The 40,495-nt window shown below is 62.7% G+C and carries 34 protein-coding genes and 1 tRNA gene (1 of these 35 running past the window's edge); 15 read left to right on the top strand and 20 right to left on the bottom strand.

From position 1 onward, the window contains the following. The first annotated feature begins 55 nt into the window (after positions 1-55). Positions 56-1,216 carry a hypothetical protein gene (locus FB597_RS20520; protein WP_255517171.1) on the top strand — a complete coding sequence of 387 codons (1,161 nt, stop codon included), beginning with the start codon at positions 56-58 and terminating at the stop codon, positions 1,214-1,216. Positions 1,217-1,232: 16 nt separating this feature from the next. Continuing rightward, complete coding sequence (locus FB597_RS13755; RefSeq protein ID WP_144769840.1) at positions 1,233-3,095, top strand: DUF262 domain-containing protein; 1,863 nt, start codon at positions 1,233-1,235, stop codon at positions 3,093-3,095. An 86-nt stretch (positions 3,096-3,181) separates the two neighbouring features. Here FB597_RS13755 and FB597_RS13750 read toward each other — a convergent pair whose 3' ends face one another. The 7 genes from FB597_RS13750 to FB597_RS13720 all read right to left on the bottom strand — a co-directional run bounded on the left by FB597_RS13750 (position 3,182) and on the right by FB597_RS13720 (position 13,080). Continuing rightward, on the bottom strand, positions 3,182-4,411 hold the full coding sequence (locus FB597_RS13750; protein ID WP_144769839.1) for an integrase arm-type DNA-binding domain-containing protein: 1,230 nt from the start codon (positions 4,409-4,411) through the stop codon (positions 3,182-3,184). Positions 4,412-4,576: 165 nt separating this feature from the next. Next, a tRNA-Met gene (locus FB597_RS13745) sits at positions 4,577-4,653 on the bottom strand. 76 nt (positions 4,654-4,729) lie between these two features. Beyond that, complete coding sequence (gene miaA, locus FB597_RS13740) at positions 4,730-5,683, bottom strand: tRNA (adenosine(37)-N6)-dimethylallyltransferase MiaA (RefSeq protein WP_144769838.1); 954 nt, start codon at positions 5,681-5,683, stop codon at positions 4,730-4,732. Positions 5,684-5,713: 30 nt separating this feature from the next. After that, entirely contained in the window at positions 5,714-7,594 is a 1,881-nt protein-coding gene (gene mutL, locus FB597_RS13735; RefSeq protein WP_144769837.1) for a DNA mismatch repair endonuclease MutL, read from the bottom strand. A 69-nt stretch (positions 7,595-7,663) separates the two neighbouring features. Then, entirely contained in the window at positions 7,664-9,643 is a 1,980-nt protein-coding gene (locus FB597_RS13730) for a methyl-accepting chemotaxis protein (protein WP_141913631.1), read from the bottom strand. A gap of 252 nt (positions 9,644-9,895) precedes the next feature. Then, positions 9,896-10,096 (bottom strand): hypothetical protein, encoded by a 201-nt coding sequence (locus tag FB597_RS13725; RefSeq protein WP_144769836.1) that lies wholly within the window; start codon positions 10,094-10,096, stop codon positions 9,896-9,898. After that, on the bottom strand, positions 10,093-13,080 hold the full coding sequence (locus FB597_RS13720; protein WP_141913629.1) for an EAL domain-containing protein: 2,988 nt from the start codon (positions 13,078-13,080) through the stop codon (positions 10,093-10,095). The genes FB597_RS13725 and FB597_RS13720 overlap by 4 nt, the downstream gene beginning before the upstream one ends. 479 nt (positions 13,081-13,559) lie before the next feature. On the opposite strand from FB597_RS13720, the gene FB597_RS13715 reads away from it, so the two are divergent. Further along, positions 13,560-14,222, top strand: a complete 663-nt coding sequence (locus FB597_RS13715) for a VTT domain-containing protein (protein ID WP_141913628.1) — start codon at positions 13,560-13,562, stop codon at positions 14,220-14,222. 85 nt (positions 14,223-14,307) lie between these two features. Here the strand turns inward: FB597_RS13715 and FB597_RS13710 are convergent, their stop codons facing one another. Both FB597_RS13710 and tsaE read right to left on the bottom strand, forming a co-directional pair. Beyond that, positions 14,308-15,660 (bottom strand): N-acetylmuramoyl-L-alanine amidase, encoded by a 1,353-nt coding sequence (locus FB597_RS13710; protein ID WP_141913627.1) that lies wholly within the window; start codon positions 15,658-15,660, stop codon positions 14,308-14,310. Next, on the bottom strand, positions 15,624-16,109 hold the full coding sequence (tsaE, locus tag FB597_RS13705; RefSeq protein ID WP_141913626.1) for a tRNA (adenosine(37)-N6)-threonylcarbamoyltransferase complex ATPase subunit type 1 TsaE: 486 nt from the start codon (positions 16,107-16,109) through the stop codon (positions 15,624-15,626). Before tsaE ends, FB597_RS13710 begins: the two co-directional genes overlap by 37 nt. A 33-nt stretch (positions 16,110-16,142) precedes the next feature. Between tsaE and queG the strand changes: the two genes are divergently transcribed. Continuing rightward, on the top strand, positions 16,143-17,249 hold the full coding sequence (gene queG / locus FB597_RS13700) for a tRNA epoxyqueuosine(34) reductase QueG (RefSeq protein ID WP_141913625.1): 1,107 nt from the start codon (positions 16,143-16,145) through the stop codon (positions 17,247-17,249). Positions 17,250-17,253: 4 nt separating this feature from the next. On the opposite strand, the gene FB597_RS13695 is transcribed toward queG, so the two are convergent. The 3 genes from FB597_RS13695 to FB597_RS13685 all read right to left on the bottom strand — a co-directional run bounded on the left by FB597_RS13695 (position 17,254) and on the right by FB597_RS13685 (position 20,836). Beyond that, positions 17,254-18,144 (bottom strand): AEC family transporter, encoded by an 891-nt coding sequence (locus FB597_RS13695; RefSeq protein ID WP_141913624.1) that lies wholly within the window; start codon positions 18,142-18,144, stop codon positions 17,254-17,256. 18 nt (positions 18,145-18,162) lie between these two features. Beyond that, positions 18,163-18,753, bottom strand: coding sequence for a response regulator transcription factor (locus FB597_RS13690; RefSeq protein ID WP_141914193.1), 591 nt, complete (start codon positions 18,751-18,753; stop codon positions 18,163-18,165). 64 nt (positions 18,754-18,817) lie between these two features. Then, positions 18,818-20,836, bottom strand: a complete 2,019-nt coding sequence (locus FB597_RS13685) for a PAS domain S-box protein (RefSeq protein WP_141914192.1) — start codon at positions 20,834-20,836, stop codon at positions 18,818-18,820. A gap of 196 nt (positions 20,837-21,032) precedes the next feature. On the opposite strand from FB597_RS13685, the gene FB597_RS13680 reads away from it, so the two are divergent. From FB597_RS13680 to FB597_RS13665, 4 genes are all read left to right on the top strand, one after another. After that, positions 21,033-22,037: a TRAP transporter substrate-binding protein gene (locus tag FB597_RS13680; RefSeq protein ID WP_144769835.1), complete on the top strand. Its 1,005-nt coding sequence runs from the start codon at positions 21,033-21,035 to the stop codon at positions 22,035-22,037. A gap of 130 nt (positions 22,038-22,167) precedes the next feature. Then, a complete protein-coding gene (locus tag FB597_RS13675; protein ID WP_141913622.1) occupies positions 22,168-22,728 on the top strand; it encodes a TRAP transporter small permease in 561 nt (186 codons plus the stop codon). Then, complete coding sequence (locus tag FB597_RS13670; protein WP_141913621.1) at positions 22,725-24,005, top strand: TRAP transporter large permease; 1,281 nt, start codon at positions 22,725-22,727, stop codon at positions 24,003-24,005. The genes FB597_RS13675 and FB597_RS13670 overlap by 4 nt, the downstream gene beginning before the upstream one ends. A gap of 74 nt (positions 24,006-24,079) precedes the next feature. After that, positions 24,080-24,277 carry a hypothetical protein gene (locus FB597_RS13665; protein ID WP_141913620.1) on the top strand — a complete coding sequence of 66 codons (198 nt, stop codon included), beginning with the start codon at positions 24,080-24,082 and terminating at the stop codon, positions 24,275-24,277. Between the two features lie 181 nt (positions 24,278-24,458). On the opposite strand, the gene FB597_RS13660 is transcribed toward FB597_RS13665, so the two are convergent. Beyond that, complete coding sequence (locus FB597_RS13660) at positions 24,459-25,109, bottom strand: VOC family protein (protein WP_144769834.1); 651 nt, start codon at positions 25,107-25,109, stop codon at positions 24,459-24,461. Between the two features lie 143 nt (positions 25,110-25,252). On the opposite strand from FB597_RS13660, the gene FB597_RS13655 reads away from it, so the two are divergent. From FB597_RS13655 to plsY, 4 genes are all read left to right on the top strand, one after another. Next, positions 25,253-25,762: a methylated-DNA--[protein]-cysteine S-methyltransferase gene (locus FB597_RS13655; protein ID WP_141913615.1), complete on the top strand. Its 510-nt coding sequence runs from the start codon at positions 25,253-25,255 to the stop codon at positions 25,760-25,762. A gap of 3 nt (positions 25,763-25,765) precedes the next feature. Further along, positions 25,766-26,689, top strand: a complete 924-nt coding sequence (xerD, locus tag FB597_RS13650) for a site-specific tyrosine recombinase XerD (RefSeq protein ID WP_144769833.1) — start codon at positions 25,766-25,768, stop codon at positions 26,687-26,689. A 92-nt stretch (positions 26,690-26,781) separates the two neighbouring features. After that, complete coding sequence (locus FB597_RS13645) at positions 26,782-27,276, top strand: aminoacyl-tRNA deacylase (RefSeq protein ID WP_144769832.1); 495 nt, start codon at positions 26,782-26,784, stop codon at positions 27,274-27,276. 57 nt (positions 27,277-27,333) lie between these two features. After that, positions 27,334-27,951 (top strand): glycerol-3-phosphate 1-O-acyltransferase PlsY, encoded by a 618-nt coding sequence (gene plsY / locus FB597_RS13640; RefSeq protein ID WP_141913611.1) that lies wholly within the window; start codon positions 27,334-27,336, stop codon positions 27,949-27,951. Positions 27,952-28,225: 274 nt separating this feature from the next. On the opposite strand, the gene tsaD is transcribed toward plsY, so the two are convergent. Next, a complete protein-coding gene (gene tsaD / locus FB597_RS13635) occupies positions 28,226-29,263 on the bottom strand; it encodes a tRNA (adenosine(37)-N6)-threonylcarbamoyltransferase complex transferase subunit TsaD (RefSeq protein ID WP_141913609.1) in 1,038 nt (345 codons plus the stop codon). Positions 29,264-29,397: 134 nt separating this feature from the next. Between tsaD and ybiB the strand changes: the two genes are divergently transcribed. After that, on the top strand, positions 29,398-30,402 hold the full coding sequence (ybiB, locus tag FB597_RS13630; protein WP_141913608.1) for a DNA-binding protein YbiB: 1,005 nt from the start codon (positions 29,398-29,400) through the stop codon (positions 30,400-30,402). A gap of 192 nt (positions 30,403-30,594) precedes the next feature. Here the strand turns inward: ybiB and FB597_RS13625 are convergent, their stop codons facing one another. Then, positions 30,595-31,050 carry an XRE family transcriptional regulator gene (locus tag FB597_RS13625; RefSeq protein WP_144769831.1) on the bottom strand — a complete coding sequence of 152 codons (456 nt, stop codon included), beginning with the start codon at positions 31,048-31,050 and terminating at the stop codon, positions 30,595-30,597. Between the two features lie 1,013 nt (positions 31,051-32,063). Here FB597_RS13625 and FB597_RS13620 point away from each other — a divergent pair. After that, positions 32,064-34,187 carry a bifunctional diguanylate cyclase/phosphodiesterase gene (locus FB597_RS13620; protein ID WP_144769830.1) on the top strand — a complete coding sequence of 708 codons (2,124 nt, stop codon included), beginning with the start codon at positions 32,064-32,066 and terminating at the stop codon, positions 34,185-34,187. 39 nt (positions 34,188-34,226) lie between these two features. On the opposite strand, the gene FB597_RS13615 is transcribed toward FB597_RS13620, so the two are convergent. The 5 genes from FB597_RS13615 to trxA form a co-directional block, all read right to left on the bottom strand. Next, positions 34,227-35,615 carry an MATE family efflux transporter gene (locus tag FB597_RS13615; RefSeq protein ID WP_144769829.1) on the bottom strand — a complete coding sequence of 463 codons (1,389 nt, stop codon included), beginning with the start codon at positions 35,613-35,615 and terminating at the stop codon, positions 34,227-34,229. A gap of 31 nt (positions 35,616-35,646) precedes the next feature. Continuing rightward, positions 35,647-37,371 (bottom strand): glycosyltransferase family 39 protein, encoded by a 1,725-nt coding sequence (locus FB597_RS13610; RefSeq protein WP_144769850.1) that lies wholly within the window; start codon positions 37,369-37,371, stop codon positions 35,647-35,649. A gap of 387 nt (positions 37,372-37,758) precedes the next feature. After that, on the bottom strand, positions 37,759-38,031 hold the full coding sequence (locus FB597_RS13605) for a type B 50S ribosomal protein L31 (RefSeq protein WP_141913604.1): 273 nt from the start codon (positions 38,029-38,031) through the stop codon (positions 37,759-37,761). 280 nt (positions 38,032-38,311) lie between these two features. Continuing rightward, on the bottom strand, positions 38,312-39,574 hold the full coding sequence (rho, locus tag FB597_RS13600) for a transcription termination factor Rho (protein ID WP_008325783.1): 1,263 nt from the start codon (positions 39,572-39,574) through the stop codon (positions 38,312-38,314). Positions 39,575-39,716: 142 nt separating this feature from the next. Continuing rightward, complete coding sequence (gene trxA, locus FB597_RS13595; protein ID WP_050469112.1) at positions 39,717-40,043, bottom strand: thioredoxin TrxA; 327 nt, start codon at positions 40,041-40,043, stop codon at positions 39,717-39,719. A gap of 430 nt (positions 40,044-40,473) precedes the next feature. Between trxA and FB597_RS13590 the strand changes: the two genes are divergently transcribed. Next, positions 40,474-40,495, top strand: the beginning of a protein-coding gene (locus tag FB597_RS13590; RefSeq protein WP_144769828.1) for a PD-(D/E)XK nuclease family protein. The gene runs 2,756 nt beyond the window's last position; 22 of the gene's 2,778 nt are visible here — the first part of the coding sequence; it begins with the start codon at positions 40,474-40,476; its stop codon lies off the right edge, out of view.

The following is a 40,495-nucleotide window of genomic DNA, read 5'->3' as shown; positions in this document are numbered from 1 at the left end:
TCTTCGGATGTGAATCGCTTTTTCGGCATGGTCTGACTCTCCTTTTCAATAGCATATGAAATTTCAAGTCGGACCAGTTTTTTCAGGTCAGGTCATCTACAAGTACCTGCTCAAGAACGACTACAGTGACGATGCCGACCGCATCACGGGCACGTACCACGAGGCTAAGAAGGAAGGCACCCTGGCACCGTTGCCCCCGGAACTGAAGGCTTATGCTGAACAGGTGTACCAACTGATCGACAGCGTCTTCAGCGACAGTCAGATGTTTGAGATTGGCGATGACCGTCGCCCCAAGAAGAACCCGCTCAACAGCAACTTTGAGAAGCGTGAGTTCAAGGAACTGTGGAGCCGGATCAATCGCAAAGCGGCTTACAGCGTTGACTTTGATTCAGTGGAATTGGTGAAGAAGGCCGTTGCCGAATTAGACAAGAGCCTTCGCGTGACGCCGTTGCAGTACACGATTCAGATCGGTGAGCAAGTTGATCAGGTAACGGCAGATGCACTGAAGAGTGGGGACGGCTTCAAGGTCGCTGAAACGACAGTCGAGTACAACAAGCAGTCGATTCATTCCGCAGTGAAGTACGACCTCATCGGCAAGATCGCTGACGGTACGCAACTGACGCGACGCACGACAGCAGACATCCTGAAAGGAATTAGCGTCGCGGTGTTTGCACAGTTCCGTACCAATCCCGAGAGTTTTATCGCGGAAGCGGTGCGACTGATCAACGAGCAGAAGGCAACGATGATCATCGAACATCTAGCCTACGACCCGGTCGAGGACAAGTTCGATATCGACATCTTCACCGCAGGGCAGACCAAGCAGGACTTCAGCAAGGCCGGTGACAAGCTCAAGCGGCATATCTACGACTACGTGGTCACTGATTCTGGTATCGAGCGCAAATTCGTCGAGACCCTCGACACCTGCACCGATGTGATCGTGTACGCCAAGTTGCCCCGTGGCTTTCTGATCCCGACGCCGGTGGGTGACTACAACCCTGACTGGGCAATTTCGTTCAAAGAGGGGGCCGTCAAGCATGTCTATTTCGTTGCGGAGACCAAAGGGTCCATGTCAACGATGCAATTGACGAAGATCGAGGAAACCAAGATCGAATGCGCCCGCAAGTTCTTCGACGAAATGAACCGGAAGTACGCCCCTGAAAACGTCAAGTACGACGTGGTGAAGAGCTTCGACAAGTTGATGGATTTGGTGAAGTAATGATGAAGGTAAAACAATGAGCACTTTCGATAGCACCAAGCGGCTATTGCCAGAGATCCTTGCCGAAATCGTCAAGGCGAAGATCCAGTTACCTGATTTTCAGCGTGGATGGGTGTGGGATGACCAGCACATCCGCAGTCTGCTGGTGAGCATTGCCAGGTCATTCCCGGTCGGGGCAGTCATGCTGCTGGAGACCGGTGGCGAGGCCAAGTTTCAGGTACGGCCAGTGGAGGGGGTTTCGCTCCCATCGGGCGAATCAGATGCGGAGCTGCTGATTCTCGACGGGCAACAACGCCTTACCACCCTCACGCAAGTCTTGGCCACGAAGGACGCGGTGAAGACCCGCACCGAAAAGGGCAAGCCTATTCGAAGGCACTACTACTGGAACATTGAAGTAGCACTGGAAGGTGGGGATCGCCTGGAGGACGCTATTGAGGCCATCGAAGAGGACAAGATCAAGCGCTCCAACTTTGGCCGCCAGATTGATCTTGATTTGACTACGACGCAGAAGGAGTGCGAGCAGCTGTACTTTCCATGCGATCAAATCCTGAACTCGGATGCATGGGAAGAAGCCTTGCAGGAGTACGCTGCCGAAAAGTTCGGCCTGTACATGCAGTTCCGTCGACAGGTACTGAATGCCTTCCGTAACTACCAGCTACCTGTGATCCAGCTCGGCAAGGCCACGACGAAGGAAGCCGTCTGCCTGGTCTTCGAGAAAGTAAACACCGGTGGCGTCCCACTCAACGTTTTTGAACTGGTCACTGCAACCTACGCAGCTGACGGCTTCAATCTGCGTGATGACTGGCATGGCAACGCCACCAGAAATGTTTCGGGACGGTATCAACGCCTATGCAAAGAGGCGCTACTGTCACAGGTGGAGTCTACGGACTTCCTGCAGGCGGTATCGATGTTGCACACACTGGAGTTGCGCCGCGCCGATGTGGCGTCTGGGAAAATAGGAAAGTCTATACAACCGGTGAGCGCAAAACGTGTCTCGATACTTGCAATGCCCTTGAGTGCGTATGCCAAATGGGCAGAAGAGGTCGAAGTGGGCTTCCTGCTCGCTGCCAAGTTTCTGCGCAAGGAGTGTGTGAAAAGCCCACGCGAATTGCCGTATCGAACACAACTGGCCCCGCTCGCCTCGGTACTCGCGCACCTGCGCGAACGCTGGCTTGAGCCGCGCATCTACCAAAAACTTTCTCACTGGTACTGGAGTGGTGTTCTCGGCGAACTCTATGGCAGCGCCATCGAGACCCGAATCGCAAACGATGTCGAGGATCTATTACAGTGGATCGAGAGTGACAGCGCAATACCTCGAACCATTGCAGATGCGGCGTTTAGCCCGGATCGCTTGGACACGATGACGTCGCGCCTGTCAGCCGCGTATAAAGGCCTGAATGTGCTGGTGCTTCGTGAAGGCGCGCAAGACTTTTTCTGGAAGGCAAAGATCCAGGAACTCGACGACGAGGAACTTGCGCTTGATATTCATCACATCTTCCCGCAGGACTGGTGCGAGAAGAACGGTATTAAGCGCGCGGTCTACAACACGGTCGTCAATAAAACCCCGATTTCCTACAAGGCAAACCGAATGATCGGCGGGCATGCGCCATCGATCTATTTGTCAAAATTGCAATCTCATACGCAGGTTCAGCTTGCGGATGCTGAGATGAACGCCATTGTCGGCTCGCATCTCATCGATACGACCGCGCTTCGGGCTGACGACTTCGACACCTTCTACAAAAACCGAAAGGCTAGTCTGGTCAAACTGGTAGAACGGGCCATGGGTAAAGCGGCGGCGGCTGTTGCGGACGGATCTGAACTTGGCGATGCCGAAGAGGATGAAGGCGATCAGCAGCAAGTCATTTCGCCAGTCGCGTGAACAGCGCTTGAGCGCTGGAGATCAGGTCAAGGCGGAGGTTCGGTGCGATATGCGTCATTACTGCGGCTAGTTGAGGCCACTTGGTATTAAGCTTCGCGCAGTTGAATTACCTCAGCGCCTACACGTAACGAATCCAGGTAATCTGCCCAGCGTTGCATCATTCGCTTGCGTTCTGGAAGATGAGAAGTCCGATTGTAGGCGCGCCCGTTGGGATCCCGGACCGCGTGCGCCAGTTGATGCTCAATAAGATCGACTCGCTCTCCAAGGACTTCATCGAGAATAGTGCGCGCCATGGCCCGGAAGCCGTGGCCGCTCATGACGTCTTTGCCGATATCCATGCGGCGCATAGCTGACAAAATCGCGTTGTCACTCATCGGGCGAGTCTTGGATCTTGGGCTGGGAAAAACATACTTCCCACTACCGGTCAGCGGTTGGAGGTCCTTTAGAATCTCAACCGCTTGGCTGGGGAGCGGCACGATATGTTGTGTATTCGTTTTCGTGACTGTGTAGCGCCATTCGGCGGCATCTAGATCAATATGTGCCCACTCCGCTGCTCGTAGCTCTCCCGGTCTTACAAACACCAGTGGTGCGAGACGCAGCGCCGCACAGACCGTTGGAGTGCCGTCATATCCGTAGAGGGAACGAAGAAGGCTGCCAACCTCTTTGGGTTCGGTGACAGCCGCGAAATGAGTGCGGCGACTTTTCACAGAAGCGAGAGCTCCGCGAAGATCTCCAGTTGGATCGCGCTCCGCCCGCCCCGTGGCTACTGCGTACCGAAAGACCTGTCCGCAGTTTGCAAGAGCTCGGTGCGCTGTTTCTAGTACGCCTCTACTTTCAATCTTTCGAATGACGCTCAACAGTTCAGATGTCGTAATGCTGGAAATTGGTTTCTTCCCGAGGTAAGGGAAAACGTCGTTCTCAAGTCGGCCGACTATTTTCTCGTAGTGGGTCTTTGCCCATTCTTCTTTGTGCTTGGCCAGCCATTCTCGTGCAATGGCTTCAAAGTTATTTGCAGCGCGCTCAACGCCTGCTAGCTTGGCGGCCTTTCTGTTATCGCTAGGATCAACCCCATCGGACACGAGCTCCTTATTGGCGTCACGTCGCTTACGAGCTTCTTGCAGGCTGACCTCGGGGTAGGTGCCTAAGGAGATCAGCTTTTCTTTCCCTAAAAACAGGTATTTGAGTCGCCACCCTTTGCTGCCGGTGGGAGTGACGAGCAAGTAGAGTCCGCCGCCGTCGGCTAGCTTGTACGGCTTGTCTTTCGGCTTGGCATTCTTAACTTGTAGATCCTTGAGGGGCTCAATGATTCTAGGCATTTTAGGGGTAGCGATGTTGGGGTAATGTGAGGTTACCCCTAAAACTACCCCTACCGCTATTGGCTGTCAACGCACCGTTTTGGACGTTGAAAAACAAAAAACCCGCTCAAGCACTAGGCCTGTAGCGGGTTTCAGGATTCTACTGGACTTCTTCGAATCAGTATCTGGTGGTGATAGGTGGACTTGAACCACCGACCCCAGCATTATGAGTGCTGTGCTCTAACCAACTGAGCTATATCACCAGAAGCAAGCCCGACACTATAGAAGCATTGCGGCCGCCTGTCAATAGGGTGGCCATTTTTTATGCTGGATGCCCGTTCAGCTGGCCTGGCGGGCTGCCAGCGCCTGTTCCACCTGATCCAATACCTTTGCGGTGGCATCCGGGGCATTGCAATCGACCACGATGCGCTCCGGCATGGAGCGCAGCCAGGTAAGCTGCCGTTTGGCCAGTTGGCGGGTGGCGGCGATGCCTTTTTCGCGCATGGTGGCGTAATCGATGAGGCCGTCCAGGTATTCCCAGGCCTGGCGGTAGCCGACGCAGCGTATCGACGGCAGGCCCAGGTGCAGGTCGCCGCGCGCCCGCAGGGCATTGACTTCGTCCAGCAGGCCGCCGCCGCTGAGCATCTGGTCGAAACGCAGGGCGATGCGCCGGTGCAGCACGGAACGGTCGGACGGCTCCAGCGCCAGCGGCAGCAGATCGAAGGGCAGCGGTTCCGGTTCTTTCTGCGCCAGCAGCGATGACATCGGCTGGCCGGTCAGCAGCGTGATCTCGAGGGCCCGCTGGATGCGCTGGCTGTCGTTGGGCTTGAGGCGTTCGGCAGTGACCGGATCCAGCGCGGCCAATCGGGCGTGCATGGCCGGCATGCCTGCACGGGCGGCTTCCTCATCCAGTTGGGCGCGCAGCGCGGGATCTGCCTGCGGCAATTCGTCCAGGCCGTCGCGCAGCACCTTGAAGTACAGCATGGTGCCGCCCACCAGCAGCGGCAGTTTGCCGCGCGCGGCGATCTCGCCGGCCAGGCGCAGCGCATCCTGGCGGAATTGCATGGCCGAATAGGCGTCGGCCGGGTCGATGATGTCGATCAGGTGATGCGGCGCCTCGGCCAGTTCCTGCGGGCTGGGCTTGGCGGTGCCGATATCCATGCCGCGATAGACCAGGGCCGAATCGACGGAAATGATTTCGCAGGGGAGGCGGCGGGCGATCTCCAGGGCCGCCGCGGTCTTGCCGGAGGCGGTCGGCCCCATGATGGCCACGGCCAGGGGAGGTGCTGCCATGCTAGGGCGTGTCATCGTGCATAACACGCTTTATTGTCCGCGCAGGAACAGCTTGTCCAGGTCGGACAGGGCCATCTGGCTCCAGGTCGGCCGGCCGTGGTTGCACTGGTCGGCGCGTTCGGTGGCTTCCATCTGGCGCAGCAGCGCGTTCATCTCGGGAACGGTCAGGCTGCGGTTGGCGCGCACGGCGGTGTGGCAGGCCAGCGTGCCGAGCAGTTCGTTGCGGCGCTCCAGCAGCACGCGCGAGCCGCCGTATTCGCGCACGTCGCGCAGCACGTCGCGCGCCAGCGTCTGGGCGTCGGCGTTCTTGAGCAGCGCCGGCACCGCGCGCACGGCCAGCGTGGTGGGCGACATCACGGCGATGTCGAAGCCCAGCGCAGAGAGCGTTTCCTGGTGTTCCTCGGCGGTGCCGACCTCGACCGCGTCAGCGTAGAAGGTGACCGGGATCAGCAGCGGCTGGACGAACATCTCGTTGCCATCCAGCGCGTTTTTCAATTGCTCGTACAGGATGCGTTCGTGGGCGGCGTGCATGTCCACCACCACCAGGCCGGCGCTGTTTTGCGCCAGCACATAGATGCCGTGCAACTGCGCCAGCGCGAAACCGAGCGGGAAGTCGCCGGCCGGCAGGTCTTGCGGCGCTTGCGCGCGCGTTGCGGCATCGCCCATGTTTTGCGGCGGCGACATGGCGGCGTCGCCGCGGAACATGGCGCCATAGGCTTCTGAATTCTGGCGCACGCCGAAGCCGTCGCCGCCGAACGAAAAGGGCTTGGCCGGCTGCGCGGCGAACTGGTTGGCGAACGAGCTTTGCTGCTGTTCGCGCATCCACGGCAGCGGCGCGCCGGCGGCCGGTTGTTGCAACTGCGGGGGCGGCGCATTGCCGAAGGACGTGGCCGATGTCTGCGCCAGCGCACGGCTGACGGCATGGAACACGAACTGGTGCACGCTGCGGCTGTCGCGGAAACGTACCTCGATCTTGGACGGGTGGACGTTCACGTCGACCAGCGCCGGGTCGAGTTCCAGCGACAGCGCATAGGATGGGTAGCGGTCGCCGTGCAGCACGTCCTGGTAGGCCGCGCGCACCGCGTGGGTCAACAGCTTGTCGCGTACGAAGCGGCCGTTGACATAGAAATACTGGCTATCGGCGCGCGCCTTGGAGGCGGTCGGCAAGCCGACGAAGCCGTGCAGGCGCAGCGGGCCGGCAGCTTCGTCCAGCGGCAGGCGCGCGTTGGCGAATTCGTCGCCGAGGATGTGGGCGCTGCGCTTGGCGAATTCGCCGACGTTCCAGTGGTCGACGGTCTTGCCGTTGTGCGAGAGCGAAAAACTGACATCCGGCCGGGCCAGCGCGATGCGGCGCACGACTTCGGCGCAATGGCCGTATTCGGTCTGTTCCGACTTGAGAAACTTGCGGCGCGCCGGCGTATTGAAATACAGGTCCTGCACATCGATGGTGGTGCCCTGGGCGCCCGAGGCCGGCGAAACGGCGCCGTGCTGCGAGCCGGTGATTTCCCAGGCGTGGGCGGCGTCGGCGGTGCGGGTGGTGACGGTCAGTTGCGCCACCGAGGCGATCGAGGCCAGCGCCTCGCCGCGAAAGCCCAGCGTGCCGACGTTTTCCAGGTCGGTCAGCGAGGCGATCTTGGAGGTGGCATGGCGCGCCAGCGCCAGCGGCAACTGCTCGGGCGGGATGCCGCGGCCGTTGTCGGTGATGGCGATGCGTTTGACGCCGCCTTGCTCCAGGCGCACCGTGATCTGGGTGGCGCCCGCGTCCAGCGCGTTTTCCAGCAGTTCCTTGACCACCGCCGACGGGCGTTCGATCACTTCGCCGGCGGCGATCTGCGAGATCAACTGGTCCGGCAGGGCCTGGATAGGGCGATAGGCCGGCGTGGCGGAGGAAGAGGAAAGCGGTGCGTTCATGGCGCGATTATACCGCCGCGGACGGGGCCGGGCCCAGGGCCGCTCCGGCCCCGGGCCCGCTTGCCTGGATCAGATGCGGAACGCGCTGACCGCGGCCGCCAGGTGCTGGGCCTGCTGTTGCAGCGATTGCGCCGCGGCCGCCGCCTGCTCGACCAGGGCCGCGTTCTGCTGGGTGCTTTCGTCCATTTGCGCGATGGCGCGGTTGATCTGGTCGATGCCTTCGCTTTGCTCGCGGCTGGCGGTGGAGATTTCGCTGATGACGGTGGAGACGCGCCGCACGCTGGCCACGACATCGCCCATGGTGGCGCCGGCCTGTTGCACCAGCTTGCCGCCGCTGCCTACCGTTTCGACCGAGGCGTCGATCAGTTCCTTGATCTCGCGGGCGGCGGTGGCGCTGCGTTGCGCCAGCGTGCGCACTTCGGTGGCGACCACCGCGAAGCCGCGCCCCTGCTCGCCGGCGCGCGCCGCTTCCACGGCGGCGTTCAAGGCCAGGATGTTGGTCTGGAAAGCAATGCCGTCGATCACGCTGATGATGTCGACGATCCGCTGCGAGGAGGCATTGATGGCATCCATGGTGTTGACCACCTGGCCGACCACCTCTCCGCCCTGGCTGGCGACGCTCGATGCCGAACCCGACAACTGGTCGGCTTCCACCGCGTTGGCGGCGTTTTGCTTGACGGTGGAGGTCAGCTCTTCCATGGCCGATGCGGTTTCTTCCAGGGCACCGGCCTGCTGCTCGGTGCGGGCGGACAGGTTGAGGTTGCCGGCCGCGATCTCACTGGCGGCGGTGTTGATTTCCTCGGTGCCGGAACGCACGCTGGCCACCACTGCCGACAAGCCTTCGCTGATGCCGTTGAAGGCGCGCATCAGGCGGCCGATCTCGTCGCTGCGCACAACGTGCAGGCGGGTTGTCAGGTCGCCGCCGGCGATACGGTCGGCGGCCTGGCATACCGCGTCCAGCGGGCGCGAGACCATGCGCCGCACCACCAGGCTTAGGATCAGGCCCAGGATCGCCAAAAACAGCAGGCCGCCGCCGATATAGAGCTTGCGCATCGTATCGACTTCGCGCGTGAGCTCGTCGACATAGGCTTCACCGGCGATCACCCAGTTCCAGCCCGGGTAACGGGCGAGGGCGATGATTTTCTTGCGGCCGTCGAGAGCGGTGTAATGCTGCGCGCCTTCCTGGCGTTCCAGCATGGCCTTGATATAGCCATTGCCCGCGGCGTCCTTCAGCTCGAGCAGGCTGGCGCCTTCTTCCTTGCCTTCGCGCGGGGCGCCGGCAATCATCGTGCCCAGCTCCTTGCCTTCCTTGCCGTTGAGCACATAGAAGAAACCGGTGTCGCCGATCCTGAGCGCCTTGATCTGGTCCTTGAGCGCCTTGATGTCGGGCGAGATGTCGATGCCCACGTACAGCACCCCGATGATCTGGCCGGCCGCATCCTTGACCGGCACGTACTTGGTGATGTATTGCTTGCCGAACAACGTGGCCAGGCCGCTGTAGGCCTTGTCGGCCTTGAGCGCCGCATAGCCGGGGTGAGCGCGGTCGAGCAGGGTGCCGATGGCGCGCTCGCCGTTTTCTTTTTTCAGGGAAGTCGACACGCGCACGAAATCGTCGCCGGTCTTGGCGAAGATGGTGGCGGTGACGCCGGTTTCTGCGGTGAAGCGGTCGGGAATGGTGAAGTCGAGATTGAGGTCGTGGCCATCGTTTTGCAGCGCCGGCGTGGCGCGGTCGCCGATCTGGATGGTGCGGCCTTCGTCGAGCGTGAATTTGCCCGCGAACTCATTGCCGAACATGGCGGAAAAACGGTCGACCTGGCTGGTGACCGTATGGTCGAACATGCCGACCATGTGCGATACGCTGCGCGCCTCGTTGGACATTTGCTCGAGCGAGCGCTGCTCGACCATGCGCGAGGCCGAGTAGGTGATGAGCATGAGCGCGATGATGAAGACGGCGCCGACCAGGGCTACCGTCAACGCGGTAAGTTTTGCGCCGACGGATCGGTTCAATATGGAGCTGCGGTGCGCCGGAGCGGAGGTATCGATGGGCATGGTGTTTTTGTTGTGAACCAAGAGAAATAGGACGTCGTGTCAACGCCGACCGGAGTGCCTTGCATCTCGCAATCGGTAACCCGTGAGCACCCTTTCAGGTGTGGTACAGCGCATCTGGAACTTGCCAGCCAGGCTCTGCGCCAGGCTGGCGGCAACACAGGAAGCGGCCAGGCTGTGGATCCTGGCGGTTACGTTTATGTCTCTGGATTTGCTGGGGAAGGCAGAAGTATATCGACAGGTTTTTGCTCTGTTTCAATTACTTTCGATGTTTGCGCCCACATTTTCCCGGCCTGTTGTTTTTCCGGCGATGAGATTATTTTTTTGATATCTCATCTTGTTATCGATACCGCGCAATCGATCGATTTCTTTTGCATCGGATGCCGCATTGCCTATCGGATCGGGCCGTTTCCTTATCGCGCCATGCGCGGCGGCGCATTGGCCGCGGCCGATCATGATTGCCTGCTGCAGTAGCTGCTTTTTCCCGCCATGAAATCGCGGATCCAGTTTTCCAGGCCATCGGGCGACAAGGGCCGCGAAAAATAATAACCCTGGGCCACATCGCAGCCTTGCCGGATCAACAACTCGTACTGTTCGGCGTCTTCCACTCCTTCGGCCACCACGGTCAGCTTCAGGCTTTCGCCGATGCGGATGACGGCATTGGTGAGCGCGCTCACGGCGCAATCCTTGGCCATGTCGCGCACGAAGCTCTGGTCCAGCTTCAGCTCGGAGACCGGCAGCTTGCGCAGGTAGCCCAGGCTGGAATAACCGGTGCCGAAATCGTCCATGGCCAGCGGCACGCCCAGCGCATCCACGGCGGCGATGGTCTGGTTGGTGCTGGGGTTGGTGTCCATCAGCACGGTTTCGGTGATCTCGATGGTCAGGTCGGACGGCGACAGCGCGTAACGCTGCAAGAGGTCGGTCAGGAATTGCGGCAATTCCAGGTCATGGAAGTTGGTGGCGGAGAGGTTGACCGAGACCGATGGCACCTTGATGCCGCGCCGGCGCCAGTCGGAGAGCTGGAAGCAGGCCTCCTCCAGTGCCCATTTGCCCAGTTCGCCGATCAGGCCGCATTCCTCGGCAATTGGAATGAAGCGCCCCGGCGAGACGTTGCCCAGTTGCGGATGCTGCCAGCGCGCCAGCGCTTCCACGCCGTGCAGGCGGTTGTCCTGCAGATGAATCTGCGGCTGGTAATGCAGTTCGAAGTCGCCGCCGCGCAAGGCGTCGCGCAAGGCGCTTTCCAGCGCCAGGCGCTCTTGCGCCAGGCTGTTCATTTCGTCGCTGAAAAAGCTGTGGCGGCCGCGATTGATGGATTTGGCCTGGTACATCGCGATGTCGGCGCGGTGCAGCAGGGTCTCGATGTCGTTGCCGTTGGCGGGGAACATCGCCACCCCGATGCTGGCCGACGGATTGAGCAGCGTGCCGTTGATGTGGCAGGGTTCGGACAATTGTTCCTGGACGCGCTTGACGACCTCGGCCAGATGGTTGGCGTCGTATTGCGTGAGCACCACCACGAACTCGTCGCCGGACAGCCGGCCGACGATGTCGGAACGCCGCGCCTGCGACTGCAGCCGGGTGGCTACCGTGCGCAACAGTTCGTCGCCGGCCTGGTGGCCGAGCGAATCGTTGACCTGCTTGAAGCGGTCGAGGTCGATGAACATCACCGCTACCGTGCTGCGGCTGCGTTCGGCGGCGGCGATCGCCTGCCCGGCCTGGACCAGCAGCAGGCTGCGGTTGGGCAGGCCGGTCAGCGAGTCGTAGAAGGCCAATTGGTGGATGCGCGCGCGCGAGGCTTCGCGCTCGATGGCCAGCGCGCACAGGTGCAGGCCGGCATCCACCAGCAGCTGGTGGAAGGCGCTGGGCGCATCGCGGGGTTCGCGGTAATAGAAGGCGAAGGTGCCGATGACCTTGCCGTCGGACGATTTGACCGGCGTCGACCAGCAGGCGCGCAACCCGTTCGGCAAGGCCAGGTGCTTATAGGCGGCCCAGCGCGGGTCGGTCTCGATATCGGCGCACATGACCGGTTCGCCGAGGAACGCGGCGGTGCCGCAGGCGCCGGCGTCCGGGCCGGCCGGGATGCCGTCCAGCGCGCGGTTATACGACTCCGGCAGGCTGGGGCCGGCCAGGGTATGCAGCAGGCCCTGCTCGTCGACCCGCAGGATGGAGGCGACCACTTCCGGCGCCACCCGCTCGACTTCTTCGCACAGCAGGTTCATCTGCTCGGCCAGCGAGGAGTCGCGCGCCATGGCGTTGAGGACGCGGTATTGCAGCACTTCGTGCACCTTGGTGTTGGTGATGTCGGTCATCACGCATACCGCGTTGATCAGTTTTCCCGAAGGATCGAGGATCGGGTTGACCACGGCCGACATCCACAGCGGCTGGTCGTGCATGTCGTGGATCAGTTCTTCGGTATGGAAGCTGCGCCCTTGCAGCAGCTCGTCGTGGCAGCGTTCGATCGAGCGCACGAAGCTGGGGTGGTCGGCGAACAGTTCATGCGGCCGCTCCCCGATGACCTGCCGCGACTGGAAACCGAGCATGCGGGTGAAGCCGATGTTATGGAAGACGATGCGGTTCTGGTCGTCGGTGATGATGACGGCGTTGTCGGTCTCGTTGATGCCCAGCGAGAGCAGGTAGAGGTGTTCGCGGTCGCCGACTTCGCGCGTGACCCGGTAGGTGGCGTCGGCGCCGATGCAGATCACCTTCTCGGGTTGGCCGTGGGCGTCGAGCACCGGCGAGTAGGTGGCTTCCCACCATACTGCGCGCCCATTGCGCGCACGGCGCAGGAAGCGGCCGGAGAAGAAGCGGCCGTTGCAGACATCGCGCCAGAAGGCGGCGTATTCCGGGCTGTTGGCGTAGTCGTCGTAGCACAGCATGCGGTGCGGCTTGCCGACCAGTTCGTCGGCCAGGTATTCCATGGTCTTGAGGTAATTGCTGTTGGCATCGAGGATGATGCCGTCGGCCGACAGTTCGAGCACGCCCAGCGACCGGTTCAGGGCATTGAGCACGCTGTGGGTCTGGCGCGAATCATCGATATGGGCGGTGATGTCGGCCGCCACCGAGATCACTTTCTGCAACTGGCCGCGGTCGTCCAGGATGGGGCTGCAGATGGCCTCCAGCCAAAGCGTGGAGCCGTCGGCGCGGATGCGCTGCAGGGTGCCGGAAATGATCTGCCCGGCGCGCAGGTGTTGCCAGAATTGCTGGTAGTGCCCGGTGGTGATGTAGGTGGCGTCGCACAGCATGCTGTGGTGCCGGCCGACCAGTTCGTCCCGCCGGTAGCCGAGCAGGCGCAGGAAGTTGTCGTTGACGTCGAGCAGGGTGCCGTCGGCGGCGAATTCGAGCATTGCCATCGAGCGAGAAAGAGCGGCCAGCAGCGCATCCCGCTCGTCCCCCGACAAATGCCTGCGGTTCAATTCCCTGATGAACGGCTCATGGTCATGCATCCTCTTTATCCCCCTTTGGTATGGCGGAAACGACGCAGTCCCCGGTTGTGCGCCGTTGTGCTCGATGATATGCCGTTTTTTCCGGCCTGTCCCGCCGGGACTGGCCAGCGCGCAACCGGCGCCTTCGAAGGCGCTCGGGCGATAGGCTCGATGTTCTTTTGATCCGCGGTTTCATGCCGTGGCGGCTGGTTGCCCGGCATGCATGCCATGCCTGTTATCGGCCGGCGCCTGACTGTTCTGAAGAGCCCGTGTTGATTTGTGAGTATTGCGCCACATGGCGCGGGCGGCGCTTGCCCGATTCGATGCAATGTAGTCCGAAAACAGGGGAAACGATGGTGTATGATGGCCCGTCGTGATGAGGCCATTACTCGCCATCGGGCAGTGTTGTCATCAGGGAAATGCGGGCTGCCCATGCGGGCAGGCCCCGGGGCCGTGCGGCACGGGAGCCGACTGGCGATGTAATCGGGACGATGGGGCTTATGGATTATCTGCAGTTGCTGGACGTGCTGGTCCACGTCGATAAATACCTTGGTGTTCTGATTGAGCAGTACGGCACCTTGATTTATGCGGTGCTTTTTCTGATCGTCTTCTGTGAAACCGGCCTGGTGGTGCTGCCATTCCTGCCGGGCGATTCGCTGTTGTTCATCGCCGGCACCTTCTGCGCCACCGGCGCCATGAATATCTGGGTCCTGATGGTCTTGCTGGTGGTGGCGGCCGTTTCCGGCAACACCCTCAATTACTGGATAGGTTCGCTGGTGGGGCACCGGGTCTATACCCACAATTACCGCTGGCTCAATCCCGAGGCGCTGCGAAAAACCCATTCCTTCTACGAGAAACACGGCGGCAAGACCATCGTGATCGCCCGTTTTACCCCGATCGTCCGTACTTTCGCCCCATTCATCGCCGGCGTGTCGGCCATGACCTTCGCCAAATTCCAGCTGTTCAACATCCTGGGCGCGTTCTTGTGGGTGGTCAGCCTGGTCGTGCTGGGTTATTTGTTCGGCAATATCCCGCTGGTGCAGCAGAACCTGAATTGCCTGGTCCTTATCGGCATCGTCGGCGCCATCATTCCCATCGTGCTGGGCGCCTTGTGGCAGGTCTGGCGCAAGCTGCGCGGCAAGCGCAAGGTCAGCAACGCCTGACGGCATTCCTGTCCCTGTTTCCGGACATATGAAAAACCCCGGTACTGCGATGCAGGCCGGGGTTTTTGCTTGAGGCAGGCCGGAATCAGGTCAGCTTGTTCTTGGCCAGCGGCGGGTTCTTGGCGAAATACTTGCGGATGCCGGTCAGGATGGCGTCGGCCATCTGCTCCTGGTAACGCTCGTCGGTCAGCTTGGCTTCTTCTTCCGGGTTGGAGATGAAGGCCGTCTCGATCAGGATGCTGGGAATGTCCGGCGCCTTGAGCACGGCGAAGCCGGCCTGTTCCACCGCGCCTTTGTGCAGGCGGTTGATGCCGCCGATTTCCTTCAACACCGCATTGCCCACGCGCAGGCTGTCGTTGATCTGGGCCGTGGTGGACAAGTCCAGCAGCACGCTGGCCAGTTGGCGGTCATGGGTCTTGATGTTGACGCCGCCGATCAGGTCGGCCGAGTTTTCCTTGTTGGCCAGCCAGCGCGCCGCGGTGGAGCTGGCGCCTTTCTCGGACAGCGCAAACACCGAGGAGCCGCGCGCGGTAGGCTGCACGAAGGCGTCGGCGTGGATCGAGACGAACAGGTCGGCCTGCACCTTGCGCGCCTTGATCACGCGCTGGCCCAGCGGCACGAAGAAGTCGGCGTCGCGGGTGAGCATCACGCGCATGTTGGGGTATTGCTCGATCTTGCGTTTGAGGCGCTTGGCGATGGACAGCACCACGTCCTTCTCGCGGTTGCCGCGCGCGCCGGTGGCGCCGGGATCCTCGCCGCCGTGGCCGGGGTCGAGCGCGATGGTGATCATGCGCGTGAGCTGCATGCGCGGCTCGTCCGGCGCCGGCTTGGGATGCTTTTCGGGCTGTTCCTCCGGCTGCGGCCTGGCTTGCGCCAGCGGCGCCGGATCGGGTTGCGCCGGTATCTGGGCCTGGGCGGAGTCGCGCGGGGCGTCCTTGAACCAGTCGCCCTTCTGGATCAGCGCCGCGATGGGGTCCGGCGGGTTGGCCGGATAGAGGTCGATCACGAAGCGGTATTTGTATTCGCCCACCGGCGCCAGCGTAAACACCTGCGGCTTGATTTCATCCTTCAGGTCGAACACCAAGCGCACCACGCTCGGGCGGTTCTGGCCCACGCGCACCTGCTTGATGTACGGGTCGTTGGGCTGGATCTTGGCCACCAGGTCCTTGAGGGTGCCGTTCAGGTCGATGCCTTCGATATCGACCACCAGGCGTTCCGGATCCTTCACCACGAAGTGGGTGACCTTGAGGTCGCTGTCGTTCTCCAGCGTCACGCGGGTGTAATCCTCGGACGGCCACACGCGCACGGCCAGGATCTGCGAAGCGCAGGCGGGCAGCGGGGTGACGACGGAGACGAAGAGGACGCCGCCTGCTTTGAGGATGGTGCGGCGGCTTTTGGACTTTACAGGTTCGGAGCGAATTTCAGTCGAGCGAGGCATTGATGACCTTTGTCAGACAACGCACGTAATTCTACATCACGCCCGTGCTGTGCGATCATCAGGCTGATGTGAATGTCCGGCGGCGGCAACACTGTTTCCCCCTTTTCTGGCCATTCGACGATACAGACGGTGTTTTCGTTGAAATGTTCACGGAATCCGGCGTCGAGGAACTCCTCCGGGCTGGCCATCCGGTAGAGATCGAAGTGGATGACTGTTACCATGCGCTCTGCGATCTTGACCTCATAGGGCTCGGCCAGCGTATAGGTGGGACTCTTGACCCGCCCCTGGTGGCCCGCCGCATGCAGCAGCGCGCGCGTGAGCGCCGTCTTGCCCGCGCCCAGGTCGCCATGCAGGTACAGCGTCAGGCCGGGCGCCAGCGCGCCGGCCAGGCCCGCGCCCAGCCGGGCGGTGGCGGCTTCGTCGGGCAGGTGAAGGTGAAGATGCTGCATGCTCTTATTTCCGATTGATTGTTTTTCTGGCTCATGACCGACTTAGCCGCACTTGCCATTGCCATCAAATCCTGGGGCCGCGAACTCGGGTTTGCCGAGGTGCGCATCGCCGACGTCGATCTGTCGCATCGCGAAGCCGGCTTCCAGGCCTGGCTGGACAAGGGTTACCACGGCGAGATGGATTATATGGCAAGCCACGGCATGAAGCGGGCGCGTCCGGCCGAACTGGTGCCGGGCACGGTGCGGGCGGTCAGCGTGCGCATGCCCTACCTGCCGGCGCCCCGGCCAGGCGAAGACGAAGATTGGCGCGCCCGGGAAGAGGCCCGCGGCGCCGACCCGGCGGCGGCCCAGGTTTCCATCTACGCCCGCGGCCGCGACTACCATAAGGTCCTGCGTGCGCGCCTGCAGCAGCTGGCGACTCGCATCGAAGGCGAAATCGGCCCCTTCGGCTATCGCGTGTTCACCGATTCGGCGCCGGTCATGGAAGTGGCGCTGGCCGAAAAGGCCGGGCTCGGATGGCGCGGCAAGCATACGCTGCTGCTGCACCGGGAGGCCGGTTCCATGTTCTTCCTCGGCGAGATGCTGACCGATCTGCCGTTGCCGGTGGACGCGCCGGTCACGCCGCATTGCGGCCAGTGCAGCGCCTGCATCGATGTCTGCCCGACCCAGGCCATCGTCGCGCCGTATGAGCTGGACGCGCGGCGCTGCATCTCTTACCTCACCATCGAACTCAAGGGCAGCATCCCGCTGGAGTTGCGTCCGCTGATCGGCAACCGCATCTACGGTTGCGACGACTGCCAGCTCTACTGCCCCTGGAACAAGTTCGCCCAGCGCGCCAGCCTGCCGGACTTCGATCCGCGCCACGGCCTCGACCAGGCCGCCCTGGTGGAGCTGTTCGCCTGGAGCGAGGAAGAATTCCTGAAAAACACCGAAGGCAGCGCGATCCGCCGCATCGGCCATGAGCGCTGGCTGCGCAATCTTGCCGTCGGCTTGGGCAATGCCGCCGCATCATCCGTCGCCAAAGGCGATGCCGGCATCGTGGCTGCGTTGCAGGCACGCCAGGCGCATCCGTCGGCGCTGGTGCGCGAGCATGTGGCATGGGCGCTGCAAAGGCATGGCCTGGAAGGCGCAGCGGACTGAGGCCTCAGGACACCAGCATCAGCCAGAACGGGATGGTGGCCGCCGACACCAGCGTGCCCAAGGAAATCAGGAAGGCCGTGGCCGGCCCGTTGCCGCCCATGCGGGTGGCCAGGATGTAGGCGCTGGAAGCGGTCGGCAGCGCGCAGAACAGCACCACGATCTGCCATTGCAGCACCGGCAGCTGCAACTGGCGTCCGATGAAGAACGCCGCCGCCGGCACCGCCAGCAGTTTGATGGCGAGCAGCCACGCCACCATCAGTTTGCTTTCCTTGAGCCCCGATAGCCTGAGCCCTGCGCCTACCATCAGCAGCCCCAGCGCGATCGACGCGCTGCCCAGGCGCGACAGCACCACCCCGGCCACTTCGGGCAGCTGCAGCCCGGCGGCGGAAAACAGCAGTCCGGCGGCGGTGGCGATCAGCAACGGATTCTTCGCCAGCTCGCGCAGCAGGTTGCCGCTCTTGTGCGCCAGCGCATGCACCGCCGCCGCATTGCATAGCGGCACGCCGAAGCCCAGCAGCATGGCCATCAGCCCGGCGCCTTCTTCCCCGGCCATGCGGGTGGCCAGGGCCAGGGCGATATAGGAATTGAAGCGATAGGCGGTCTGCATGCCGGACTCGTAGGTCATCGGCGTGGCCTTGATGAAAGGCTTGCCCAGCCAGGTCAGCGCAATGCCCAGCAGCAGCGCCAGCATGCCGGTCTGCAGCAGGCCGCCGGTGGCCGACAGGTCCAGCTTCAGGCGCGCGGTGGAATAAAACAGCAGGGCGGGGAACAGCAGGAAATAGACCAGTTTTTCCAGCCCGGCCCAGAAGTGCTCGCCCCAGTTGGTGATGCGGTAGACCAGCACGCCCAGCGCGATCAGGCTGAAGTCGGGCAGCAGGAGGTTGAGGATATTCATGACACGGTCCGAGCGCGGTTACTTCAGCAGGCGCGCCAGCTCGACCGCGGTCTTGACGTTCATCTTGTCGAAAATGTGCGCGCGGTGCACTTCTACCGTGCGCATGCTGATGCCCAGTTCATCGGCGATGACCTTGTTCATCTTGCCGGCCAGGATCAGGTTCAGGACTTCGCGTTCGCGCACCGACAGGCCGGCCAGGCGGACTTGTACCGCATCTTCCTCGCCGGCCGCGCACGAGCTTTGCAGCGCTTGCAGCACGCGGTCCATCAGCTGGTTGTCGTTGAAGGGTTTTTCGAAGAAGTCGAAGGCGCCGTTCTTGAGCATGTCGACCGCCATGGGCACATCGCCGTGGCCGGTCAGGACGATCACCGGCCGCCGCCGCGCCAGGCCCTTGGCGGCGAGTTCGTTGAACAGCGCCACGCCGCTCATGTCGGGCATGCGCACGTCGAGCAGGATGCATTCGCCGGCGGGATCGAAGCCGGCGGCGCCTTCCAGCGCCGACAGCAGCGCTTGTGCGCTCTCGTAGCTGGCGGCGGCGATATTGCGCGAACGCGCCAGCCAGGTCAGCGAGTCGCGGATGATTTCTTCGTCGTCGACTATATGCAGCATCGGATTGGAACGGGCCGCGGCCATGTCTGGCGTGCGGCTTGCGTCAGTCTCTTCCCGGTTGTTTTTAGTAGGTCCCGCTTTGCGCGGGCAGCGAAAACCGGAAGATTGTACCGCCTGCCGGGTTGTTGGTGTACGTCAGCGTGCCGCCGTGGAATTCGATGGTGGTGCGGCAGATGTTGAGACCCATGCCCATGCCTTCGGCCTTGGTCGAGAAAAACGGCGAAAACAGGCGCGCCGCCACGTCTTCCGGGATGCCGTGGCCCTGGTCGATCACCGACACCACCACTGACTCCGCGCTGGCCGGGCTGCGGTCGATTTCGGCCACGATGCGCAGGATGCGGCGTTCCGGCGGCGCTCCGGCCATGGCCTGGATGCCGTTGCGGGTCAGGTTCAGGATCACTTGCTCCAGCAACACCTGGTCGCCCGATACCGCGGGCAGGTTGGGCGGCACATGGGTTTGCAGCACCACGAAAAATTGCTGCGCCTGCAATTCCACCAGCGGCGTGACGTTGTCGATCAACTGCCCGATCCGCAACGGCTGGCGCGCCGGTTCCCGTTTCTTGACGAACTGGTGCACGCTGCGGATCACGTGGCCGGCGCGTTGCGCCTGCGCGTGGATCTTTTCCAGCGCCGGCTGCAGCGCCGCGGGATCGGCATTGCCTTGCTGCATCATGTTGAGCGCGCCGGTGGTGAAGCTGGAAATGGCCGCCAGCGGCTGGTTCAATTCGTGCGCCAGCGTGGAGGCGATCTCGCCCATGCTGGCCAGGCGCGCGCTGGCTTGCAGCTTTTCTTCCTGGGTGCGGTTCAGGTCTTCGGCGCGCTTGCGTTCGGAGACATCGAGGATGGAACCCATCCAGCCGGTCTGCTTGCCGTTCTGGTCCACTAGCGGCGACTCGAAGATCAGCACCGGAAAGCGTTCGCCGTCGTTGCGCTGGAAGATGGTTTCGAACTGCGGCGTGATGCGTCCGGCCAGCACGTTGGAAAAGCGCTCCTGGTATTCGTCCATCGCTTCCGGCGCCCAGTAGGGCATGGGCGGGATCTTGCCCACCAGCTCCTCGGCCGGGATGCCGACCATCTTGCAGAAGGCCGGGTTGACGTAGGTGATGCGGCCCTGCAGGTCGCGCGCGCGCATGCCGGTGACCAGCGAGTTTTCCATCGCGGCGCGGAAGGTGGCCTCATTCAACAACGCGCCCTCGGCCTTGGTGCGGCGGTTGACGTCGCGCCACAGCGCCCACAGGCTCCACAGCAATCCCAGCGAGAGCACGATCACCGAACCCACCAGCAGGTTGGGCAGGAGTTTGGGCGCGCTCTTGGTGCTGTTGGTATGCAGCACCAGCGTCAGGCCGGGCAGCTCCAGTTCGCGCCGGTGGGTATAGACGTTCAGGCCCGGGCCGCCGGCGGTGCGACGCGCCACCACGTTGTCGTCGGTGTCGGTGAGCGAGATTTCATTGTCCTGGGCGAACCACCACGGCACCATTTCGTTGAGGATGCGCGCCACCGCGTAGCTGGCCACCAGGCTGCCGATATAGTGGTTGTCGCGGAACATCGGCACGTGGTAGTCCATCAACGCCGGTTCGGCGATGCCGGGCGGCACGGCCGGCGGGCTGTACAGCGGACGGCGGATCTGGCGCGCGCGTTCGCCGGTCATGCGCGACGGGTCGGAAAGGTCGTCGCGGGTGATAGGGAAGTCGTCGGTGGACGCCACCGGCTTGCCGTCCGCGCCAAACCAGGTGACCCGGTAGAACTCGCGGTTATTGCGCAGCAGGGCGTTGAGGCGGCTGCGGAAATGGTCCTGGCGCAGGTGGCTGTTGATGATCTCGCGGGCGATGATGCGCATGCTTTCATCGTCGCGGCTCAACTGGAATCGGATCGCCTGTTCCACCCACAAGGAGTCGGCGATCAGTTGTTCCAGCCGCTCGCTGGCCTCCATCTGCTGCGCCTGGCGCGGCAGCCAGATCAGCGTGGTCAGGAACAGGAACACCAGCAGGATCGGGATCAGCCAGCGCATGGTGGCCTTGCGGCTGGGTTCGAGCAGCAGCGAAGCGGGCGTGGGCTGGGTGGCAATGGGCGGCGGCGGTTTCATGACGCCGCCAGTGTAGCCGCGCGCGCCGCCGGGCGCCAGCACTGTGCGGCGCAGCATGAAGGCGGGTTCGGCGGGAGATTGTGGTTTTCCACAGTTGCCCCGTTTTGGGGAGCTATGCAAAATCCGCAGGCCACTTGGGCTACGCGCTGCAAGTGCATAACAAAAATTCTTAAATTCCTAAATCAGGGGAGACGCAATGAAACTCAAGTCCTTGCTGTTCGCGTTGTGGGCAGCCGCCATTGTCAGCAGCAGCGCCTTCGCGCAGCAGCCCATCATCATCAAGTTCAGCCACGTGGTGGCCAACGATACGCCCAAGGGCAAGGGCGCCGAGCGCTTCAAGGAACTGGCCGAGAAGGCAACCCACGGCCGCGTGAAGGTCGAGGTCTATCCGAACAGCACGCTGTACAAGGACAAGGAAGAACTGGAAGCGCTGCAACTGGGCGCGGTGCAGATGCTGGCGCCGTCGCTGGCCAAGTTCGGCCCGCTGGGCGTGAAGGAGTTCGAGGTGTTCGACCTGCCTTACATCTTCCCCAGCAAGGAAGTGCTGTACCGGGTGACCGAAGGCCCGATCGGCAAGGAACTGTTCAAGAAGCTGGAGCCCAAGGGCATTACCGGCCTGGCTTACTGGGACAATGGCTTCAAGGTGATGTCGGCCAACCGGCCGCTGCATAACCCGTCCGATTTCCGCGGCCTGAAGATGCGCATCCAGTCCTCCAAGGTGCTGGACGCGCAGATGCGCGCGCTGGGCGCCAATCCGCAGGTGCTGGCCTTCTCCGAGGTCTACCAGGCATTGCAGACCGGCGTGGTGGACGGCACCGAAAACCCGCCTTCGAACCTCTATACCCAGAAGATGCATGAAGTGCAGAAGCATGTGACCGTGTCGAACCACGGCTACCTGGGTTACGCGGTGATCGTCAACAAGAAGTTCTGGGATGGCTTGCCGTCCGACATCCGCACCCAGCTGGAAGGCGCGATGAAGGATGCCACCAAGTATGCCAACGCCATCGCGCAACAGGAAAACGATGCCGCCTTGGCCGCTGTCGAGAAGACCGGCAAGACCACCGTCTATCGCCTGACCGACAAGGAAAAGGCGGAATGGCGCAAGGTTCTCTTGCCGGTGCAAAAGCAAATGGAAATGCGCATCGACAAGAACCTGATCGAAGCCGTCAACAAGGAAGCGGCAGCATTGGGCCAGAGGTAATTCCCGCCACCGGCAACCGGGCGCGCGCCGTTGAGGCGCTCGCCCGCTAGCTTGCTGACAAGAAGAAATCAAACCACGCTCGATGGCCGGCGCCTCACGGCGCGCCGGCGGCATCGAAGCAGGAGACACCATGAAGTTTCTCGACCATCTTGAGGAATGGCTGATCGCCTTCCTGATGGCGGCGGCGACCGTCATCATCTTCGTGGCCGTGGTGCATCGTTATGCATCCGGCCTCGACATCCCCTGGCTGCAAGATCAGCTGATCCAGATCAACATGAGCTGGGCCCAGGAGCTGTGCATCTACATGTTCGTGTGGATGGCCAAGTTCGGCGCCGCCTATGGCGTGCGCACCGGCATCCACGTCGGCGTCGACGTGCTGATCAATCGCCTCAACACCCCGTGGCGCAACAAGTTCGTGATCTTCGGCTTGCTCGCCGGAGCGCTGTTTACCGGTATCGTCGGCACCTTCGGCGCCGAGTTCGTCTACGACATCGCCCAGCATGACAGCACCTCCGAAGTGATGGAAGTGCCGATGTGGCTGGTCTATCTGGCGGTGCCGCTGGGCTCTTACCTGATGTGTTTCCGTTTCCTGCAGGTGGCATGGAATTTCTCCCGGACGGGCGAATTGCCCAAGCACGACCACGCCTATGTCGAAGGCCTGGATGAAGAAGTCAAAGGAGAAAAGGCATGAACGCCCTCATCATCTTCGTCCTGCTGTTCGGCCTGATGCTGACCGGCATGCCGATCTCGATCTCGCTCGGCCTGACCGTCCTCACGTTCCTGTTCACCATGACCGATGTGCCGATCCAGTCGGTCGCATTGAAACTGTTTACCGGCATCGAGAAGTTCGAGATCATGGCCATCCCGTTCTTCATCCTGGCCGGCAATTTCCTCACGCACGGCGGCGTGGCCCGGCGCATGATCAACTTCGCCACGTCGATGGTCGGGCACTGGCATGGCGGGCTGGCGCTGGCCGGCGTGCTGGCTTGCGCGCTGTTCGCGGCGGTCTCGGGTTCGTCGCCGGCTACCGTGGTGGCCATCGGCTCCATCATTTTGCCGGCGATGGTCAGGCAAGGCTTCCCGAACCGCTTCGGCGCCGGCGTGATCACGACTTCGGGCGCGCTGGGCATCCTGATCCCGCCCTCCATCGTGATGGTGATGTATTCGGTCTCGACCAATACCTCGGTGGGCAAGCTGTTCATGGCCGGCGTGGTGCCGGGGCTGCTGCTGGCCTTCCTGCTGGGATTGACGACCTGGTTCCTGGCGCGCAAGAACAATTACCCGCGCCTGCCCAAGGCGAGCTGGAAGGAGCGCTTCGCCGCGTTCCGTAAAAGCGGCTGGGGCTTGTTCCTGATCGTGATCGTGATGGGCGGCATTTATACCGGCGTGTTCACGCCGACCGAAGCGGCGGCGATGGCCGCGGTATATGCCTTCATCATCGCCGTGTTCGTCTACAAGGACATGAGCCTCAAGCAAGTGCCCAAGGTGCTGCTGGACTCGGCCTCGATGTCGGCCATGCTGCTCTACATCATCACCAACGCCGTGCTGTTCTCATTTCTGGTCACCAGCGAGAACATCCCGCAATCGATGGCAGCCTGGATCACCGACTCCGGCCTGGGACCGATCACCTTCCTGCTGGTGGTGAATGTCCTGCTGCTGCTGGCCGGTAACGTGATGGAGCCTTCCTCGATCGTGCTGATCATGGCGCCGATCCTGTTCCCGGTGGCGATGAAGCTGGGCATCGACCCGGTGCACTTCGGCATCCTGATCGTGGTCAACATGGAAGTCGGCATGTGCCATCCGCCGGTGGGGCTGAACTTGTACGTGGCCTCGGGCATCACCAAGATGGGCATCACCGAACTGACCATCGCGGTCATGCCGTGGCTGTTGACCATGCTGGGATTCCTGGCGTTGGTCACGTACTGGCCGGCACTGTCGCTGTGGCTGCCCAACCTGGTATTTAACTGATGCAGGCATGACGAAAGGGGCGTCGCAGGCAGGCAGCGCCCCTTCGTCAGATGTCTGTTAAGTTGCCAAAAAGCATGTGTGAAATTCTCTCAAAAAGTGCTTTGAAAAGCGCCTTGAGTACTGTTAAAGTGCGTGCTTTGCTGAACCGTCAGGCGGTGCTTGGCAGCTTCGGCAACCGGATATTCCAGTCTTTGTTGATGTTTTTTGTTGTGATGTGCAATGCCTCGCAGGGCCAGCTTTTCCGATACATCGGAAAGCGGCGCCGGGGCTGACCGAATGTAAGCGGGTGGTGCATAACAAACGGTATAGATACCGAGGAAACTGAGGAGACGTGCATTCGATTGAGCTGTCTTAACAGCCGGGAATGCATCAGGAGTTTTTGAAGGCGCATCGTTGATGCGCCTTTTTCTTTTTGTGCCTTGTTGTGTCCCTGTTTGCTTGCGTCCCTGCCGGCTAGCCCAGCACGCGCATTCCGTGGGGCGTCATGATGGCGGCGGTCAGTGTCGCCGTCTGGGCCGCATGCAGGGCAATCCTTTGGTCGTCCAGCCCGATGGCATGCAGCGAGGCCGACAAGGCGTCTGCCTGCGGGTGGTGCGCTTGCAGCGTCGCCAGCCGGCAACCGAGGTCGGGCAAGGCGGCCGCCGGATGCGGCTGGCTTTGCCACTGGATCAGCGACGGCAGCAGGCCGTCGCATTGCAGGCGGCCGTCGGCGGCGATGGTGATCAGCCAGTGCAGCGCGCCCCGGCTCATTTCTTCGACGATGCCGGGTTTGAGCGGCATGGCTTGCAACGCCGCATGGATATCGCCGGTGCGCGCCACCCAGTGCGCCAGGCGTGGCGCGGCATCGCCTGCCAGCGCGTCGAGGCCGAACCAGCGGGGACGCGACGGCGCCGGCGCCAGCGGATCGATGGCGATCACTTCGAGATAGAACCCGGGGCCCAGCGACATGAGCGCATTATGCGTGCCCAGGCGTATATGTTCGCCGCCGATGCGCGGCGCCATGCTCAGCCCCAGCTTTTGTTCTACCCAAGCCATGCCTTGTTCCAGCGAGGCGGCGGTCACTACCAGGTGGTCGGGTTCGCTGCGCAGGGGGCTTGCAGTCATCGGGGGGCTCCATTGGATTGTGCCGGGCCGGCAGAAACGGCGATGGTATCAAGCCGCATCGCCGATTGCCAGGAACGCATCGCGCGCCGATCGATGAAATGAGTTCTAAAATAGCGCAGCATCGTTGCCAACCGACTTCCATCATGAAGACATCTGCTCCCGCCACCCAGCTCGCCGACCTGTTCGCCGCCGTCATCCACACGCCGTTCGGCGGCATGGGCATCCGCACCGAAGCGGGCGTGGTGCGCGAGATAGTCTACCTGCCGCGCCATTTCGCCGAAAAGGAAGCCACCGATGCGCTGGCGGCCAAGGCCGCCAAGCAGATCGCGCGTTACCTGAAGGATCCCGAATTCCGCTTCAAGCTGCCGCTGGCCGATGCCGGCAGCCCATTCCAGAAGCGCGTCTGGCATGCCATTGCGGAAATCCCCAGCGGGCAGGTGCTGACCTATGGCGACATCGCGCGCCGCATCAAGTCGGCGCCGCGCGCCGTCGGGCAGGCTTGCGGCGCCAACTGGTATCCGCTGGTCGTGCCTTGCCACCGCGTGACGGCGGCGGGCGGGCTGGGCGGCTTTTCGCATCATGACGATGTCGACAGCTTTTATCTCAACGTCAAGCGCTGGCTGCTCAGGCATGAAGGCGTCACAGGATACTGACCGATGGGACGCACCGCCCCCAAGATCGAGGCGCCGCCCGAGAGCAGCGCAGCGATCGATGAATTTTGCGACAGCCTGTGGCTGGAGGATGGCTTGTCGAAGAACACGCTGGAAGCCTACCGGCGCGATATGACCCTGTACGCGCATTGGCTCGGCCAGGAGCGCGCCAAGTCGCTGTACGCCACCCAGCCGGACGACCTCAACGCCTATTTCGCCGCGCGCCACGCCGAGAGCAAGGCCAGTTCTTCCAACCGCAGGCTGGCGGTGCTCAAGCGTTTTTTCCAGCTGGCGCTGCGCAACAACCGCATCAACGCCGATCCTTGCCTCAAGCTGCGTTCGGCCAAGCAGCCGCAGCGCTTTCCCAAGACCCTGTCGGAAGGCCAGGTGGAGGCGCTGCTGGCCGCGCCCGACGTGTCGGCGCCATTGGGGTTGCGCGACCGCACCATGATCGAATTGATGTACGCCAGCGGCCTGCGGGTTTCCGAGCTGGTGCTGTTGAAGAGCATCGAGGTCGGCATGAACGAAGGCGTGCTGCGCGTGACCGGCAAGGGCGACAAGACGCGCCTGGTGCCGTTCGGCGAGGAAGCCGGCGCCTGGATCGAGCGCTACCTGGCCGAAGGCCGGCCGCAGATCATGCAGGGCCAGGTCGACGACGCGCTGTTCGTCACCGCGCGCGGCGGCCCGATGACGCGCCAGATGTTCTGGACCCTGATCAAGAAATATTCGCTGCAGGCCGGCATCACCGCGCGCCTGTCGCCGCACACGCTGCGCCACGCCTTCGCCACCCATTTGCTCAACCACGGCGCCGACCTGCGGGTGGTGCAGCTGCTGCTGGGCCATGCCGATATTTCCACTACCCAGATCTATACCCATGTGGCGCGCGAGCGCCTCAAGCAGTTGCATGCGCAACATCATCCGCGCGGATGAGCGCGGGGCAATGCGCCGGGGGCGCGCAATATGCCGTTCTTGCGGCATAATGTGCGCCCATGGCGGCGTTGCCGGACGATGTATGAAATCCCATGAGCTCCAGAAAAGAACATATCTCCGAGACCCCGGCCACGCAGTTCCTGCGCAAGCATGGCGTGGCCTTCAGCGAGCATCCTTACGACTATGAAGAGCATGGCGGCACATCGGTGTCGTCGCGCGAACTGGGCGTGGAAGAACACGCGGTGGTCAAGACGCTGGTGATGCAGGACGAGGCCGCCAAGCCGCTGCTGGTACTGATGCATGGCGACTGCAAGGTTTCCACCAAGAACCTGGCGCGCCAGATCGGCTGCAAGTCGGTCGAGCCCTGCAAGCCGGAGGTGGCCAACCGCCATTCGGGCTTCCTGATCGGCGGCACGTCGCCCTTCGGCACCCGCAAGGCGATGCCGGTGTATGTCGAGTCGACCATCCTCGATCTCGGCAAGATCTATATCAACGGCGGACGGCGCGGTTTCCTGGTCGGCATCGATCCGGCCGCGATCCTCAAGGTATTGCCCGTCAAGCCGGTGCAGTGCGCGCTGCCGGACTAGCGCGCCGCACGCCCAACAACCGATAACGACAAGAACCACCTGAAAGACTTTTCATCCATGTACAACATCCTTTTCGCCATTGCCGCCTACCTGATCGGTTCGCTTTCCTTCGCGGTGGTCGTCTCCAAGCTGTTCGGCCTGGCCGATCCGCGCACTTACGGTTCCAAGAACCCCGGCGCCACCAACGTGCTGCGCAGCGGCAACAAGAAGGCCGCGGCGCTGACGTTGATTGGCGATGGCTTCAAGGGCTGGCTGGCGGTATGGCTGGCGCAACGGTTCGGCCCGCAATTCGGCGTCGACGACGCCGGCCTGGCGCTGGTGACGCTGGCCGTGTTCCTGGGCCACCTGTGGCCGGTGTTCTTCCGCTTCGTCGGCGGCAAGGGGGTGGCGACGGCGCTGGGCATCCTGCTGGCGCTGAACGTCTGGCTGGGGCTGGCCACGCTGGCGACCTGGCTGGTGATCGCCTATGCGTTCCGCTATTCCTCGCTGGCGGCACTGGTGGCGGCATTGTTCGCGCCGTTCTACTACGGCCTGCTGTTCGGCAGCACCGACGGCATCCTGCTGGCGGTGGTGGCGATGAGCGCATTGCTGATCTACCGCCATCGCAAGAACATCGGCAACCTGCTGGCGGGCAAGGAAAGCCGGATCGGCGACAAGAAGAAAGCGGCGAAGTAGCCGGCAAGCGATAGCGCGCAGCAAATGAAAAGGGCCGTGAAAACGGTAATGCCGTTCAGTTAAGCGCTGAACGGCATTTTTGTTTATGGAGTTCAGACTCCGTTCGCCCTGAGTGGCTGCGCAGCAACGTATCGAAGGGCAGGCGAGGCGGCTGATGCCGGCGCGCTGGCTTCGATACGGCCCTGGCGGGCCTATTCAGCCCGAACGGACTTCTGTGATGGGGGCCTCAGAATTAGCCTTAACTGAACGGCATTACCGTGAAAACGGCCTTTTTTCATGCTGCCTGCGGCGCCCGCAGTTCATCTAGCGGCCAGCGCGGGCGCACGCTGAAACCGTATTCCCGCTTGGCCGCATCCGGCTGCTCGCGCAGGCGCATGGCGCCGGCGAAGGCGATCATGGCGCCGTTGTCGGTGCAGAACTGCAGCTCGGGATAGAACACCTCGTAGCGGCGCCTGGCGGCCGCGGCGTCGAGCGCTTCGCGCAGTTGCCGGTTGGCGCCGACGCCGCCGGCGATCACCAGCCGTTTGAGCCCGGTTTGCTTCAGTGCCGCCATGCACTTGGCTACCAGCACCTCGACGATGGCGTCGACGAAGGCGCGCGCGATGTTGGCTTTGTCTTGTTCGCAGATATTGGTGTTGTGCCGCTTGACCACGGTCAGCACCGCCGTCTTCAGGCCGGAAAAGCTGAAGTCGAGGTTCTTGGCGTGCAGCATCGGGCGCGGCAGCTGGTATGCCGCCGGATCGCCGAACTCGGCCATGCGCGAGATTGCCGGGCCGCCGGGGTAACCCAGGCCGAGCAGCTTGGCCGATTTGTCGAAGGCTTCACCGGCGGCGTCGTCCAGCGTCTCGCCCAGCAGTTCATATCGGCCCACGCCATCGACCCGCATGAGTTGGGTATGGCCGCCCGAGACCAGCAGGGCGACGAATGGAAACGGCGGCGGCTTGCTGGCCAGCAGCGGCGACAGCAAGTGGCCCTCCAGATGGTGGATGCCCAGCACCGGCTTGTCCAGCGCCAGTCCCAGGCCGCAGGCGACCGAGGCCCCGACCAGGAGCGCGCCGGCCAGGCCCGGGCCCTGGGTGTAGGCGATGGCGTCGATGTCGTGCGCCGAGACGGCGGCCTCGGCCAGCGTTTGCTTCAACAGCGGAATGGCGCGGCGGATGTGGTCGCGCGAGGCCAGCTCCGGCACCACGCCGCCATACTCCTGGTGCATGGCGATCTGCGAGTGCAGGGCGTGCGCCAGCAGGCCGCGCTCGGTGTCGTACAGAGCCAGGCCGGTTTCGTCACAAGAGGATTCGACGCCGAGAACGATCATGGATGGAATATGGTGGTGCTGCCCGCATCCGCAAGGGCGCGGGGAAAGGCGGTATTGTAATGGAAAGCCCGTGTGCATGCGCTTGGGCGCTGCAGCGGCTGCGCCCGGACGGGGTTTTGGTGTACCCTTCGGCCATGCAAAACGACCAGATTCCCGCTTCCGCCGGCGCTGCCGGCGGGCAATCCCAGCCACCGTTGGCCGCCGCCCGTTTCATCAAGGAAATCGGCCGCGGCAAGGATGGCGCGCGCAGCTTGTCGCGTGACGATGCGCGCCTGATGTATGAAGCCATGCTCGACGGGCGCGTGTCCGACCTGGAGCTGGGTGCGATCCTGTTGGCCATGCGCGTCAAGGGCGAGGCGGTGGAAGAGATCGGCGGCTTCCTCGACGCGGCCGAAGCGTCGTTCCCGCCGCTTGCCGCGCCGTCGTCCGACTATGCGCCGGTGGTGCTGCCCAGCTATAACGGTTCGCGCAAGATGGCCAACCTGACGCCGCTGTTGTGCATGCTGCTGGTACGGCGCGGCGTGCCGGTGCTGATGCATGGGGTCACGCACGATCCGCAGCGGGTGACCAGCGCCGAGATCATCAGCGCCCTGGGCATCGCCCATGCAGCCTCGGCGGCAGAGGCCCAGGCCTTGATGGCGGCCGGCAAGCCGGCTTTCATTCCGATCCAGGCGCTGGCGCCGAAGATTTCCCGCCTGCTGGACATGCGCCGCATCCTCGGCGTGCGCAATTCGACGCATACGCTGGTGAAGATCATGCAGCCGTTTGCGGCGCCTGCGTTACGCCTGACGTCCTACACCCATCCCGAGTACCTGGACATGTTGTCCGACTACTTCGGCCATGCCGCCCCGCATGAACGCGGCGATGCCTTCCTGATGCGCGGCACCGAAGGCGAAACCGTTGCCAATGCGCGTCGCGCGCAGCGCATCGACTGGTTCAGCCGCGGCGTGAAGACGGTGCTGGTGGAAAAGCAGAGCGTGGCGGAAGACCTGCCGGACCTGCCCGAAGGGCGGGATGCCGAAACCACGGCCGCCTGGATCGCCGAGGTGCTGGATGGGCAACGTCCAGTGCCTGAATCGATTGCGGAGCAGGTCGAGCATTGCGTGCAAGTCGCCGCCGAAATCCGACAGCGCGGATGACTTGTCGCGCGATCTCCCATGCGGCGGGAATCGAGCGGGCCAGGACGCCCCGGCAACGGTAACAGAAGTCAACGGCAAAAGAAGCGCCGACAAGGCGGCCGGGCGGGAAACGGGAAATCAATGTGGGAAGATCCCTGTGCAAACCGAGATCTGGTGACCGGGAGGGGGAATAGCGTCGGAAGGCTGTTTCGGTCAGCTTTTGGTGCGGCGCCGGGTAACCGCTTTCAACGGCGCCGTTCCTTTGTCGGGGGCGTTATTGGCCACGGCCTGGGTAAACGCAAAGATCACCTCCTTGACGATCTTGCGCTGCGGCGCGGGGAGGTTGATGAAGGCCTCGAAGGCTTCGCGCTCGCGGTAACCGATGGCCTCTTCCCAGCGGGCGCGGCGCTTGTCGATGCGTTTGCCAATTTCTTCGCCGAAGCGCAGATGCTGGGGCGTGACGATCAGCCATTCGGCCAGCGTCTCCAGCTTGTCCTGCTTGGGCATCGATTCACCAAGCAGCCAGCGGCGCACGCCATGCAGCGTCATCGGTTTGCCCCAGTAACGCAGATTGAATTCCCTTTCCAGGACAGCGGGCTTGGGTTCGTATCCGGCTTGTTCCATCGAAGCGCGCAGGCGCTTGGCGAATTTTTGATTGGCGGTTTCCATGATTCGAAGTTACTTTGACGCAGCGTTTTCCGGGGTACGTTTGCGTTCCGAATGAGTTACGCAGCAAACGTGATTTACAATCACTGCCCTGATGGGGCCTGTTGCCGGTATCGTCGTCGGCGAGCGGCGGGGGTTCCCGGGCCGTCGGGGGATGTGCTGTCAGGAAGCTGGAAGAGCGCCATGTGTGTGTCTCCGGACAGGATCGCCGGCAATGCTTGCGGCGTTTCCTTGCAAGTGGCATACGTTGCACATGTCAGGTCATCAGTCTGCTTGGCGTACCCAATACGTTGTCGGCAATGACGCTGTCGGATGCGGTGTGGATCGCTACCATGACAGAGAAATTCCCGAGCGCAAACTGTTCATATAGTTATAGTCCAGTTTTAGAAAATTATCAGATTATTATTAGCGTTCATTTGGAGCGCATCTCGCCCCTGGCGATGAAACGGGTCTGATTTCCTGTGCTGGCGGCGCGGCATTCCGAACGGTTTCCCGCCTGCCGTCCGACAGCAGTAATTTTTGTGCAGAGCGGCTAGAATAGGGGCCGTCAGGGGGAGCGCCGCAATTGCGGCGCAGCATCATCGAGGCTTCGTTCTTCCCGAGGGGGAAGCGCTTTATGAAGCCGGTTCATGGACGGGGTTGGCGGATTCTCCTGCTGCAAGGCCCAGGCTGGATGAAACAAATCGAATAATCAAAGTAATCGGCAGCACCTTCGCAGTATCGTTTCAGTTACGTAACTTTTTTGAATTTCGACATCTCGCGGGCGTCGCCGCGGACACATGCATTTGCGCATGCGGTTCGCGCCGGACGGCATCGGGCGAGGTTCGGGATGGAACGCGGCGACCCGTTGGCATGCAGCGGAAGATCGACTGACGCCTTCCGCTTCTGGCTGCCGCGCCTGCGTGCGGCACGGCGCGTGAAGTGCGGTACTGCCGCGATATTGAGCAAGCGCCGTTTCACATGGGCTTCCAGCGATTGCCCATGGCGAGGCTGCCAAGGGAGGCGGGTCCAAACCTATGCCTGGTTCATACAATTTCCTGTTGTTGGCGTTTGCGCTGCTGGTTGCCTGCTTGTCGGCATATGCGGCGCTGGAGGTGTCGGAGCGCATTTCCACCCAGGAGGCGCAGTACCGCAGGCTATGGCTGACATTGGGGGCCGGCGTGTTCGGTCTTGGCCTCTGGTCGGCGCTGTTCTTGTGCGTGGCGGCGCTGCGGTTGCCGATGGCGGTCGGCTTCGAGGCGCGGCTGGGAATCTTGTCGCTGCTGCTGGCGCTGGGCAGCGCGTTTTACCTGATGCACTTGTCCGGATTGCGGCGGCCGCATGCGGCGCGCCTGCTGGTCGGCGGCGTGGCCATTGGCGCGGCGCTCAACGCTGTGTTCCATATGGCGCTCAAGGCGATGATGCTGGTGCCGGAGCTGAAGTACCAGAAATCCCTGCTTCTGCTGGCGGTGCTGGCTACCGAATTGACGGCGGTGTTCGCCGTCGCGTTGTTTTCCGCAACCAATACGCGCAAGGCCGGCGCCAATTCGGTGGGTTCGCTCAATTCGCAGCAGACCCGGCGCGTATTGGCTTCGGTACTGGTGGGCGCGGGACTGGTGGCGAGCGCCTGCGCCGGCCTGCGCGCCGTGGCCATCATGCCCGATGCGCAAAGCCATGCGCTGCGCAGCGTCACGCGCGAGCATCTGGTCAATGGCATCGTGTTCGGCGCTTTCTTCGCGATGGCGCTGGCGCTGGTCGTCAGCGGCGCGCAGCGTAACCGGGTGCTCAAGAGGATCGTCGGCCGCACCAACGACAAGCTGCTGCATTTCGCCACGCACGACGTGCTGACCGGCCTGCCCAACCGGGCGCTGCTGGCCGACCGCATCCAGCACGCGATCCAGGTCGCGCGCCGCAACGGCAAGCCGTTTGCGGTGCTGTTCATGGACCTGGACGGGTTCAAGGGCATCAACGATTCGCTGGGCCATGCGGTGGGCGATGGCTTGCTGGTCTCGGTGTCGCAGCGTATTCGCGGCTGCATCCGCGGCGAGGATATGGTGGCGCGCATCGGCGGCGACGAGTTCGTGGTCGTTATGAGCAATCTCTCGTCGCCCGAAGTGGTGGAGCAGTTGAGCGAAAACATCCTGGCGGCGCTGCGCCAGGATTTCCAGATCGAAGAGGCGACCCTGCGCGTGACCTCCAGCATCGGCATCGCGGTTTATCCGAACAGCGGCGATTCGGTCGACATATTGATGCGCAATGCCGACGCCGCGATGTACGAGGCCAAGCAGAGCGGCCGCAACACTTACCGCTTTTTCGAACCGGCCATGCACGCCAGCGCGATGCGCCACCTGACGGTGCGCCAGGCGCTGCAGCAAGCCATCGAGCAAGAGCAGTTCTCGCTGCATTTCCAACCCAAGTACCGCGGCGGCAGCCACCAGCTGACCGGCGTCGAAGCCTTGCTGCGCTGGACCCATCCCGAACTGGGCGAGATGTCGCCGTCCGAATTCATCCCCATTGCCGAACGCTCGGGGCAGATCATCCCGATCGGCGACTGGGTGCTGCGCGCGGTGTGCCGCCAGATCAAGCAATGGGATATGGCCGGCGTCAAACCGGTCAAGGTGGCGCTGAACCTGTCGCCGTTGCAGATGCGTACCGACCTGGTCGACAGCATCACCGGCATCGTGGGCGAGGCGGGCATCGCGCCGCAGCGGCTGATGTTCGAGATTACCGAAACGGCGGCGATGAAGGATGTCGAGCGCAGCGCCCGCGTCATCAACGATTTGCAGGCGCTGGGTTTCGATATCGCGATCGACGATTTCGGTACCGGCTATTCCAGCCTGGCCTATCTGGCCCAATTCCATTGCCGCCAGATCAAGATCGACCGTTTCTTCACCGCGCGCCTGGATGCCGGCGACCATTCGGGGCGGGCCATCGTGTCGGCCATCATCGCGCTGGCGCATGCGCTGCAGATGGAAGTGGTGGCCGAAGGCGTGGAGACGGAAACCCAGTTGCGCGAACTGCAGGCGCTGCATTGCGATCAGGTGCAGGGCTTCCTGCTGGGGCGGCCGGCCGAAGCCGCCAAGACCCAGGGGTTGCTGGAGGCCAGCAACGATGACTTGTTCGGCGCCATGTTCCGTAACGGCCCGGGCCCGGCCGTTTGAGGCCATTCGAGGCCGCTTGCGGGTTTCGGGTATCGGGCCTCAGGCCTTGAGCGCGCCGCCGGCACGGCGCTGGATGGTGCGCAGATAGGCCAGCAGGCCGGCGCCCACCAACCCCAGGCTGACGCTGTTGGCCAGCCAGAAGCCGGGTGCGCCTTGCAGGCTGGCCGGCGTCAGGCCCAGCGTATCGAAGCCGAGCAGGTAACCGCCGCCCAATCCCACGCCCCACAAAGTCACCGCATAGATCACGGTCGGGACCACCGCCACCTTGTAGGCGCGCAGCACGAAGGCCGTGGTGACCTGCAGCGAGTCGAACAGCTGGTAGAAGGCGATGAACAGGAACAGCGGCAACGCCGCGCCGATAATGGTGGGGTCGGGAGTATAGGCGCGGATGATGTGCGCGCGCGTGAACCAGACCACGATGCCGATGAGCACCGACAGCGCGATCGACAGGCGGATGCCGGCATAGCCGATCTTTTTTGCCGCCTTCCATTGGTTGGCGCCGATGGCTTGCGCCACCAGCGTGCTGGTGGCGCTGGCAATGGACAGCGGCAGCATGTACAGCACCGTGCCGACATTGGCGGTGATCTGGTGGCCGGCTACCGGCACCGCGCCCAGGCGGGCGATGAACACCGCCATCAGCGTGAATGCGGTGACTTCGATGAAATAGGACAAGCCGATCGGGATGCCCAGGCGCAGCAGCGTGCGCAGGATCTTCCACGAGGGCGCCACGAAGCCGCTGCCGAACAGTTTGAGCGGGCGGTAAGCCGGCAGTTTCGCCACCAGCAGCCAGGCCACGGCCATCATCAGCCAGGCGATGAGCGTGGTGGCGATCGCGCAGCCGGGACCGCCAAAAGCCGGCAGGCCCAGGCCGCCGAAGATCAGCAGCGCATTGAGCGGCAACTTCAGCAGCAGGCCGCAGAGCTGGATCGCCATCACCATCTTGGGCCGGGACATGGCGGTATTGAGCGCGGCATACACGCGGAACGCCAGCGTGGCAGGCAGGGCCAGCGCTTCGATGCGCAGGTAGAGCGTGGCTTTTTCGACCAGCTCCGGCGAGGCCTTGGCGAAGGACAGGAAAAACGGCGAGAAGGCCAGCACCAGGCCGCCGACGATGCTCAGCAACAGCGCCAGCCACAGCCCCTGCTTGACTTCATTGCCGATGTCGCCGTGGCGGCCGGCGCCGAACAACTGGCCGATGGTCGGCTGCAAGGCTTGCAGCACGCCGGACAAGCCGACGAACACGCTCACGTAGATCGACACCCCCAGCGCCAGCGCGGCCAGGTCGAGCGCCGAAAAGCGCGCCACCATGACGGTATCGATCACGCCGTTGGCGATCAGCGCCAGTTGGCCGACCAGCAGCGGCCATGCCAGGCGCGCGATGCGCCCGACGTGGATGCGGGAAGAAACGGCGGGCGTGTCGGAATTCAATCTGCAGCAGCGGAAAAAGGCGCGGCCGGCGTCACTGGCCGGCGCGCCGGTAGAGGCGGAAGCGTTCGTCGCGGTCGGACGGACGGCGGCCCTCCCACACCATGTGCCAGGAACCCGGATACTGGCGCAGCATCGGCGAGGCATCCTGGTTGCTGATGTCGTCCTGCAGCAGCAGGTAGTCACAGCGCTGGTCGCGGTCGTCGGCAAAGCGGACGTTGCCGAAATAGGCGAAGGACGCGCGCTGGGCGGGGCCCACATTGCTTTGCACGCATTGCTTGACCGAGGTCAGCCTGGATTCGATCTGCTGGGCCACGCCGGCGTAGCTCTTGCCGTAGTTGGCCCAGGGCAGCCACAGCGTCATCAGCAGCACCCAGCACAGGATCACGCCGCCGGAGGACAAGACCACCGCGCGCCACAGCACCGAAGGGCGGCGCGAGATGCGCCAGTGCACCACCATGATCCAGGCGACCGACGCGGCAATGGCGATGGCCAGCGAAATCCATTCGAAACCGGGCTTGAAGCCGGGCGCCAGCTTGTAGGCATTGCGCGCGATCTGCGCCGGCCAGCCGGTTTCCTTGGCGATCCAGCCGATCCAGATGAACGCGGCCGAGGTGGTCAGCGTCATCACCGAGAACCAGTCCACCGCATTGATGGCTCCGCGCTTCATGGTCGGCAGGCCGAACGCGGCCAGGATCGCCAGCGCCGGCAGCAGCGGCAGCAGCATGCCTTCTTCGCTGTGGACGTTGACCAGCACCAGCAGCGTGAGGGGAATGAAGAAGGCCAGCGGCAGGGCGATATGCAGCGAACCCAGCTGGCGGCGCCAGGCGTACACGGCCCAACCGGCAAAAGGCCAGGCCGGCCAGGCGAACCACACGCCGTATTTGAGGAAGAAGGCCAGCGCGCCCCATGTCGGGCCGTTGAGTTGGTAGATGTTCCAGCTCATCCAGATATCGAACTGGCTGGCGGCTTCCGCCGGCAGCAGGGTGCGGATGGTGTATACCCACAGCGCGCAGATCAGCGCGGCCACCGGCAGCGACACGCCCAGCAGCAGCCGGGCGGCCGGCGCATCCTTGCGCGCTGCGGCCAATACCAGCAAGCCGGCCAGCGCGCCGACCGGCAACAGCCAGCCGTAGGTCAGGACCAGCATGCCCAGCGCTGCGCCCAGCCAGAGCGCATGGTGCCGCTGGTGCAAATCGAATACGCGGGCGGCGCCATACATGGCGTAGGCGACCAGCGCGATCTGCAGGGTCTTGGGACTGGTTTGGTGGCTGTGCAGCAGCAGGCCGAGGAAGCCGAGATAGATCAGGAAGGCGCCGTCGGCCAGCGTGCGGCCGAAGTCCTTGGGTTCGGGCTGGCCGCCGAAAGCCAGTTTCAGCGGCTGCGCCTCGGGGCGGCGGCCCAGCAGATAGGTGGTGTACCAGATCGACAGCGAGCCGACCAGGAAGCAGCCGATGGTGGACACGCGCGAGGCCAGCGGATCGCCCAGCAGCCAGCCGAACAGCTTGATGCAGAGGGCGCCGAACCAGTAGGCCAGCGGGCTTTCGGCCGGCAAGGCGAGGCCGGCGACGTTGGGCGTGAGCCAGTCGGCCAGCGTGCCGTGCGCCATGGTCCACATGATGCCGAAGCTGGTGGCGTCTTCGTTTTTCCACGGGTCGCGGCCGATCAGGCCGGGCAGGATGTACAAAAGGGCGAGTGCGAGCAGCACCATGCGCGGAAGCGCGTTGGTGGCTGCTGCTGGAAGACGGACTGGCTTCATCAAGATGTTATTGCTCTTGGTCTTGTCGTGCTGATCGGTTCGAACCCGGCGCCGGTGCGGCGCGGGCAACATTGCGGCCGGTACGGTGCGCTTCATGCGCGCCTGGGCCATTAATTTGCACTGGCATCCCGGACGGTTGAACAGCGCTGGCCGGGACAATTTTACGCAGCCGTTATTGTGCAGCAATTCCCCGTAAATAGTTGTTTCTGACTGCTACACGGCGGTTCGCCGGCAAGGCATTTGGGTTTGCTGTTGCGGTGCGCAGACAACGGCGCGCCGGGAGTCCGTTCCCTCTCTCATGTCGGGCCGGGGCGAAACATGATGCGAGATCCCGCGTGCGCAAACAAAAAAGGCAGCCGGAGCTGCCTTTTTCGGATAAAGCGCGGATTACTCCGACTTCGAGACTGCAGTCTTCGAGCCAACCGAACCGAACTTCTGGCGGAACTTCTCGACGCGGCCAGCGGTGTCGACGATCTTGTGCTTGCCGGTGTAGAACGGGTGCGATTCCGACGAAACTTCGATCTTCACCAGCGGGTATTCCTTGCCTTCGAATTCGGCGGTTTCGCGGGTGCCGATGGTCGAACGGGTGATGAACTTGAAGTCGTTCGACACGTCGTGGAACAGGACTTCGCGGTAATCCGGGTGGATGCCTTCTTTCATTTTCTGCCTCAGGGTAGTTTGGTAGCCAATCGCCACTTCGTCGGTCGCACTGCTTCTTGACCCGATTGCCGATCACTTGCCGGTTTGGAAAAGTCCGAAATTATACAATCAAATCAGGGGCTTGGGTCAAGCCGCGGCTGGGATGGGGCGTCGCTGCAGCGGCTTTTTCCCGCATTTTCCGGGGATTTGTTGCATTTCATGCAGTTTTTGACTGTCCACGGGCGAAAAAAAACGGCATGCGCCTGGCATGCCGTCCTTTGCTTTGGCGCCGTGCAGGGGATCAGTTGCCCCGGCGCATCATGTCGAAGAACTCGGCGTTGTTCTTGGTGGACTTCATCTTGTCCAGGATGAATTCCATCGCCTCGATCTCGTCCATGTCGTACATCAGCTTGCGCAACACCCAGATCTTCTGCAGCTGGTCCGGCTTGATCAGCAGTTCCTCGCGACGGGTGCCGGACTTGGACAGGTTGATGGCCGGGTAGACGCGCTTCTCGGCCAGGCGGCGTTCCAGGTGCACTTCCATGTTGCCGGTGCCCTTGAATTCTTCATAGATCACGTCATCCATGCGCGAACCGGTTTCGATCAGCGCGGTGGCGATGATGGTCAGCGAGCCGCCTTCCTCGACGTTGCGGGCGGCGCCGAAGAAGCGCTTCGGGCGTTGCAGGGCGTTGGCGTCGACACCGCCGGTGAGCACCTTGCCGGAGGCCGGGATCACGGTGTTGTAGGCGCGCGCCAGGCGGGTGATGGAGTCCAGCAGGATCACCACGTCCTTCTTCATTTCGACCAGGCGCTTGGCCTTTTCCAGCACCATTTCGGCGACCTGCACGTGGCGCGTGGCCGGCTCATCGAAGGTCGATGCCACCACTTCGCCGCGCACCGAGCGCTGCATTTCGGTCACTTCTTCCGGACGTTCGTCGATCAGCAGGACGATCATCACGGTATCGGGATGGTTGGTGGTGATGGCGTGCGCGATGTGCTGCAGCATCACCGATTTGCCGGACTTGGGCGAGGCCACCAGCAGGCCGCGCTGGCCGCGGCCGACCGGGGCGATCAGGTCGATGATGCGGCCGGTGATGTTTTCCTCGCCGCGCATGTCGCGCTCGAGCTGCAGCAGCTTGTTGGGGTGCAGCGGCGTGAGGTTTTCAAACAGGATGCGGTGCTTGGAGGCTTCCGGCGGTTCGCCGTTGACCTTGTCGACCTTGACCAGCGCGAAATAGCGTTCGCCATCCTTGGGGGTGCGCACTTCGCCTTCGATGGAGTCGCCGGTGTGCAGGTTGAAGCGGCGGATCTGCGAGGGCGAAATGTAAATGTCGTCGGTGGACGCCATGTAGCTGGCGTCGGGCGAGCGCAGGAAGCCGAAGCCGTCAGGCAACACTTCAAGGGCGCCATCGCCGAAAATCTGTTCTCCTGATTTCGCGCGTTTCTTCAGGATCGCGAACATCAGTTCCTGTTTGCGCAGGCGCGCAGCGTTCTCGATGTCCAGGCTGATTGCCATTTCCAGCAACGCAGAGACGTGCATCGCTTTTAATTCTGATAAGTGCATATGATGTCCCGGGACGGGAAAAATAAAGGTGGGGGAGGGAGTTGCGTGGTGTGAGTCAACGAATGAGCCTGGCGCGGGAACCTGCAGCGGGAACCTACATCAGGCGAACGGCGGCGCGGGCGCGCCGCCGTCTGGAACATGGTCAGATATTGCTGTCGATGAACGAAGTCAGCTGGCCCTTGGCCAGCGCGCCGACCTTCTGGGCAGCGGCCGCGCCGTTCTTGAACAGGATCAGCGTCGGAATGCCGCGGATGCCGAACTTGGCGGGAATGGCCTGGTTGGAATCGACATCCAGCTTGGCGATCTGCAGCTTGCCGTCATATTCCTTGGCGACTTCTTCCAGGATCGGGGCGATCGCCTTGCAGGGGCCGCACCATTCGGCCCAGAAATCGACCAGGACGGGTTTGTCGGACTTCAGCACATCGGCTTCGAAAGAGGCGTCGGAGATATGTTTGATGTTTTCGCTCATGGCATGTCCTCGGTATGAGGGAGTATATAAGTAGTCAAATAGCGCCGTGGATAAATACCATTTTGCCTGGCGTCAGCCATCAACGCTTCCGGAATTGCAGAGTCTACGTGGAGTCGTTGCGCGCCAATTCAAGTTGTTTTTGAAGCGCGGCAGGGGTATTCGGCGGGGTACGGAAACAATCATAACCGATTTTTTGCAAAAGTGTGGGCGGCGCCATCGGCGTTGTTGTCAGCCGCCATCAGCGGGGCTGGCCGACCCCGCTCCCCGCCCGCAGCGCATTTGCGGGCGGATTGGCCGAAAAAGGCCTGAAACGCCTGCGCCGCTGGCATACAATGCGCAGCAGATTGAGAGCGTGTCTACGCCCTGTGATTGATAAAAACTGTCGGGCCGAGAGAAAAATACAATCGCCAGCCCCCTTTGCCGACCACGCATGCCTTTAGCAACGATACCGA

The sequence above is a fragment of the Herbaspirillum sp. SJZ099 genome (genome assembly GCF_007828355.1).
Taxonomy (GTDB): Bacteria; Pseudomonadota; Gammaproteobacteria; order Burkholderiales; family Burkholderiaceae_D; genus Herbaspirillum.
The sequence above is the reverse complement of the archived record's forward strand: the minus strand, read 5'-3'. Positions and strand labels throughout refer to the sequence as shown.

What these genes read in the sequence shown, in the direction of transcription:
- FB597_RS20520 (WP_255517171.1), top strand. Translation starts at nt 56, where the DNA reads ATGAAATTTCAAGTCGGACCAGTTTTTTCAGGTCAGGTCATCTACAAG.
- FB597_RS13755 (WP_144769840.1), top strand. Translation starts at nt 1,233, where the DNA reads ATGAGCACTTTCGATAGCACCAAGCGGCTATTGCCAGAGATCCTTGCC.
- FB597_RS13750 (WP_144769839.1), bottom strand. Translation starts at nt 4,411, where the DNA reads ATGCCTAGAATCATTGAGCCCCTCAAGGATCTACAAGTTAAGAATGCC.
- miaA (WP_144769838.1), bottom strand. Translation starts at nt 5,683, where the DNA reads ATGGCAGCACCTCCCCTGGCCGTGGCCATCATGGGGCCGACCGCCTCC.
- mutL (WP_144769837.1), bottom strand. Translation starts at nt 7,594, where the DNA reads ATGAACGCACCGCTTTCCTCTTCCTCCGCCACGCCGGCCTATCGCCCT.
- FB597_RS13730 (WP_141913631.1), bottom strand. Translation starts at nt 9,643, where the DNA reads ATGCCCATCGATACCTCCGCTCCGGCGCACCGCAGCTCCATATTGAAC.
- FB597_RS13725 (WP_144769836.1), bottom strand. Translation starts at nt 10,096, where the DNA reads ATGATCGGCCGCGGCCAATGCGCCGCCGCGCATGGCGCGATAAGGAAA.
- FB597_RS13720 (WP_141913629.1), bottom strand. Translation starts at nt 13,080, where the DNA reads ATGCATGACCATGAGCCGTTCATCAGGGAATTGAACCGCAGGCATTTG.
- FB597_RS13715 (WP_141913628.1), top strand. Translation starts at nt 13,560, where the DNA reads ATGGATTATCTGCAGTTGCTGGACGTGCTGGTCCACGTCGATAAATAC.
- FB597_RS13710 (WP_141913627.1), bottom strand. Translation starts at nt 15,660, where the DNA reads ATGCCTCGCTCGACTGAAATTCGCTCCGAACCTGTAAAGTCCAAAAGC.
- tsaE (WP_141913626.1), bottom strand. Translation starts at nt 16,109, where the DNA reads ATGCAGCATCTTCACCTTCACCTGCCCGACGAAGCCGCCACCGCCCGG.
- queG (WP_141913625.1), top strand. Translation starts at nt 16,143, where the DNA reads ATGACCGACTTAGCCGCACTTGCCATTGCCATCAAATCCTGGGGCCGC.
- FB597_RS13695 (WP_141913624.1), bottom strand. Translation starts at nt 18,144, where the DNA reads ATGAATATCCTCAACCTCCTGCTGCCCGACTTCAGCCTGATCGCGCTG.
- FB597_RS13690 (WP_141914193.1), bottom strand. Translation starts at nt 18,753, where the DNA reads ATGCTGCATATAGTCGACGACGAAGAAATCATCCGCGACTCGCTGACC.
- FB597_RS13685 (WP_141914192.1), bottom strand. Translation starts at nt 20,836, where the DNA reads ATGAAACCGCCGCCGCCCATTGCCACCCAGCCCACGCCCGCTTCGCTG.
- FB597_RS13680 (WP_144769835.1), top strand. Translation starts at nt 21,033, where the DNA reads ATGAAACTCAAGTCCTTGCTGTTCGCGTTGTGGGCAGCCGCCATTGTC.
- FB597_RS13675 (WP_141913622.1), top strand. Translation starts at nt 22,168, where the DNA reads ATGAAGTTTCTCGACCATCTTGAGGAATGGCTGATCGCCTTCCTGATG.
- FB597_RS13670 (WP_141913621.1), top strand. Translation starts at nt 22,725, where the DNA reads ATGAACGCCCTCATCATCTTCGTCCTGCTGTTCGGCCTGATGCTGACC.
- FB597_RS13665 (WP_141913620.1), top strand. Translation starts at nt 24,080, where the DNA reads ATGTGTGAAATTCTCTCAAAAAGTGCTTTGAAAAGCGCCTTGAGTACT.
- FB597_RS13660 (WP_144769834.1), bottom strand. Translation starts at nt 25,109, where the DNA reads ATGACTGCAAGCCCCCTGCGCAGCGAACCCGACCACCTGGTAGTGACC.
- FB597_RS13655 (WP_141913615.1), top strand. Translation starts at nt 25,253, where the DNA reads ATGAAGACATCTGCTCCCGCCACCCAGCTCGCCGACCTGTTCGCCGCC.
- xerD (WP_144769833.1), top strand. Translation starts at nt 25,766, where the DNA reads ATGGGACGCACCGCCCCCAAGATCGAGGCGCCGCCCGAGAGCAGCGCA.
- FB597_RS13645 (WP_144769832.1), top strand. Translation starts at nt 26,782, where the DNA reads ATGAGCTCCAGAAAAGAACATATCTCCGAGACCCCGGCCACGCAGTTC.
- plsY (WP_141913611.1), top strand. Translation starts at nt 27,334, where the DNA reads ATGTACAACATCCTTTTCGCCATTGCCGCCTACCTGATCGGTTCGCTT.
- tsaD (WP_141913609.1), bottom strand. Translation starts at nt 29,263, where the DNA reads ATGATCGTTCTCGGCGTCGAATCCTCTTGTGACGAAACCGGCCTGGCT.
- ybiB (WP_141913608.1), top strand. Translation starts at nt 29,398, where the DNA reads ATGCAAAACGACCAGATTCCCGCTTCCGCCGGCGCTGCCGGCGGGCAA.
- FB597_RS13625 (WP_144769831.1), bottom strand. Translation starts at nt 31,050, where the DNA reads ATGGAAACCGCCAATCAAAAATTCGCCAAGCGCCTGCGCGCTTCGATG.
- FB597_RS13620 (WP_144769830.1), top strand. Translation starts at nt 32,064, where the DNA reads ATGCCTGGTTCATACAATTTCCTGTTGTTGGCGTTTGCGCTGCTGGTT.
- FB597_RS13610 (WP_144769850.1), bottom strand. Translation starts at nt 37,371, where the DNA reads ATGAAGCCAGTCCGTCTTCCAGCAGCAGCCACCAACGCGCTTCCGCGC.
- FB597_RS13605 (WP_141913604.1), bottom strand. Translation starts at nt 38,031, where the DNA reads ATGAAAGAAGGCATCCACCCGGATTACCGCGAAGTCCTGTTCCACGAC.
- rho (WP_008325783.1), bottom strand. Translation starts at nt 39,574, where the DNA reads ATGCACTTATCAGAATTAAAAGCGATGCACGTCTCTGCGTTGCTGGAA.
- trxA (WP_050469112.1), bottom strand. Translation starts at nt 40,043, where the DNA reads ATGAGCGAAAACATCAAACATATCTCCGACGCCTCTTTCGAAGCCGAT.